Genomic DNA, 55,626 nt, shown 5'->3' with positions numbered 1-55,626 from the left:
TGCCGGCCTCATTTGGCGTTGCGGCAGGCGCGTTGCGACAATGCGCCCGATCCACGCTCTCGCGCCTGTCCGCGCAAGGAAACGCATGGCCTTCGATGCCTTCGCCCTGATCCTGGCCATGCTGGCCCTGGGGCTGCTGTTCGCGCGGCTGCGCCTGTTCCCGGAAGGGGCGGCGCATGTGCTCAATCTGGTGGTGCTCTACGTCTGCCTGCCGGCGGCGGTGCTGACCTTCGTGCCGCGCCTGCACCTGGATCCTTCGCTGCTGGGCCTGATGCTGACGCCGTGGATCCTGATGGGCGCGGTGTACGGGCTGGTCGCCGTCGCCGGCCGCGCCTTGAAGCTGGCGCGCAGCGAACAGGCCGCGCTGCTGATCTGCGTGGGCTTCTCCAACTCCAGCTTCATCGGCTATCCGATGGTGCGGGCGCTGCTGGGCGACCATGCGCTGCCCTATGCGGTGGTGTACGACCAGTTCGGCACCTTCCTGATGCTGTCCACGCTCGGCATCGTGATCCTGGCGCGCTACTCGGGCGAGACGCCGCCCGGGGCCAGGCAGCTCGCCCTGCGGGTGGTGAAGTTCCCTCCGCTGTGGGCGCTGGTGTTCGCCGTGACGCTGATGCCCGCCGCGCCGCCGGCCTGGATCGCCAGCGGCCTGCAGCGCCTGGCCGATGCGATGCTGCCGCTGGTGATGCTCTCGGTCGGCCTGTCGATCCAGCTGCGGCTGCCGCGCCATGAACTCAAGCCGCTGGCCGTGGGCCTGGCGCTGCGCCTGCTGGTGATGCCGGCGCTGGCCATTCCACTGTCCTACGCCTTCGGTCTGCGTGGCCAGCTGTTCCAGGTCAACGTGCTCGAGTCGGCCATGCCGACCATGATCACCGCCGCCGCGCTGGCCATCTCGCACAACCTGGCCCCGCGCCTGTGCGCGGCGCTGACCGGTTACTCCATCGTCCTGTCGCTGGCCACGCTGCCCCTGCTGACCTGGCTGTTGCCGCACCTGGCGCCTTGAGACGTGTCATCCTCAAGGTCGGGTTTTCAGGGACGAACCGACATGCGCTGCTTTGCTTTCGCCGCCGTTTTGCTGCTGGCCTTTCAGGTGCTCCCGGTCCGTGCGCAGGCGCAGGCCGCGGCCGACCAGACCGCGTTCGAACAGCGCTTCAAGGCCTGGCAGGCGCAGTACGACCAGGCCCTGCAGCTGCACCTGCGCGGCGTGGCCTCCAGCGGCCAGGCGCGCGATCTCTACGCCGCCGCCGTGCTGTGGCCTGGCGACGACGCCGAAGCACGGCAAGGCACGGGCAAGCCGCCTGCCGCCGGGATCGACGAGCCCGGTGTCTGGATGCAGGCCGCGCTCGATGCGCGGCCGCGCGATGCGCTGGTCGCACGCTTCGAGGCGATGGGATGCCCCGGGGCCAACGTGCAATGCGACGCGGCCGGCGCGCTGGCGTTCCTGCAGCGCGAGGAAGGCGACAACCTGTTCGTGCAGCTGCTCGCCTTCATCGATGCCCAGCAGCGCGGCGATGCCAAGGCAGCGGCCAAGGCCTGGCGCGCGGCCACGCAGGCGACGCGCTACGACGCGATGCAGATCGAGTTCGGGGGTCTGTTGGCCGACGCGGTCTCCGGCCTGCCGGTGCCACCGATGGACGCAACGCTACGCCAGGCGCTCGCGGCGCAGAGCGCTATACCCAATGGCTCGCAACTGGCGGACTGGCCCAGGTTCAACGTGCTGATCATGCTGGCGACGCGGCCGATTCCCAGGCTGGGCGTGGTCACCCGCTACTGCGATGAAACGCACACCCACGACGACCGCGAACGCTGGGACGATTGCAAGTCGGTGTTCGCGCTGATGGCGCGGGATGGCAGCGACCTGATGAGCAGGCTGCTCGGCATCGGTGTGATGACGCGCCTGACGACGGACACCCCGCAGGAACTGCGCTGGCGCGAGGAGCGGCGGCAGCTGCACTGGCTGCTGGCCGAAAGTTCGCGCTTCCTGCCGCCGGCCGCGGACGAGGTTCCGCTGGACACCTATCTGGACTGGCAGCTGCGCGACGGCGAGATCATCGCCCTGCAGCGCCTGCTGGAAGCCAACCACCGGCCGCTCACCCCGCCCGCGGGCTGGACGTCGGACAGGGCGACAGTGGCGGGGTCGCGGTAGCGCCCCGCCGGCCTTCAGGCGGCCGCCATCTCCTGGGAAGGCGCCTGCGTCGGGACGGCGGGTGTGCGTTGGGACATGCACTGGCGGATCGCCGCCGTGACGCGCTCGAACACCGAGGCCGGGATGGCCAGCATCACCAGTTCGGCACCCAGTTGGGTGGCGGCGTCGCCGCGCCGTCCCTGATGCCAGGCGGTCAGGTCGAGCAGGGCGGCCATGTTCAGGCGCTGCTCGGCCCCGGAGGGATCGCGCAGCTCGGGCGCGGCGTGCTCGCACACCAGCGCGACCACCGTGTCGCGGAAATCGCCGTCGCGGCCGAACAGGTCGGCAAAGCAATGCAGGTCGACCACGCGCGCGAAGCGGGCCACGGCCGCGTCGGTGGCGCGTTCGACCACGGTGAACGCCTCCAGGCCCTGGCGATGCGCCGCGCGCTGGCGCACCCAGGCATAGCGCGAGCGGCCCAGCCGATAGCGCACCCAGCGCAGTGGCGCCAGCGCGTCCAGCGCGCGGTACAGCAGGCTCTTGCGCTGCCACGGCGCACGCGGAACCAGGCTGAAGGGCGGGAAGCCGGACAGCAGCTTGCGCGCGACGGGGATGGGCAGGCGCACGGCGACTTCCTGCGCCAGCACCTGCACTTCGATGTGGCTGGCGCGCGCGGTGGCGGGCACCTGGCGCGCCAGATCGAGCACGGCGACGCGGCCGTCGGCCTGCTGATGCCGCGCGATCAGCTCGGCGGCCACCTGCGAGGGCGTGGCCTCCTCGCAGGTCTGGGGGTGGGGAAGGGAGTGTTCCATGGACTACGGGGCCGTTCCGTCGGGATCCGTGAGACCCCTGAGCCTACGTCAGCGCGGCCCTTGCGACAAGCGACAAGTATTTGAAATTACAGGGAAATGAGTGAGGATTGGTAGCGTCTTCCACGCGGTTCACCCCACCTGGGCCCAGCGGCGCGCTTGGCCGCCGTCGCACACCCGCGCCTCAGTGTGCCGGCACGGTGCGGCCGCGGGCCCAGTCGCGCAGCGCCTGGACCTGCTCGGCCATCAGCACCGAGAGCGGGCGGGTGGTGCGGATCTCGCGCATCAGGCCGTCGGTGTCCAGGGCGCGGCCCTCGGCGTGTGCGGTGTACAGGCCCGAGACGATGGCCTGCTCGATCTCGGCGCCGGAGAAGCCGTCGCTGGCCGCGGCCAGCGCAGGCAGGGCGAAGTCCTCGGCCACCAGCTTGCGTCGGCCCAGATGCAGCCGCAGCAGCTCGACCCGCGTGTCGGCGTCGGGCAGGTCGACGAAGAAGATCTCGTCGAAGCGTCCCTTGCGCAGCAGCTCCGGCGGCAGTTCGTGGACCTGGTTGGCGGTGGCCACGACGAACACCGGCGCGCTGCGCTCGGCCATCCAGGTCAGCAGGCTGCCGAGCACGCGCCGGGACACGCCGCCATCCTCGCCGCTCCCGCTGCTGGCCAGGCCCTTCTCGATCTCGTCGATCCACAGCACGCACGGCGCCAGCTGCTCGGCCGCCGCCAGCGCCTTGCGCAGGTTCTTCTCCGTCTCGCCGTGGTACTTGTCGTACAGCGCGCCCATGTCCAGGCGCAGCAGCGGCACGCCGAACCCGGCCGCGGTGGCCTTGGCCAGCATCGACTTGCCGCAACCCTGCACCCCCAGCAGCAGCATGCCGCGCGGCGGGTCCAGGCCCGGCGGCGGCGTGGTGGAGGCGAACACGCTGCGGCGCTGGGCGATCCAGCGCTTGAGCCGATCGGCGCCGGCCACCTCGTCCAGCCGCGTGCCGTCGTATTCGTACTGCAGCTGGCCGCCGCGGCCGAGCAGCTCGAACTTCAGCCTGGCCAGCTGCGGTAGATCGCCGGGGCCGAGCACGCCGTCGTCGTAGATCAGGTGGCGCGCGATGCGCCGCGCGTCGACCAGGTCCAGCCCGGCCAGGTTGCGGATGATCTGCTGGGCCGCGGCGGTGTCCACCTCGACCCGCCGCCCGCCGTTCTCGGCCGGGTAGGCGGCCACCTCCTCGCGCAGCATCTTCAGCAGCGCCGCCGCATCGGGCAGGCGCGGGCTGAAGCGCACCGCCAGCGGCTCGAGCGTTTCGGGCAGCTCGACCCGGGCGCCGACCAGCACCACCACGTGCGGCTGGCAATGGCGGCGCTGGACGATGTCGCGCAGCTGACGCTGGTGGCCGGCGTATTCCAGATACGGGGCGAAGTCGAGCAGCAGGTAGACGCCGCGCTGCTCGGCCGCCTTGATCGACTGCAGGGCCGCACCGGCCTCGGGCGCGCCTTCGGCCGCATCCTCGCGGTCCATGTCCAGCCGGCGCAGGCCCTCGGTGGCCGACCAGCGATAGAGCGCGCGCCAGACCTGGGCCAGGGACTGGCGGAACAGGTCCACCACCCGCGCCTCATCCTGGGTCTCGATGACGATCAGCGGCGTTCCGGCGCGGATCAGCGCGGTCAGGTCCTTCAGCTCGCTCATGGGCACTCCCTGCGGGGCGAGCGAACATAGCAGAGCCCTGCCTCGCCACGGGCCGGAGGCCGGCTGGTGGCATTCACGGCCGACGGTGTACGCTCCGGCTTCCCGGACGAGTGCGAAGGCGTGAGCGCATGAAGACCATCCTGGTCGCCAGTTCCAAGGGCGGTGCGGGCAAGACCACGGTGGCCACCAACCTGGCCGCGTATTACGCCCTGCAGGGCCAGCGCACGGTCCTGGTGGACGCCGATCCCCAGGAATCGGCCACGCGCTGGGCCCAGCGCCGCGCCGAGCTTCCCAGCGCCGTGCTGCCGCTCAGCGGCACCGGCAAGAAGTGGGCATCCAGGCTGCCGGCCGACACCCAGACCGTGATCGCCGACGGCCGCGCCGGCGCCATGGCCGATGAGCTGGAAGCGCTGCTGGACGCCGCCGATGCGGTGGTGGTGCCGGTACTGCCCTCAGGGCTCGACATCGAAGCCACCGTCGGCTTCCTCAACTCGCTGTCCAAGGTCCCGCGCGTGCACAAGCGCAAGCTGCCGGTGGGCCTGGTCCTCAACCGCGCCAAGCCCTGGACCCACACCGCCCAGCAGGCGCTGGAGATGATGGGAGAGTGGCCGTATCCGGTGGTCGCCACCCTGCGCGATACCCAGGCCTATGTGGTCATGGCCGGGCTGGGACGCAGCCTGTTCGATTACCACTCCCTGCAGGTGCGCGATCACCAGCAGGACTGGCAGCCGCTGCTCGCCTGGCTGGATGCGGTCTGATCACGCAGCCCCCGATAAGGTCGTCCCATGCGTGAACTCATCCTCCTGCGCCATGCCCATGCCGAGCCCGCCCTGCCCGGCCAGTCCGATTTCGACCGCCCGCTGGCCCCGCACGGCCAGGCCGAGGCCGAGGCGGCCGGCCGCTGGATCAAGGACCAGCGCCTGATCCCCGACCGCGTGCTGTGCTCGCCCGCGCGCCGCACCCGCGAGACGCTCGAAGCGGTGCTGGCCACCACCGGCTACGTCGAACAGCGCCTGGAACAGGCCATCTACGAGGCCACCGCCGGCACCCTGATCGGCCTGGCCGATGCGCACCGCGATGTCGACCGCCTGCTGCTGCTGGGCCACAACCCCGGCCTGGAACAGCTGGCGGCGCTGCTGCACAGCGGCAGCACCAGCGACTATCGCGGCATGCCCACCGGCTCGGTGGTCGTGTTGACCTTCGCCGAGGACGGCCCGATCGAACCGGGCGCGGCGAGCCTGTCGGCGTTCTGGTGGCCGTGAAGGCGAAGGCCTGGATCCGGTTCTGTCTCGGCGCCGGGCTGACCCTCTGCACCGCCGCCGCCGCGCAGTCGCGCACCATGCCGCTGGACAAGCAGCACACGCGGCTGGGCTTCGCGCTGTCCACGCGCTGGGGGCAGACGCTGGAAGGCAACTTCCCGCGCTATGACGGGGTGGTGCACGTGCTGCCCGACGGCCGGCACCAGGTGACTCTGCACATGTACACGGCCGACGTGCAGATCGGCGACCATACGCGCTATGCGCAGTGGGCGCGCGGCAGCGCGTTCTTCGATGCGGAAAAATGGCCGGAAGTGGTGTTCGTGTCCTACCCCTATGACAGTGCGGTGCTCAAAGGCGGCGGCCAGCTCGAAGGTGAGCTGGTGATCCGCGGCATCCGCCGCCCGGAGACCCTCACGGTCACGCCCGAGCCTTGTGCGCGCCCTGGCGTGGACTGCGATGTGGTGCTGTCCGGCGAGGTGCGTCGCAGCGACTACGACATGGACGGCTTCCGGCTGGCGCTCAGCGACAAGGTGCAGTTCCTGCTGCGCGCGCGCGTGCAGGCACCGGAGCGGGAGCCCAAACCTTGAGGAAGCTGTTGGGGGCCTTCGCCCTGCTGCTGTCCCTGCTGGGCAGCGGCTGCGCCAGCCTGTCCCAGGCCGATCATGCACGCGCGGTGCAGATCGCCCAGGCCGCCCGCTCGCAGGTGATCGATTGCCAGGCCGCCAACGCCTGCGCCGAGCCCTCCGCGCTGCGCGATCTGGCCGACAAGGCGCGCGCCGATTCGACGCCCAAGGTGCCGCGCCACTACGCGCTGCTGCTGGACCGCGGCGAGGACTCGCTGCTGGCGCGGCTCAACCTGATCCGCTCCGCGCGCCACAGCATCGACGTGCAGACCTACATCTTCGACACCGACGACAGCGCGCGGCTGGTGCTGGACGAGCTGCTGGCCGCCGCGCGCCGCGGCGTGCAGGTGCGGGTGCTGATCGACCAGCTCACCGCCATCCCCAACCTGGACATGCTGGCGGCGCTGTCCGGCGCGCACCGCAACTTCGCCCTGCGCCTGTACAACCCGACCTTCAACCAGGCCGTGCCGGGCTACCTGGACTATGCGGCCAGCGTGGTGTGCTGCTTCCGGCGCTTCAACCAGCGCATGCACACCAAGCTGCTGCTGGTGGACGATGCGGTCGGCATCACCGGCGGGCGCAACTACCAGGACGACTACTACGACTGGGATTCGGAATACAACTTCCGCGACCGCGACGTGCTGATCGCAGGCCCGGAGGGCGCGGACATGGGGCGCAGCTTCGACCAGTTCTGGGAGGCGCCGCGCAGCATCCCGGCCGAGCGGCTCAGCGATGTCGGCCGCACGCTGCTCGAGAAAGGCGTGCCGCCGATGCCGCCGGAGGCGTTCAAGCGCCCCGACCGCGTCGCCGACATGGGCGCCGACGCCAGCGACCCGGAGGTGATCCAGCAGCGCCTGGTCGACCGCGCGCTGGAAGTGGGCACGGTCAGCTACGTGGCCGACACCCCGCGCAAGCATCGCGCCGATGATCCCGAGACCGCCGCGCCCTCGGACTGGGAGCTGGGCACGCTGCTGACCCGCGCGCAGGACGAGATCCTGATGCAGACGCCGTACCTGATCATGTCCAAGCAGGCCAAGCGCTTCTTCAAGGGCCTGCGCACGCGGCCGGTGCCGCCGGCGGTGGTGGTGTCCACCAACAGCCTGGCCGCCACCGACAATCCGATCGTGTATTCGGTGTCGGCCAAGTACAAGCGCATGTACCTGCGCGAGCTCGGCTTCCAGCTTTACGAATACAAGCCGTTCCCGGCCGACGCGCCGGTGGACGTGGCCACGCTGCTGCCGGTGCCGCCGGTGGCGCTGCCCGGGCAGGAACCGGCACCGATGCCCGAGCAGGACGTGCCGCGCAGCACCGCCATCCGCACCTCGATGCCCGGCAGCCGGCCCTTCGGCATGGTGGACCGCGACGAGCAGCAGGACCGCGCCACGCGCCGCGCGCGCGAACGCAACCGCGTGGACCGGCGCCTGCAGCGCGCCGAGGGCCGGCCCTCGTTCCTCAGCAAGGGCCCGCACAGCGACCCGCTGCCGCTCAAGCGCGCCGGCGTGCGCATGGGCCTGCATGCCAAGTCGATGGTGATCGACGACGACATCGCGGTCATCGGCACGCACAACTTCGACCCGCGCTCGCTCGACTACAACACCGAGGCGGTGGTGGTGATCCCCAACCGCGCCTTCGCCCAGCAGCTGGAGCAGAGCATCCGCCGCGACATCGAGCCGGAGAACTCCTGGGTGATCGCGCCCCGGCCCAAGCCGGGCGTGTTCTCGGGGATCAACTACAGCCTGGACAAGGTGTCCTCGGCGCTGCCGGTGTTCGACATCTGGCCCTGGCGCTATGCCACCAGCTACGAATTCGTGCCCAGCGAACAGTGCCCGGGCCCGCTGCCGGTCAAGGATCCGATGTTCCACGCCTGCTACAAGTCGGTGGGCGACTTCCCCGAGGTGAGCATCGGGCCCAAGCGGCTGTACGCGCGCATCCTGATCGCCTTCGGCGCCGGCCTGGTGCCGATCCTCTGACGTTTCACGTTTTAGAAGGACACTGCCATGACTTTCCGCGTCCCCGTCGATATCGACGCGCTCAATGCCATGTCGGCCGGCAACCTGGTCGGCCACCTGGGCATCGTCATCACCGAGGCCGGCCCGGACTGGCTGCGCGGCACCATGCCGGTGGCCGCGCACACCCACCAGCCGTTCGGCCTGCTGCACGGCGGCGCCTCGGTGGTGCTGGCCGAGACGCTGGGCAGCCTGGCCGGCGGCCTGAGCGTGCTCGATCCCGAGCGGCACGCCGTGGTCGGCCTGGAGATCAACGCCAACCACATCCGCGGCGAGCGCGCCGGCACCGTCACCGGCACCGCGCGCGCGATCCACATCGGCCGCAGCACCCAGGTCTGGGACATCCGCATCGAGAACGAGCGCGGCAAGCCGGTGTGCGTCTCGCGCCTGACCCTGGCGGTGGTGCCCAAGCCGGCGGCCTGATCGGCCGCGCGGGCCGCGCGCCGGCCCGGCGCAACGCTGCTTCCGGCCGGCTGTTGTAGCCGGCCCCGGACCCATCCGGTATCTTGCCCGGATGAGTCCGTCCCCCTCTCTGGCGCCTGCTGCCCCCGGTGCCGGCCGCGCCTTCCGCTATCTGCTCCGCACGCCGCTGCTGCTGATCCACGTGCTGGTCATGCTGCCGCTGCTGCTGCTGACCATGGTGCCGCTGTGGGCGGGCCTGCCGCTGCGCGGGCGCACGGTCAAGCAGTTCTCCGTCGAGCACTGGTCGGCCGCGCTGATGCGCATCTTCGGCTTCCGCCTGCGTCGCAGCGGCACGCCGCTGCAGGGGGCGGTGATGTTCGTCTCCAACCACGTCAGCTGGGTGGACATCGAGATGGTGCACAGCCAGCGCATGGTCGGCTTCGTGGCCAAGCAGGAGATCCGCGGCTGGCCGGTGGTGGGCTGGCTGGCGCAGCGCGGGGAGACGATTTTCCACCAGCGCGGCAGCACCGAGTCGCTGGGCGGGGTGATGGAAGCGATGCTGGAGCGGCTGAAGGAAGGCCGCCCGGTGGCGGTGTTCCCGGAAGGCCGCACCCGCGACGGCAGCGAGGTCGGCCCGTTCCACGCGCGCATCTTCCAGCCGGCGGTCGAGGCGGCCGTGCCGGTGCAGCCGGTGGCCCTGCGCTACGGCGTGCGCGGCGATGCGCAGCAGGTGGTGGCCTTCGGCCCGCACGAGAGCTTCTTCGCGAACTTTCTACGCCTGTTGGGCGAACCTTCGCGCGTGGCCGAGATCTGCTTCCTCGAACCCATCTTCCCCGACCAGGTCCAGGGCCGTCGGCAGATCGCCGACACCGCCCGGGCGCGCATCGTCGCGGCGATGGAGGCCTGAGCATGCTGGGCTTCGGCGCACGCGCGGGCCTGATGGGCGCCTCCCTGGCGCCGGCGCAGTCCGACGTGGGCCAGGCGCCGGTCAGCGCCAGCAGCTACGCGCCGCCGCGCTGGCTGCGCAACGCGCATCTGCAGTCGATCCTGAGTTCGAGCGACCTGCGCCGCCGGCGCGGTCTGCGCCGGCTGCAGGCGATGGGCGCGGTCAGCACCGAGCACATCTTCGACGGCGGCGCCGGCGTGCGCCTGCAGGGCTGGCACAGCATCGTGCCGGGCATGGAGGTGCGCGGCCTGGCGCTGCTGCTGCACGGCTGGGAGGGCAGTTCGGAATCCAGCTACATGCGCATGACCGCCGCCAGCCTGCTGGAGGCCGGCTACGAGGTGGTGCGGCTGAATTTCCGCGACCACGGCCAGACCCACCACCTCAACGAGGACATCTTCCACTCCTGCCTGCTGCCCGAGGTGCTGCACGCGGCCTGCGATGTGGCGCAGCGGTTCCCGTCACGGCCGATGGTCGCGGCCGGTTACTCGCTCGGCGGCAACTTCGCGCTGCGGGTGGCGCTACGCGCGCCGGCGTTCGGGCTGCCGCTCAAGGCCGTGGCCGCGGTGTGCCCGGTGCTGGACCCGCAGTCCACGCTGACCGGGATGGAGCAGGGCCTGCCGCTGTACCACTGGTACTTCCAGCGCAAGTGGCGCCATTCGCTGGAGATCAAGCGCCAGCTGTTCCCCGAGCGCCATGTCTACGACGACACGGTGCTGTCGTTGAGCGTGCGCGAGCTGACCCGCTGGATGGTCGAGCACGAGACCGACTTCGGCACGCTGGAGAACTATCTGGACGGCTATTCCATCGCCGGCAACCGGCTGGCCGAGATGACCGTGCCGGCGCACATCCTGATGGCCCAGGACGATCCGGTGATTCCCTTCGCCGACTTCGCCCGCTGGCAGCTGCCGGCCAGCGTGGCGCTGGAAGTGGCGCGCTGGGGCGGCCATTGCGGCTTCATCGAGAACGCGCACTGCGACGGGTTCGGCGAGCGCTGGGTGACCGATCGGCTCACCCGCGACTAGCGTCCGCGCCGCGCCCGGCGCGCCGTCTTCCCAGCTTCCCTTCGATACGGAGACTTGCCATGCGTATCCATAGCGACAGTTTCGCCAACGGCGCCCCGATCCCGGCCGAGTTCGCCGGCGGCGATGCCCAGGGCTTCGCGCCCGACCGCAATCCGCACCTGGCCTGGGAGCAGGCGCCGGCCGGCACGCGCAGTTTCGCGCTGCTCGTGGTCGATCCGGACGTGCCGACGGTGCCGGAGACCACCAACCGCGATGACATGGAGGTGCCGGCCGACCAGCCGCGGCAGGACTTCTATCACTGGGTGATGGTCGACATCCCGGCCCAGGTGCAGGCGCTGGCGGCGGGCAGCTGCGCCGATGGTTTCGTCGCTGGCGGCAAGCGCACGCCTGAGGGTCCGTCCGGCGCGCGGCAGGGGCTGAACGACTACACCGGCTATTTCGAGGGTAATGCGCAGCTGGCCGGGCAGTATTTCGGCTACGACGGGCCTTATCCGCCGTACAACGATGCGCGCCTGCATCACTACCATTTCCGGTTGTACGCGCTGGACCTCGAACGCGTGCCGGTGGAGGGCGCGTTCACCGGGCAGGACGTGCTGAAGGCGATCGAAGGCCATGTGCTGGGGCAGGCCGAGTGGGTCGGCACTTATACGCTCAACCCCAAGCTGTCGGGCTGAGTTGTTTGCGCCTCTTTCGTAGAGAAGGCTCCTCTACCCGAGTAAGCGGTCGCGGTGCCTGAGTGCCCACTGCTTCGGCGGGGCAGCGGTCCGGCGGGCGGGGGCCGCTTATCCCTCAATCAGGGCATCCTGCCCTGATTCGGGCGCTCGGCGTCCTTCCTCGCTAGGCGCGGCCCCCGCCCGCCGGCCCGCTGCCTCGCGCGTCAGGTCACAGCGCTTCGGTTTGCGCGGTCGTTCGAGACCCTCGCCCATGCGCAGAGCGCGATCAGCGAAGGGAAGGGCTTCGACTTGAGGCCCCCTCCCTTGCGCGCAGCGCAGGGGAGCTCGAAGTCGCGGCTAGCGACTGAGGGGGAGGGGTCGGAGCTTTCCCTGGCAAGCCACCGAAGCAAAGAAGCAAAAGCACCCCACCCCGGCCCTCCCCTTCGCCTGCGGCGAAAGGGAGGGGGCAGAGCGCTTGCGCAATGCCTTGGGTGGAAGAAGTCCTGATCTGCACGCTCGCGTAGCCTCGACCCGGCCGGGCGCGCGGAGAGCGGGCCATGGATGGCCCGCGGCGGCGAGTCCGCCAGGGATGGCGGACCGAGCCGAGGAGCCGTGCCCGGCCGGGTCGAGGCTGGTCGGCGAAGTGAGCTCAAGCCTCAGCGCTCATGCCATCGACAGATCTGGGTGATGCGCTCCGGCAAGAACAAAAAAAGCCCGCGCATCGCGCGGGCTTTTCGTTTCATCGGTTGCCGCGGCTCAGGCGCCGCTGGGCAGGAACAGCAGCAGGGCCACGCCCAGCACGATGCGATACACCGCAAAGCCGGTGTAGCGGTGGGACTTGATGAAGCCCAGCAGCCAGCGCACCACGATAAAGCCGGTCACGGCCGCGGCCAGGAAGGCCACCGCCACCGCGGTCCAGTCGACCTGGCCCAGCTGTCCGTCCTTGGCCAGCTCCAGGAAGGTGTAGCCGCTGGCGGCGAACATGGTCGGGATGCCGACCAGGAAGGCGAATTCGGTCGCCGACGAGCGCCGGCTGGTGCCGGCCAGCATCGCGATGAAGATCGCGGCGGCCGAGCGCGAGGTGCCGGGAAACACGCCGGCCACCACCTGCGCCAGGCCGACCAGCACGGCCACCGTCCAGGTCACGTTGGGGCTGTCGCCGCGGCGCTCGGCCAGGCGTTCGGCCACGATCATCCAGAGGCCGCCGATGATCAGCGCCCAGGCCACGGGGGTCACCGTCTCGGGCAGCGCCCAGCCCAGCTTGCGCACCGCCAGGCCCACCACCGCGGTCACCAGGAAGGCGGTGCCGAGCTTGAACAGGTAGTCGCGCTGGACCGGATCGCGCCAGCCCAGCGCCAGGCTCACCAGCCGCTGCCGGAACACCAGCACCACCGCGATGATCGCGCCGGCCTGGATGACGATGTTGAAGAAATCGGTCTGCCGCGGCAGCCAGTGCTGGGCGATCAGCAGGTGCCCGGTGCTGGAGATGGGCAGGAATTCGGTCAAGCCTTCGAGGATGCCGAGCAGCAGCGCGGCCAGGAGTTCGGACATGGGACAGGGCGCAACGTGGGGGAGGCCGAAGCATAAGGCGAATCGCATTTGCACGCTTTAGGTGCTAGTTTCAGTCGATGCACCTTCAAAGTGCATCCGGTTGGTGCGCGGCGTGAAGAGGATGTAGAGAAAACAGGGACTTAGCGCGCCCTCCGGGTTGGCACGCGGCTTGCGATAAGGCCGTCACACATTCCACCTCACCACCGATTCGAGGAGCAAAGATGTCCGTCGACAAAGTCGAAAAGCTGATCAAGGACTCCAAGGCGGAGTTCGTCGACCTGCGTTTCGTTGACCTGCGCGGCGTGCAGCAGCACGTGACTTTCCCGGCGAGCATCGTCGAGCCCAGCCTGTTCGAGGAAGGCAAGATGTTCGACGGCAGCTCCATCGCCGGCTGGAAGGGCATCAACGAATCGGACATGGTCCTCATGCCCGACGCCGACACGGCCTATCTGGATCCGTTCTACGCCGATCCGACCATCAACCTGACCTGCGACGTGCTGGACCCGGCGACGATGACCTCGTACCTGCGCTGCCCGCGCGGCGTGGCCAAGCGCGCCGAGGCCTACCTGCAGTCCTCGGGCATCGCCGATGTGGCCTTCTTCGGCCCGGAGCCGGAGTTCTTCATCTTCGACTCGGTGCGCTTCGCCAACGAGATGGGCAACACCTTCTTCAAGATCGACTCCGAAGAGGCGGCCTGGAACAGCGCGGCCAAGTACGAAGGCGGCAACAGCGGCTACCGTCCGGGCGTGAAGGGCGGTTACTTCCCCGTCCCGCCGACCGACTCGCTGCACGACATCCGCGCCGAGATGGTCAAGACCCTGGAGCAGGTCGGCATCGAGACCGAGGTGCACCACCACGAGGTGGCCACCGCCGGCCAGTGCGAGATCGGCACCAAGTTCAACACGCTGGTGAAGAAGGCCGATGAGCTGCTGATGATGAAGTACATCATCAAGAACGTGGCCTTCCGCAACGGCAAGACCGCCACCTTCATGCCCAAGCCGATCGTCGGCGACAACGGCAGCGGCATGCACGTGCACCAGTCGCTGGCCAAGGGCGGCACCAACCTGTTCTCCGGCGACGGCTACGGCGGCCTGTCGCAGATGGCGCTGTGGTACATCGGCGGCATCTTCAAGCACGCCAAGGCGATCAACGCCTTCGCCAACTCGGGCACCAACAGCTACAAGCGCCTGGTGCCGGGCTTCGAGGCGCCGGTGATGCTGGCCTACTCGGCGCGCAACCGCTCGGCCTCGTGCCGCATCCCGTGGGTCAACAGCCCGAAGGCGCGCCGCATCGAGATCCGCTTCCCCGATCCGCTGCAGTCCGGCTACCTGACCTTCACCGCGCTGATGATGGCCGGCCTGGACGGCATCAAGAACCAGATCGACCCGGGCGCGGCCTCGGACAAGGATCTCTACGATCTGCCGCCGGAAGAAGAGAAGCTGATCCCGCAGGTCTGTTCCTCGCTGGATCAGGCCCTGGCCGCGCTGGACGCCGACCGCGACTTCCTCAAGGCCGGCGATGTGTTCTCCGACGACCTGATCGACGGCTACATCGACCTGAAGATGCAGGAAGTCACCAAGTTCCGCGCGGCGACCCATCCGCTCGAGTACCAGCTGTACTACGCCAACTGAGCAAACGCGGCGATGGCGGTGGGTCCCCCCTCCCACCCACTGCCATCGCTGCACCTCACCTGAGCGCTTCCGGTGCACGGCCGACGGAAGCCGCAATGCCACGCTGGGGCGGCCGTGAACCATGCAGTGCTGGGGACGCGTCATCGAAGACGCCCATGGGCCGCACGCCCTCCCTCCCACGTCGTACGCACGGGTCCTTGCTCCCGCGCGCTCGACGCGGCCCTTGGGCGCTTCATCGTGGCGCCGGCGCGATGCCGGCGACCACCTTCGATTCGGCTTATCGCGCCGCTCTTTTGTCCGGCCCCGCGCCGGGCGCTCCAACCATCATCGGGGAATGTGCATGAAACTGATCACCGCCATCATCCGCCCCTTCAAGCTGGACGAAGTCCGCGAGGCGCTGTCGCAGACAGGCGTCTCGGGCATCACCGTCACGGAAGTGAAGGGCTTCGGCCGCCAGAAGGGCCACACCGAGCTGTATCGCGGCGCCGAGTACGTCGTGGATTTCCTGCCGAAGATCAAGATCGAAACCGTCGTCACCGAAGAGCGTCTGGATGCGGTCATCGAGGCCATCCAGCAGGCCGCCGGCACCGGCAAGATCGGTGACGGCAAGATCTTCGTGACCACGATCGACCAGGTCATCCGCATCCGCACCGGCGAAGTCGGCGCCGACGCGCTCTAACCCTTCCGGAGAGACCCCCCATGAAGACTCGTCTGCTCTCCGCCCTGACCACCCGCCTGCAGGTGCTGTGCGCGGCCGCCGCGCTGGGCCTGCTGGCCGCCGGTACCGTGTCCACCGTCGCCGCGCAGGAAGCCACCGCGCCTGCCGCCACGGAAGCCCCGGCTACCACCGCCCCGGCGGACGCCGCGCCTGAACCGGTCGCGGCCCCGTCCGCCGCCGCGGCCACGGCCGCACCGGCCGCCGAGATCGTCGACAAGGGCGACGTGGCCTGGATGCTGACCTCCACGCTGCTGGTGCTGATGATGGTCGTGCCCGGCCTGGCGCTGTTCTACGGCGGCATGGTGCGCGCCAAGAACGTGCTCTCGGTGCTGATCCAGGTCATCACCGTGTTCTCGCTGATCGCCATCCTGTGGGTCGCCTACGGCTACAGCCTGGCCTTCTCGGGCGACGGCAAGTGGATCGGCAATCTGGACAAGCTCTTCCTCAAGGGCGTGACCACCGAGACGCTGGCGGCCACCTTCACCAAGGGCGTCAGCCTGCCCGAGCAGGTGTTCGTCTGCTTCCAGCTGACCTTCGCCGGCATCACCGGCGCGCTGATCGTCGGCGCCTTCGCCGAACGCGTGAAGTTCGCCGCGGTGCTGCTGTTCGCGCTGATCTGGTTCACGGCCGGCTATCTGCCGATCGCGCACATGGTCTGGGCGACCGGCGGCTTCCTGTTCGAGCGCGGCGCGCTGGACTTCGCCGGCGGCACGGTCGTGCACATCAATGCCGGTGTCGCCGGTCTGGTGGGCTCGTACTTCGTCGGCAAGCGCATCGGCTTCGGCCAGGTCGCGCTGCGGCCGCACAACGTCACCTACACCTTCGTCGGTGCGGCGCTGCTGTGGGTGGGCTGGTTCGGCTTCAACGCCGGTTCCAACCTGGAAGCCAACGCCGGCGCGGCGCTGGCCTTCCTCAACACGATGCTGGCGACCGCCGCGGCGATCCTGGCCTGGGCGCTGGCCGAGAAACTGTTCAAGGGCAAGTCCTCCGCCCTGGGCGTGGCCTCCGGTGCGGTGGCCGGCCTGGTGGGCATCACCCCGGCCTGCGGCACGGTGGGTCCGTTCGGCGCGATCGCCATCGGCGCCATCGCCGCATTCGTCTGCGTGTGGGGCGTGACCGGCCTGAAGAAGCTGCTCAAGGCCGACGACACGCTGGACGTGTTCGGCGTGCACGGCATCGGCGGCATCGTCGGCGCCATCCTGACCGGCGTGTTCTCGGCCGCGTCGCTGGGTGGGGTGAAGGGCGATGGTTACTCCATCCCGCACCAGGTGCTGATCCAGATCGAGGGCGTGGCGATCACCGTGGCCTGGATCGGCGTGGTGTCCGTGGTGGGCTTCGCGATTGCCAAGCTGGTGTTCGGCCTGCGCGTGAGCGAGGACGCCGAGCGCGAGGGCCTGGACATCACCTCGCATGGCGAGGCGGCCTACGAGGCCTGACCGCGCCCGGCGGCGGCATTGCACTAAGATGGTGCAATGCTGCCGCCGGACTCCACGGACCCGCTTCCCGAACCCCCGGAACGCGCTGTGAGCGAGATTCCCACCCCGGACGCGCTGAGCACGCCGGTGGCCTGGGCCGATTCCGCCGGCACGGTCCTGGGCGTCAATGCCGCCTTCGCGCGCTGGCTGGGTGTCAGCCAGCGCCGCCTGGTCGGACGCCCCCTGGCCGCATTGGAAATGGATGGCGATGCCATGGCCCGTTTTCTCCGCAATACCGACCGCGACCTGCTGCGCCTGCACCGGGTCGCCCTGGGCTTCCCCGGCGGGGCCGCGCGCTTCGCCGAGGGCTGGCTCTCGCGTGCCGACACCGGTGGCTGGCTGCTGGAAGCCCATCCGGTCGACGACTTCCCCGCGCTGGACCCGGCCCAGGCCATGCCCAGCGCGCTGGCCGCCGCCCTGCGCGGCCTGGCCCATGAACTGCGCAACCCGCTGGCCGGCCTGAAGGGCGCCGCGCAGCTGCTCTCGCGCCGCGCGCAGAACCGCGCGGACAACGAGGACGAGCGCGCCCTGATCGGCCTGATCGAGTCCGAGGCCGAGCGGCTCAACGCCCTGCTGGACCGGCTGCTGTCGCCGACCTCGCAGCGCCCGCACGCCGCGCTCAACATCCACGCCGTGCTCGAGCGCGTGCTGCGCCTGGCCGAGGCCGAGGGCGCCTGGCACGGCCGCCTGCAGCGCGATTACGACCCCAGCCTGCCGGAGCTGCACGGCGACGCCGACCGCCTGACCCAGGCTGTGTGGAACCTGGTCGGCAACGCCATGCAGGCCGGGGCCGCGCTGATCACCCTGCGCACCCGCGTCGAGCACGGGCTGCGCATCCACGATCAGCTGCATGCGCGCGCGCTACGGCTGGAGATCATCGACGACGGCCGCGGCGTGCCCGAGGAGCTGGCCGAGCACCTGTTCCTGCCGCTGGTCAGCGGCCGCGCCGAAGGCAGCGGCCTGGGCCTGGCGCTGGCCCAGCAGGTGGCGCGCGAGCATCGCGGCTCGCTGGGCTTCCGCTCGCGCCCGGGGCACACCCGTCTTCACCCTGTTGCTGCCGCAATCGCGCGATGCCGCCGAGGAGGGACGCCATGCCCACTGAGGAAAGCCAGCGCATCTGGGTCGTCGACGACGACCGCTCGGTCCGCTTCGTGCTGGCCACCGCGCTGCGCGACGCGGGCTACGACGTGGACGGCTTCGACAGCGCCGCCTCGGCGCTGCAGGCGTTGGGCACGCGCGGCGTGCCGGACCTGCTGTTCACCGACGTGCGCATGCCCGGCGAGGACGGCCTCAAGCTGCTGGACCGGCTCAAGCACGCGCATCCGAGCCTGCCGGTAATCGTGATGTCGGCCTATACCGATGTGGCCAGCACGGCAGGCGCGTTCCGCGGCGGTGCGCAGGAGTTCCTGTCCAAGCCCTTCGACCTGGACGATGCGGTGGCCCTGGCCGCGCGCGCGCTGCCCAGCCTGGAGCCCAGCGAGGTCGCCGTCGCCGAACCGGTGGCGGAGACGCGCAACGGCACGCCGGAGCTGATCGGCGACACGCCGGCCATGCGCGCGCTGTTCCGCGCGATCGGCCGCCTGGCGCAGGCGCCGCTGTCGGTGCTGGTCACCGGCGAGACCGGCACCGGCAAGGAGCTGGTCGCGCGCGCCCTGCACAACGAGTCCCCGCGCGCGCGCAAGCCGTTCGTGGCGCTCAATACCGCGGCCATTCCGGCCGAGCTGCTGGAAAGCGAGCTGTTCGGCCACGAGGCCGGTGCGTTCACCGGCGCGCAGCGGCGACACATCGGCCGCTTCGAGCAGGCCGACGGCGGCACGCTGTTCCTGGACGAGATCGGCGACATGCCGCTGCCGCTGCAGACGCGCCTGCTGCGCGTGCTGGCCGAGGGCGAGTTCTTCCGCGTCGGCGGGCGCGAGCTGATCCGCGTGGACGTGCGCGTGATCGCCGCCACCCACCAGGACCTGGAAGGCCTGGTGCAGGCCGGCCGCTTCCGCGCCGACCTGTTGCATCGCCTGGACGTGGTGCGCCTGCAGCTGCCGCCGCTGCGCGAGCGCCGCGGCGACGTGTCGCGCCTGGCCGAGAACTTCCTGGCCCAGGCCTGCGCCAAGCTCGGCATGCCGGCCAAGCGCGTGGCCCCGTCCGCGCGCGAGGCGCTGCGCGCGCACGACTGGCCCGGCAATGTGCGCGAGCTGGAGAACGTCTGCTGGCGCCTGGCCGCGCTGGCGCCGTCGGACACCATCACCGTGGGCGATGTCGAACAGGCCCTGCCGCATGGCGCCAGGTCGTCCACGCGCGATGCCGCCGACTGGGACGCGCTGCTCGGCCAGTGGGCGCGCGCGCGCCTGGCCGAAGGTGCCGATGGCCTGCACGCCGAGGCGCGCACGCGCTTGGACCGCGCCCTGCTGGAAGCGGCGCTGCAGTTCACCAACGGGCGTCGTGCCGATGCCGCCGCAAGGCTGGGCGTGGGCCGCAACACGATCACGCGCAAGCTGGGTTCCGGGCGCCGTCGCAGCTGATTGCGTGCGGGCAGGGACGGCGATGCGATGACGCGATGGTCACCGCGCCGCCGCGCGCTTTGCACCCAACTTCATTGCAACTGAACGCCGCCGCCGATAGCGTGGCGGCCCGATGCCTCACCACCGCTTCCATCGCCTGCTGCTGCCGGCCCTCGCCTCGGGCGCGGCGCTGGCGCTGTCGGCCTGCAGCAGCGCACCGGCGCCCAAGCCCACGCCTCCGGTCGTCGTGCCCGCCCAGGCCACGGTCCACGAGGCACAGGCGATCATGCGCTCGGCCTCGGCCAGCCTGGTCAGCGGCAAGCTGGCGCTGAGCCCGGTGGCCGGCGGCGTGCGCATCGCCGGCACCATCGGCGGCCTGCCGCCGTCGGGGCGTTTCGGCTTCCATGTGCACGAAGTTGGCGACTGCAGTGCGGTCGATGCCAGCAGCGCCGGCGGACATTTCAATCCCACCCACCAGCCCCACGGCAACGCCAAGATCGGCGCCCACCACGCCGGCGACATGGACAACCTCACCTCCGATCTGGAAGGCGTGGCCCGGGTCGATACGCGCCTGGGCGAGGTCACCCTGGGCGGCGGCGCGCCCAACGACATTCTCGGCCGCGCGCTGGTGGTGCATGCAGACCCCGACGACTACGCCACCCAGCCGGCGGGCAAGTCCGGTGCGCGGGTGGCCTGTGGCGTGATCCAGGCGATCCGTTGACCGCGTGCCTCATGGCGCGCATTCCCTAGAAGCAACACGAGGAGCGTTCCGATGAAGCGACTGACCCAAACCCTGCTGTGTGCCGCCACCGTGCTGGCCCTGGCCGCGTGCAACAAATCCGAACCCGAGGCCGCGCCCGCGCCGGTGAGCGATCCGGCGGCCAACTCGGCCCCGGCCGAGAACACGCCGCCGCCGAGCTCGCCGGCCACCACCGCCATGGCCTCGGCCAAGGCCACGCTCAAGCCCACCCAGGGCAACAAGGTTGCCGGCGAGCTGAACTTCATGGCGATGGAAGGCGGCGTGCACGTCACCGGCACGCTGACCGGCCTGACCCCGGGCGAGCACGGCTTCCACATCCACGAGAAGGGCGACTGCAGCGCGCCGGACGGCAGCAGCGCCGGCGGGCACTTCAATCCCGACGGCGTGGATCACGGCCAGGTCACCGCGCCGACCCACCACGCCGGCGACAGCAACAACATCACCGCCGACGCGCAGGGCAACGTGACCATCGACCAGATGCTCTCGGCCAATACCGACATCGGCAAGGGCGACAAGTACGACATCGTCGGCAAGGGCGTGATCGTTCACGAGAAGCCGGACGACTACAAAACCCAGCCGACCGGCGATGCCGGTGGCCGCCTGGCCTGCGGCGTGATCGAGGCCGCGCCGGCGGCGATGTAAGCCGCGCCATCGCGGGCGGCGCGATGCGTCCGCCCGCGAGGTCCGCAGGAAGAAAGAAGGCGCCCACTGGGCGCCTTCTCTTTTGCACGGGCAGGAAGCCGCCTTCAGCTGCGCAGGTGCGCGCAGAGGTCGCCCTCGCCCGGGCAGTGCACGTAGGTGACGGGGATGCCGTGCGCCTCGAGCACCGCGGCCAGCTGGCGCTTGCGCATCAGATAGTGCTCGTAAGCGCGGGCCAGGCGCTCGGGCTCGTCGGTGCCCGGCGTGTTGCGCGACTTCCAGGTGGCCGCGTCCAGCAGCGCCATCTGCACCTGGCCGTCGGCATAGCGCAGCAGCGGTTCGGGCGGCGCGTCCAGCCACTGCTCCTCGTCCGGCGCCAGCAGCGCGGTCTCGATCACCGGCCACAGGCCTTCCAGGTGCTGGTGCTGGTACTGCAGCGCCATCATCGCGGCCAGGTCGTGCAGGGTCATGAAGCGCACATGCTCGACCTTGGCGCCCAGCCCGTCCTGCAGCTGCAGCGCGGTGTCGGCGCCGGCCATGCCGCGTTCGATCAGCACCTCTTCCAATGCCTCGCCGACCGCATCGACATCTTCCGGCGTGCCGCTGAGCAGGAACGGCAGCACGCGCAGCGCGCCGCCGGTGAGGTCCGGGTCGGCGTGGAACGGCATCGGCACCTGGCCATCGCTGGCCGCGCCGAAGGCGATCACGCGCGGGCCCTGGTCGCGTCCCGGCGCGCGTTGGCGCAGCTCGTCCAGGCGGCGGTGCAGCGGCCAGCCGGGGCGCAGCGCCTCGGCGGGGTCGAAGTGCGCGGCGGCCAGGGTCAGCTCCAGCGCGGTCACCTGCGGCACCAGGCCGGCCAGGTCGCGGGCGATCTTCTCGGCCAGCGCGCCGGCCTCGGCCTGGGGCAGGGCCGGCTGCCGCGGCGGGGCGCCGCCGGCCAGCTCAAGAGCGATCAGGCCCATCACCTGCGCGGTTTCGTTGGGGTGGGTCATGGAAGGAACAGCAAGGCCAATGCAATCTGTCGGCATTCTAGCCACCTGCCGGGTGACCGCCGCGACACGATGAACGCGCACGTGCTGTTCACGGCGCAGCAGAGAAGGTCGTTGACGCGCAATGACAGGCGTCGAACGACGCCGCTACACTTCCACCATACGCCTGCGCATGTGCGGGTCTCCCTATGAACATGGCCGTCCACCGAGGTCTTCCCATGCCAGTCGCCCGTCCCGTCGCCATCCTCGGCGGCGTTCGCATCCCCTTCTGCCGCCAGAACACCGCGTATTCGGATGTCGGCAACCTGGGCATGTCGGTGCGCACCTTGGGCGCGCTGGTCGAGCGCTTCGGCCTGCACGGGCAGACCCTGGGCGAGGTGGCCATGGGCGCGGTGATCAAGCACTCCAGCGACTGGAACCTGGGCCGCGAGGCCGCGCTGTCCTCCGGCCTGTCGCCGCTGACCCCCGGCATCACCCTGCAGCGCGCCTGCGGCACCAGCCTGGACACCATCGCCCACATCGGCAACAAGATCGCGCTGGGGCAGATCGAGGCGGGCATCGGTGGCGGCTCGGACACCACCTCGGACGTGCCGATCGTCTACGGCAAGAAGCTGCGTGCGCGCCTGCTCGAGGTCAACCGCGCCAAGACGCCCAAGGACAAGGCGCGCGCTCTGCTCAAGGGCTTCCGCTTTTCCGAGCTCAAGCCCGAGTTCCCCGGCGTGGGCGAGCCGCGCACCGGCAAGTCGATGGGCGAGCACTGCGAGGACATGGCCAAGGAGTGGAACATCTCGCGCGATTCGCAGGACGCCTGGGCGGTGTCCTCGCACAAGAAGCTGGCCGCGGCCTACGAGCGCGGCTTCTTCGACGATCTGATCGTGCCCTTCCGCGGGGTGAGCCGCGACAACATCCTGCGCCCGGACACCTCGCTGGAGAAGCTGGCCACGCTCAAGCCGGCGTTCGACAAGACCTCCGGCCGCGGCACGCTGACCGCCGCCAACTCCACGCCGCTGACCGATGGCGCGGCGGCGGTGCTGCTGTCCAGCGACGAATGGGCGGCCGCGCATGGCCACACGCCGCTGGCCTATCTGAAGGACGTGCAGAGCGCGGCGGTGGATTTCGTCCACGGCGAGGGCCTGCTGATGGCGCCGACCGTGGCCGTGCCGCAGATGCTGGCGCGCCATGGCCTGAGCCTGCAGGACTTCGACATCTACGAGATCCACGAGGCCTTCGCCGCGCAGGTGCTGTGCACGCTGCGCGCGTGGGAGAGCGAGGAGTACTGCACCCATCGCCTCGGCCTGCCCGGTCCGATGGGCCGCATCGATCCGGAGAAGATCAACCCCAACGGCTCCTCGCTGGCCGCGGGCCATCCCTTCGCCGCCACCGGCGCGCGCATCATCGGCACGGTGGCCAAGGAGCTGGCCCAGCGCGGCGGCGGCCGCGCGCTGGTCTCGATCTGCACCGCCGGCGGCATGGGTGTGGTCGCCATCGTCGAGCGCTGAGGGGCTGCTCCGCTTTTCCCCGCTAATCGCAGCAAGTTTTGGGGAGCAACTGTTTCATCAAACCCCGCAGCCACCCTCCTGTAGAGCGGAGCTTGCTCCGCTGGGGCCGTCCCCACGAACCGAACGAAGAGCAGCGGAGTCCCCAAGAGGGGATTGCCACAAGCTCCGCTCTACAGGTAGGAGCGCCATGGCGATGCGGCTTTCCCGGGAGAACCCTCGCCGCCATGGCGGCTCCCACCGAGCCCGATCCCGAGCGGGCAGGGGCCACAAGCACGACCAAGTACTAGCGTGCACCTGAATGCCGCTTCCGAGGCACTTGTCCGTGCCCACAGCGCACGCGCCGCTGACTGGAATTCGGCAAGGCCGGTGCGGCGTGCACCGGCTGCCAGGCGCATCATGTCCAGGCCCTCCCCCCGTTTGCCGGCGCGCGCATGACCTCGCGCGGGCCGCCGCGTATCGCCTTGGACGATTCACCCGCTTCCCTGACGCCTGCAGATGCCGCCGCCGCGGTGCCCTCGCGCCTCACCCGCCGCGTGCTGAGCGTCGTGGTGTTCAACTTCGTCGGCTATTTCTGCGTCGGTTTGCCGCTGGCGGTGGTACCGGGCTTCGTCCACACCACGCTGGGCTACGGCACGGTGCTGGCCGGCCTGGCGGTGAGCCTGCAGTACGTCGCCACCCTGCTCAGCCGCACCGTGGCCGGGCGCCTGTGCGACCGGCGCGGGCCGAAGGTCTCGGTGCTGCTGGGCCTGGGCGCGTGCGCGCTGGCGGGCGCCTGCACCGCGGCCGCCGCGCTGATGGTGGCCTGGCCGGCGGCCAGCCTGGCGGTGCTGTTCGCCGGGCGCCTGCTGTTGGGCTGCGGCGAAAGCCTGATCACCACCGCCACGATCATCTGGGGGATCGGCGCGGTCGGTGCGATCCATACCGGCCGGGTGATCTCGTGGAACGGCGTCACCACCTACGGCGCGCTGGCCCTGGCGGCCCCGGTCGGCGTGGCGCTGGGGCAGCGCTTCGGTCTGGCCGCGCTGGGCGCGCTGACCGTCGTGCTGGCGCTGGCCGCCCTGGCCTGCGTGCTGCCGCGACACGGCGTGCGGCCGGTGCCGGGCGAACACATCCCGGCCCGCCGCGTGCTGGTGCGGGTCCTGCCCTTCGGGCTGTGCCTGGGGCTGGCGTCGGTGGGGTTCGGTGCGATCACCGCCTTCATCGCGCTGTACTACGCCCAGCGCGGCTGGCCGCACGCGGCGCTGGCGATGACGCTGCTGGGGGCGACCTTCGTGTCGGTGCGGCTGGTCTTTCCGCGCGCGATCGACCGCCACGGTGGCTACCGCGTGGCGGTGGTGTCGCTCTGCGTGGAGGCCGCCGGCCTGCTGTGCATCTGGCTGGCGCCGCTGCCGGCCCTGGCCGCGGTGGGCGCGGCGATCACCGGCGCGGGCTTCGCCCTGGTGTTCCCGGCGCTGGGCATGGAAGCGGTGCGCCGGGTCAGCGACAGCAACCGCGGCACCGCGCTGGGGCTGTACTCGCTGTTCCTGGACCTGGCGCTGGCGATCACCGGCCCGCTGGCGGGCGCGCTCGCGCTGGCCTGGCGCTTCGGCGCGATCTACCTGCTGGCCGGCGTCGCGGCGCTGACCGCGGCAGCGGCCAGCGCGCTGCTGGCGCGCAGGGCAGGTGGGCCGCTGCGCTGACTCCACGTTCCTTGCCCGTGCGCAGCGGCGTGTTCGACGAAAACATGGCGAGCCGAACGGATGCGACGGCGAGTGAGGCTCAGTGTTGATGCGTCGCTTGCGTAACCCGTTCGTATGCAGGTCACGGCTGCACGTCAAGCCGCGTCACCCACGCGGCCGACGCATCACTCGGGCAGGCGCGGCAGGCCGTGTTCGTCGCGGGTCTCGGTGACGGCCTGGTCGTGGATCTGCTGGCGCAGGTCGCGGTCGGGCGCGGTGGCGGGCAGTTCGCCGCGCTGGGCGGCCAGGGCGTTGGCGTAGCTGCGGCGGGCGAGCAGATCCTCGCCGGCGGCGGCGTAGCCGTGGCCCAGTTCCTCCCAGGCTTCGGCGCCGCCGCCCTGGGCCAGGGCGCGGTGCAGGAACTCCTGCGCCTGCGGCCACTGCCCTTGCTGGCGCGCTAGCCGGGCCAGGGTCAGCAGCAGCGCGGGGCTGTCGGAATGGGCCTGCAGCCAGCGCTGGGCGCTGGCCCGGCGCGAATCGAGCTTGCCCACCGGCAGGCGGCCGTAGAGGGCGATCAGGTCTTCGTCCCAGCGGCTGTCCAGCGCATGTTCCAGGGCATGGGTGGCCGCATCGTCCCAGCGCAGCGCGGCGGCCCGGGTGGCGTAGGCGGCCACCACGGCGCGTTCGGTGCGCAGGGCCTTGGGCACCAGTTCCCAGCGCTCGGCCAACGCATTGGCGTCGCCGGCCTGCTCCAGCGACTGCGCGGCCAGGCGCGTTTCCAGCTGGGCATAGTCCGGGGCCGACAGCGCCTTGTGCTGGCGCAGCGGGCCGAGCAGGCCCCAGGCATCGCCGGCGCGGCCGACCTCGGCCAGGGCCTGCGCGCGCAGCGCCAGGCCGCGCGGCGGCAGCGGCTGGGCGCCGGGTGCGTCCAGGGCGACCAGCGCCTGGGTCGGCATGCCGGCGGCCAACGCATCGTCGGCCAGCAGCAGGGCGTGGGCGGTGGGATCGCGCTGGGCCAAGGCCTGCAGATGGCGCTCCAGGGCCGGCGCGTCGGCGCGGGCCTGCGCGGCGCGGACCGCGGCGATGCGCGCCGCGCTGCCGACCTCTGGGTCCTGCGCGGCGCGGTCCAGCAGTTTCTCCGCCCGCAGCCAATGGCCGTGCTGGACCGCTTCCAGGCCTTCGATCAGCTGGGCGCGGGCGCGCTTGCGGCGATGCCGGCCCCAGGCGCGGAAGGGCAGGGCCAGCAGGGTCCAGACGATCCACAGCAGCACCGCGGCGAGGACCAGCGCCAGGATCGCCCCCGGCACGGTGGCGGTGACGTCGTAGCCGCCCACGCGCACGAACACCTCGCCCCAGTCGCGGACCTCGTCGCGCGCCAGCCACTGCGCGCCGAACACGCCCAGGGCGACCAGGACCAGCACGATCACGACAAGACGCAGGATCTTCATGGCGTGGTCTCCGTTGGGGCCGGCGCGGCGGGCGCAGAGGGCGGAGCGGGTGCCGGCACCGGTGCCGGCGTCGCCGGCGCGGTGCCGGTCGCCTTGCCGCGCTGGGCCTGCAGCTGGGCCAGGGTGCTGCCCAGTTCGGGAATCTGCGGCTGCAGCGGCAGGGCCGCGATCTGCCGCAGCTGGCGCTCCAGCGCATTGGCCTGCGGCGTGACCGGCCACAGTCGTGGGATCCAGCCGGCCGCGCGCAGCACCGCGGCGCGGAAGCCCGCCGTGTCGTTGCGCTCGGCGGCGGCGCGGGCCAGGGTGAGTTCCAGCTGCAGGGCGTTGTCGAAGGCGGCACGCTGGGCCGGCACCACCGCCACGCGCGCGCCGCTGGGGCGCACATCGACCAGCGGCGCGAGCACGCGCTGCCAGGCCGGACGCGCGCCCGGATCGACCGGCACCTGGCGCGGCAGCTGGGCCAGCGCAGCGCTGGCGGCATCGAGCTGCTGCAGGGCCTGGGCCTTCGGCCCGGCGCCCAGGCGCAGGACCGCGGCGCGCTCCTGCTCCAGCGACTGCTTGAGATTGAGCACGCGCGGGTCGTCCAGGCCGGCCAGGGTGTCGGCGGCCAGGGCGTAGGCCTGCTGCGCACCGGGCAGGTCGCCGGCGATGTTCAGGCGCTGGGCGGCCAGCTGCAGCTCCAGCTGGGTCTGGTCCAGGCGCAGGGCGGTGGCGCCCTGGCGGGTGGAGTCGGCCAGCTTGGCCACGGTGTCTTCCAGCAGGGCGCCGCGCTGGCTCAGACCGAGCATTTCATCGCGCAGCACGCGGTTGGTGGCGGCCGCGTCCTGGATGCGCTCGCCCTGGGCGCGGGCATCGCCGCGCAGGACATCGATGCGCTGGTCCAGCGCGGCCAGCTGGCGCTGGATCTGGCCTTCCTGCGCGGCGCGCCAGCCCTGCCATTGCTGCCAGCCGTACCAGCCCGCCGCCGCCAGGGCGGCGATGAGCAGCAGCACGATCAGGGCGGGCCAGATGCGGCGGCGCGGGCGCGTGTCGGACTCGGCGCTGGCGATGGCATCGTTCAAGGGGGGCACTCCAACAAAGAAGCCGTGGAACAGGCGCGTGAAGGCGCGGCGGGATCGGCCGCATGCTAGCCCAAGCGATGTGAGTACATGGCCTGTGCGGTGGCCATCAGCTGCGCAGGACGCGGGCCTTCGGCCTGCAGCACGTGTTCGAACCCGGCCTGCAGCGCGACGGTCGCCAGCCGCGCGCTGGCCACGATAGCCGGCTGCGCGCGCAGCGCCGCGGCCGCATGGCCTGGCAGGCGCTGGAACACCTCGCTCAGCGCGCCGCTGCTGGTCACCAGCACGCATGCGGGCGCGTCCAGCGCATCGAGCCGGTCGAGGGCGCGCGTCGACAGCGGGATCGGCTGGCGTCGATAGACCTCGGCCAGGTGCAGTTGCGCGCCGCGCCTGCGCAGCGCGGGGGCCAGCGTGCCGCGTCCCTCGGGCGCGGTGACCAGGCCGACCGGGCGCTGGTCCAGCGCGGCCAGTTCGGGCAGCGCGAGCAGCCCCTCGCTGTCCATGCGCGCAGGCGCGACGGCCTCCAGCCCCAGCCTTGCCAGCGCCGCGCGCGTGCCGCTGCCGGTGCCGACCAGCACCTGGCCGGGCCGCGCGGCGATGGGCGCCAGTGCGTGGGCGAAGCGCACCGCCGCCGGGCTGGTGAACACCACCACCTCGCAGGCCCGCGCCGCCTCCCAGGCCTGCCGCGCCGGTGCATCCGTACAGGCCGCCAGCGACCACGGCGAGAGCGCGATCACCCCGGCGCCCACGCGCGCGGCGGCCTGGCGCAGCGCGGCGTGGCCGCCCTGAGGCCGCAGGGAGATGACGTACCATGCGCGCGCTTTGCCTTGGCCCATGAATCAAGAGTACGCGATGGATCACGACGCCTTGCTCGACGCGCTGCGCGCGACCTGCGCGCAGATGCCGCCGGTGGTGGCGATGCGCATCGCGCTGCGCGATTTCGACGGCACGCGTCTGCACATGAGCGCGCCGCTGGCGGCGAACGTCAACGACAAGGGCACCGCCTTCGGCGGCAGCCTGGTCGCGCTGATGACCCTGGCCGGCTGGGCGCTGACCACGCTGCGCCTGCGCCAGGCCGGCCTGGAGGCCGAGGTCTACGTGGCCGACAGCGCCGTGCGTTACCGCGCCCCGCTGCTGCACGACCTGACCGCCCAGGCCTGGCTGGCGCCGGAGGCGGACTGGGCCGAGTTCATCGACACCTTCCGCCGCCGCGGCAAGGCACGCGCCCCGCTGCTGGCCCAGGTGCTGCTGCCCGACGGCGGTGTCGCCGCCGAACTGAGCGGCCGCTACGTCGCCCTGGCAAAGGGGTAGCATCGTTCGTTCACGCCTGGGGAGACACACGCACGTGGGACGACTTCTGTGGATGCTGCTGGCCGCGCTGCTGGTGCTGGCCAGCGCCGGCCCGGCCGAGGCCATCAGCAACCGCGCCAAGCAGCGCAAGCTCACCGATACCCAGACCCTGTTCACCAAGGCCATGCGCTGGGGCGAATTCGAGCAGGCCTGGAGCGTGGTCGACCCCGAGGCCCGCCAGGGCGCCGGGCTGAGCGCGCTGGAGCTCTCGCGCTACCAGCAGGTGGAGATCACCGGCTACAGCGAGATCGGCAGCGCCGCCGAACCCGACGGCACGGTGGCGCGCATGGTCGACGTGCGCGTGGTCAACCGCCACACCATGGCCGAGCGCACCGTGCGGGTGCGCGAGCGCTGGCGCTGGGACCCGGCGGCCGAGCAGTGGTGGCTGCAGGACGGCCTGCCGGACCTCTGGCAGGGGCAATAGTCGCCGGGGCTGTGCGACAATCGCCGGCCTTTTCGCGCCCAGCCGACGCTTTCCTGCCGTGAATTTCGAACAACTCAAGGCTTTCGCCGCCGACAACGCGATGCTGTCCATGGCCCTGGTGGGCCTGACCCTGGCGATTCTCGTCACCGAGGTCATGCGCCTGTTCCGCGGCTACAAGGGCGTGCGCCCCGGCGAGCTGACCGCGCTGATCAACAACGACAACGCGCTGGTGCTGGATCTGTCGGCCAGTGGCGATTTCGAGAAGGGCCACATCCCCGGCAGCAAGAACCTGGCCGGCAAGTTCGACCCCAAGCACAAGCTGCTGGCCGGCGCGGGCGATCGCCCGGTGGTGCTGGTCTGCCGCAGCGGCCAGACCGCGCCGGGCGCCGCCGCCCAGCTGAAGAAGGCCGGTTTCGCCAAGGTCTATGTGCTCGATGGCGGCGTCGGGGCCTGGCAGGCCGCCGACCTGCCGCTGGTCAAGGGCCGCGCCTGACACTGAACACGCGTCGCGTCGCGCGCGGGCCTTGAAGCGGCCCGGGCGTGGCGCCACCCCCATGCGATAATCCCGGGCTTTGGCCCATTCACCGCAACCCATTCGGAGTACACGATGTCCGACGAGACCCTCAACGGCGCCAACGAAGCCGCCACCCAGGCCAACGGCCCGAACTTCACCGTCGAAAAGATCTACGTCAAGGACGTGTCCTTCGAAGTCCCCGGCGCGCCGGCGATCTATTCGGAGAACATCGCCCCCGAGCTGAACCTCAACCTCAACCAGCGCGTGCAGCGCCTGGCCGAGAACGCCTTCGAGGTGATCCTGGGCGTGACCCTGACCTGCAAGGCCGGCGACAAGACCGCCTACGTGGCCGAAGTGCAGCAGGCCGGCGTGTTCGGCCTGGCCGGCTTCGACGCGCAGACCATCGACGCGCTGCTGGGCACCCAGTGCCCGAGCATCCTGTTCCCGTACGTGCGCCAGCTGCTGAGCGACCTGATCCAGGCCGGCGGCTTCCCGCCGTTCTTCCTGCAGCCGATCAACTTCGACGGCCTGTACGCCGAGACCCTGCGCCAGCGCGCCGCCCAGGGCCAGCAGGGCGTGATCGAGAACGATCCGCCGGTGGGCAACGCCTGATTTCGATGGCGTCTGTGATAAAGCTTGGCCCCCTGCACACAGGCGGGGGGATGCAATGAACGCGTTGAAAGTCGCAGTGCTCGGCGCCGGTTCCTGGGGGACCGCGCTGGCGGCCCTGATCGCCCGGCACGGCCACCAGGCCGTGCTGTGGGGACGCGATGAGGCGGTGGCCCAGGCCATCGACCTCCGCCACGAGAATCCGCGCTACCTGCCGGGCATCGAACTGCCCGAGACCCTGCGCGCCACCACCAGCCTGGCCGCGGCCATGGCCGACGCCGATCTGGTGCTGGTGGTCGTGCCCTCGCATGCCTTCACCGACACCCTGCGCGCGCTGGCGCCGCTGCGTCCTGCGCAGGCGGGCGTGAGCTGGGCGACCAAGGGCTTCGAGCCCGGCTCCAGCCGCTTCCTGCACGAGGTGGCCGAGGACGTGCTGGGTCCGGACGTGCCGCTGGCCGTGGTGACCGGCCCCTCGTTCGCCAAGGAGGTCGCCCAGGGCCTGCCCACCGCGCTGACCATCCACGGTGCCGACGAGGCGTTCTGCCAGCAGGTCGCCGACGTGCTGCACGGCCCGACGTTCCGCGCCTACACCGGCAACGACATGGTCGGCGCCGAGCTGGGCGGCGCGATGAAGAACGTGCTGGCCGTGGCCACCGGCGTGGCCGACGGCATGGGCCTGGGGCTCAACGCGCGCGCCGGCCTGATCACCCGCGGCCTCAACGAGATGCTGCGCCTGGCCGCGGCCATCGGCGCGCGCCCGGAGACCCTGATGGGCCTGGCCGGCCTGGGCGACCTGGTACTGACCTGCACGGGCGACCTGTCGCGCAATCGCCGCCTGGGCCTGGCGCTGGGGCGCGGCCAGTCCATCGAAGAGGCCGTGCGCGAGATCGGCCAGGTGGTCGAGTCGGTGCAGACCGCCGACGAGGTCATGCGCCAGGCGCGCCGCTACGGTATCGACCTGTCGATCAGCGAGGCCGTGCGCGATGTCCTGCACGGCGAGATCACCCCGGCCGAAGGCCTGGAGCGCCTGCTGGCGCGCGAACAGAAACCGGAATATCCGGAAACCCTGTTCCAGTAGCCCTATCGCGTTGCGATCATGAAACCTCCCACCCGAACGGGTGGGTCTTTTTTGGATCTTCGTTCAAGTGCGAGGCCAATGAACGCACTGATCGTAGCCGCGCGGTTCCTCCAACGAAGCGGTTTAGCTCGACGCTCGAGGCAGCGGTCCGGCGGGCGGTGGCCGCGCCTAGCGAGGCAGGAAGCCGAGCGCCCGAATCAGGGCAGGATGCCCTGATTGAGGGATAAGCGGCCACCGCCCGGCGGACCGCTGCCCCTCCGAAGCCACAACGCTAAGCCGAAGCAATCCCCCGATCGCGAGTAGATAAATTTTCCTTGGGCTCGAACGCCCGCGCCCGGCCACGCGACGCGATGGTCAGCGCGCCGGCGCGGTGCTCGTCAGCCCACCATCGAGCGCAGCAGATCGCAGGCGTCCGAACGCCGATGCGGCGACAGGCGACGGATCAGCTGCAGCACATGCGTTTCCACCTCATCGCGCGCCAGCCGCTCGGCAGGAGGCGTCGTCGGCGCGCCGGGCGCCGCTTCGGCCTGCGTGGCCTCACTGGTCATCGGGCCACGCCCGGTGGCCAGCCACTCGAACAGGACCTGGGTGATCACCGCGATCTGCGCCAGATGCTCCACGCTGGGATGCGTGCCGCCCACCCGCTCCCACTGCGCCACGGCGCTGCGCTGCACGCCGACCTGTTCGGCCAGCTGGGTCTGCGACAGGGTCTTCAAGCGTCGAGCCTGACGGATACGGTCTGCCATGACATGCATCTTCCACCTCCTGTTGGGTTGTCATGCGATTGGCCGCGCCCGCGACGCGGGGGCGGCGCGCTTAATGGATGGTGCCTTCAGGCGTGAACGGCAACTGCGGCAGCCTCCTGCGAGGCCTGCTCGCCAGCAGCGCGCGCTTCGCGCACAGGGCAGGGTGGGGATTCGCAGGCGACGCGTCACATGACGGCATTGACAGCCCGGCATCGCGCGACGTCCGACGAAAACTGCACCCCTTCAGACCGAACATCGCGCCTGGGAAGTGATGCCGCCGTCAGGACGCCCACCCGCCACGCGTCTCACGCCTGCGTCGCGCGCTGTGCGTCCAAGGTCTGCGGTGCAGCATGGGTGCGGCCGAGATGGCTTGGCGCGGAAAGCCCAATAAAAAAGCCCGGCCTTGAAAGGCCGGGCTTTGCGGAGGTCGGATGCGGGAGAGAGGTCGCACCGCCTCGCCGTGATCGCCAGAGCCACCCCAGCGACCACCGGACCACTATCGGCGCCAAAGCCGAAATCCCACGTGAATATTGTACTTAACCGTTTATTAATTCAGGCGACAGTTTGGGAACTCTAGGCCCGGTGTCATTCGCGTGACGCGGTGTGTCCACGCGCGTCACGCAAGACCGCTAGTGCGAGGCCATCAACAGGTCCACGTCACCGCCCGCCGCCGTGGTGTTGACGGTGACGACAGACTCGGAACAGAAGCGCGGCAGGTAGTTGGGACCGCCGGCCTTCGGACCGGTACCGGACAGCCCCTCGCCGCCGAAGGGCTGCACGCCCACCACCGCCCCGATCATGTTGCGGTTGACGTAGACGTTGCCGACCTCGGCCTGTGCGGCGATGGCCTGGGCGCGGGTGTCGATCCGGGTCTGCACGCCCAGGGTCAGGCCGTAGCCGAGCGCATTGATCTGCTCGACCAGCGTTTCCACCTCGCCCTTCCAGCGCAGCACCTGCAGCACCGGGCCGAAGACTTCCTCGCGCACCTGCTCCAGCGCGCCGATCTCGAAGGCCACCGGCGCGATGCTGTTGACCGGCGCGTCGGCCGGCAGCGGCGCGCGCGCGATCAGCCGCGCGCGCCCCTCGAGCGCGGCGATCTGGCCCTGCAGCTTGTCGAAGGCCTCCTGGTCGATCACCGGGCCCAGATCGCTGGACAGGCGCGACGGGTCGCCGACCTGGAGCAGCGCGATGGCGCCGGCCAGCATCTCGATCACGCCATCGGCGATGTCGTCCTGCACGCACAGCACGCGCAGCGCCGAGCAGCGCTGGCCGGCGCTGCGGAAGGTGCTCTGCACCACCGCATCGACCACCTGCTCGGGCAGTGCCGTGGAGTCGACGATCATCGCGTTGAGGCCGCCGGTCTCGGCGATCAGCGGCACGATCGGGCCGTCCTTGCCGGCCAGGGTGCGGGCGATGGCCTTGGCCACCGGCGTGGAGCCGGTGAAGGCCACGCCGGCGATCTTCGGATGCGCCACCAGTGCCGCGCCGGTCTCGCCGGCGCCGTACACGCCGACCAGCGCGTCCTCGGGCACGCCGCAGCGGTGCAGAAGCGCGATCATCGCCGCGCCCACGCCCGGCGTCTGCTCGGCCGGCTTGGCCGCCACCGCGTTGCCGGTGACCAGCGCGGCGACCACCTGGCCGGTGAAGATGGCCAGCGGGAAGTTCCAGGGCGAGATGCACGCCCACACTCCGCGCCCGGCCAGCGCGTAGGTGTTGCGCTCGCCGGTGACGCCAGGCAGCAGCTGCGGGGCCATCAGGCCGCGCGCCTGCAGCGCGTAGTAGCGGCAGAAGTCGGCGGCTTCGCGGACTTCGGACACCGCATCGCCCCAGGTGCGATGGCCTTCGCGCACGATCAGCGCGCACCACTGCGCCAGGTCGCGTTCGAGCGCGTCGGCGGCCTGCTCCAGCGCGGCGGCGCGGGTCTGGACCGGCGTGGCGTTCCAGCGCTTCTGACCCTTGGCCAGCGTCTGCACCAGGGCGTCGATCTGTGCGACCGGGGTCAGCGCCGGCGTCGGCAGCGCGGCGGCCGGATAGGCGGCCAGCAGCGTCCTGGCCATCGGCTCGCAGCTCACGTCGGTGCCGGCGGTGTTGCGGCGCGCGCCCAGGATGTCGGCCGGCAGCGTCACCGCGCTCTGCGGCGCGATGTGCAGCGGCGAGCTCACCAAGGCGCTGGCCGGCAGCGTCTCGTCGGCCAGCTGGTGGACGAAGGAGGAATTGGCGCCGTTCTCCAGCAGGCGGCGCACCAGATAGGCCAGCAGGTCCTTGTGCGGGCCGACCGGCGCGTACACGCGCAGGCCCACGTCCGGGTACTGCCGGTGCGCGGCCTCGTGCACCGCATCGCCCATGCCGTGCAGGCGCTGCAGCTCGAACGGCACGCCGGCCGCGCGCGCCAGGTGCAGCACTGCGGCGATGGTGCCGGCGTTATGCCCGGCGATCTGCGGGTAGATCGCATCGGGCATGGCCAGCATCGCCCTGGCGCAGGCCAGGTAGGACAGGTCGGTGTGGTGCTTGTGGGTGAACACCGGGAACGCGGCCAGGCCCAGCTCCTGGGCGCGCTTGATCTCGTAGTCCCAGTAGGCGCCCTTCACCAGGCGCACCATGAAGCGCACCTTCAGCGCGCGGGCGATACGGGCGACTTCCTCGATCGTCTCCAGCGCGCGGGTCTGGTAGGCCTGCACGGCCAGGCCGAAGCCGTTCCACTGCGGGTAGCGGGCCGCGGTGCGCGTGGCCACCGCTTCGAACACCTCCAGCGACAGCTCCAGGCGCTCGCTTTCCTCCGCATCGATGGTGAGGTTGAGATCGGCCTGGGCGGCGGCCTCGGCCAGCTCGCACACGCGTGGCACCAGCAGCGCCATGACATGGTCGTGCTGCACGGCCTCGTAGCGCGCGTCGATGGCCGAGAGCTTGATCGAGATGCCGTCGGCCTGTTCCACCGGCACGCTGCGATCGCGCGACTTGGCCAGCGCGGCGATGGCGGCGTGGTACTTGCGCATGTAGGCCTGCGCATCGGCGTCGGTGCGCGCGCCTTCGCCCAGCATGTCGTAGGAGAAGCGCAGGCCCTTGCGCGCCTTGCGCTGCTTGCGGGCATCGTCCAGTGCCTCGTCCAGGGTCTCGCCCATGACGAACTGCTTGCCCATCAGCTGCACCGCGCGCACGGTCGCGGCGACCACGGCCTTGGCGCCCATCCTGGCCAGGAACCCGGCCTTCTGGCCGTCCTCGCCCAGCATCTTCTTGGACAGGCTGATGGCCTGGTTGGACAGGGTGGCCAGCCACGACTGCGAGGCGCCGGAGAAATCGGCGCGGCCCAGCTGGTCGGCGGTGAGGGTCATGGCGGTGTCGGCGTCGGGCACGCGTAGCAAGGCCTCGGCCAGGCGCATCAGGGCCAGGCCCTCGGCGCTGGACAGCGGGAACTCGCGCAGCAGCGTCTCCATGGCGAAGGCCGACGGCTTGGCCGCGCGGACCTGCCCGATCCAGCCGATCGCATCGCCGCTGGCCAGGGCCCAGTCCAGGTCCTGCAGGCGCTGCAGCAGGGGGGCGAGCACGTCGGCTTCGGGCCGATAGGGAAGGGGCAACCGCATAAATGACCGCCTGGGGAAGAATGAACTTGAGGATGTGCATTCTGATCGGCGATGCGCCGGATGAATCTCCGTTAGCCGGGCTATGATCCGCGGATGAGCCAACTTCCTGCCGCCCTGGACCGGACCGACCGCAGAATCCTCGCCCTGCTCCAGCGCGACGGCCGGATCACCAACCTCAAGCTGGCCGAAAGCGTGCATCTGTCGCCCACCGCGACCCTGGAGCGGGTCAAGCGCCTGACCACCGAGGGCTACATCATCGGCTACCGCGCGCGGCTCAATCCGCACAAGCTCGGCGCCGGCATGCTGGTCTTCGTCGAGGTGCTGCTGGACCGCACCACGCCGCACATCCTGGAGGAGTTCCAGGCCGCGATCCGCGACCAGCCCGAGGTCATGGAGTGCCACCTGGTCGCCGGTGGCTTCGACTACCTGATCAAGCTGCGCGCGGCCGACATGGCCGACTACCGCGACATTGCCGGCCGGGTGCTATGGAAGCTGCCCGGCGTGCGCGAGACCCGCACCTATGCGGTGATGGAAGAGGTCAAGAACAGCGCGGACTTGTATCTGGATATTTAAGGCAGCCGGATGAGCCGTCGTTGCCGCGCAGGCGGGAATCCGGTGCCTTGTGCGCTTCCCGCGAAAGCCGCTGGGTTCCCGCTTTCGCGGGAACGACGGTGCTGAGGCTCTGCAGCTCCCCTGCCTTGTGGGAGCCGCCATGGCGGCGATGAGGCCTTCCCGGTGGAGCCTCATCGCCGCCATGGCGGCTCCCACAAAACACAAGAGCAGTGACGGACACGGCGCCCTGGGGCGCCGTGTCCGGTTGTGAGGCGGTGCAGGCCGATCAGACCAGGGTCAGCACCACGTCCACGTTGCCGCGGGTCGCGTTGGAGTACGGGCAGACCTGGTGCGCGGTGTCGACCAGCTTCTGCGCGGTCTCGCGATCCAGGCCGGGCAGCTCGATCTTCAGCTCGACGGCGATGGCGAAGGCGCTGCCGGCCGGGCCGATGCCGACCTTGCTTTCGATGGCCACGTCATCGGGCACCTTGATCTTCTCGCGCGCGCCCACCGCCTTCATCGCGCCGATGAAGCAGGCCGCGTAGCCGATGGCGAACAGCTGCTCGGGGTTGGTGCCGGGGCCGCCGGCGCCGCCGAGCTCCTTCGGCGTGGACAGCTGCAGGTCCAGCGGACCATCGGGGGGTGATGCCGCGGCCTTCGCGGCCACCCTTGGCGATGGCGGTGGCGGTGTAGAGGATCTTGTCGGGTTTCATTGCGAACTCCTGGGTTGTTTGCGATTGAATCGCGTGCGATTTCATGGGAACGACGAAGGGGAGGGTGGAGCGGTTCAAACGGTGGGGGTGGCACGCGCGAGCTTGTCGCGCAGGTCTTCCAGCTGCGCCTTGAGCGTGCGCAGCTGATCGGGGGAACAGTCCATGGCGCAGAACAGGCCTTCGGGGACGGACTGGGCACGGCTGCGCAGGGCGTGGCCGGCGTAGGTGAGGTGGATCTCGACCTGTCGTTCGTCCTGTGCGGCGCGGGTGCGCGTCACCAGGCCCGCCGACTGCAGGCGCTTGAGCAGCGGCGTCAGCGTGGCCGAATCCAGGAACAGCTTCTCGCCGATGGACGAGACGGTCTGCCCATCGCGCTCCCACAGCACCAGCATCACCAGATACTGCGGGTAGGTCAGTCCCAGGGTGGCCAGCAGGCCACGGTAGGTGCGGCTGAGCGCCAGGTTGGTCGAATACAGCGCGAAGCACAGCTGGTTGTCCAGCTGCAGCAGGTCGCGGGATGTGTTCGAGGAGTCCATGGGTGCAAATTACATCGTGCACGATTTAATTGCAAGCGATAGGTTGTGCCGGGCCTCAGGCACCGCCGGCGAACCCCTGCTGGCGCCAGGCCTCGAACACCATGATCGCCACGGTGTTGGACAGATTGAGGCTGCGGTTGTCCGGCCGCATCGGCAGGCGCAGGCGTTGTTCGGCCGGCAGCGCGTCGAGCACCTCGCCCGGCAGGCCGCGAGTCTCCGGGCCGAACAGGAAGGCGTCGCCCGGGGCGTATTCGATCGTGTCGTAGCGCTGGCGGCCGCGGGTGCTGAGGGCGAACAGGCGGCGCGGTGCGATCGCGGCCAGCGCGGCCGGCAGGTCGTCGTGAACCTGGAGCGCGGCGTATTCGTGGTAGTCCAGTCCGGCGCGCTTGAGCTGGCGATCCTCCAGCGCGAAGCCGAGCGGGCGGATCAGGTGCAGGCGCGCGCCGGTGTTGGCGCACAGCCGGATCACGTTGCCGGTATTGGGCGGGATCTCCGGCTGGTAGAGCAACACATCGAGCTGAAACGGCGTGCTCATGCGGCACCCAGGCGACAGGTGACCATCGTGTGGCGAAAGACGCCGGAGCGCGAAAGAGCCATGCTGCGTAAGCCGAGGGGCGAAGGGCCGCCAAGTCTAGGCTGCCTGCCGACCTCGAGGCGCGCGCGCCGGATCCCGCATCGCGCTGAAGGTCTTGCGATCAAGCTTGCATCGCGCGGACCCGACAAGCGGACGGTATTGCATGCGGCTCGTGCGCGACTTCAAAGCGTTGCCGACCTTTCCCTGCCACAACGCCCTCGTGGGGCGCCGGACGAGCCGGACGATCGTCAGGATGAAGCGGTAAATCGAAAACCTGCGCTGGCCCAGGCCAAGGGATCTGCCACTAGCATGGCGACTTGCGAGACTTGCTCAGCATCGATGGGCCTGCCAAGCGCCCGCGTCGAGGGGTGTTGCGTACGGCTTGCGACAACCCGCGCGAGCGCTGCCATCGTCAACCTGCCTAGGGGGCTTCCGACCCTTGGCGAATGCTCAGGTGCTGCGAACTACAGAAGGTGCGAACTACAGAAGGACTGCGCGAACTGGCTTCAGCGCGAGGCGGCGCCGCTGATCAGGCTGGCGGCCTGGGTGGCCAGCTGGGCGTTGACCTGCTGCGCCTGCACGGCGGCGACCTGGCCGGCCTGCTGGGACATGTAATAGGCCACGTCTTCGGCGGCCGGGCGGACGGTGACCGCGGCCAGAGTGACCACGCGCTCGGCGCCGCGGGAGGCCTGGTAGTAGGCCAGATCGCTCAGGTCCGGGGTGACCTTCACCGCCGGCAGATCGACCACGCGGGCGCTGCGGGTGGCGTTGAAGTAGGCCAGGTCGGCCGGGTCCGGGCGGACGCTGACGGTCGGCAGGTCGACGACGTGGGCGGCCTGGCTGGCCTGGGCGACGGGCGCGGAGTCCGGCGCGCCGTGGCGGGACAGGAGCATGGAGCCGGCGCACAGGGCGAACAGGGAAGCGGCGGCCAGCGGGAGCAGGGTGTTGGTGTTCATGGTGGGTCTCCGTAGTGATGTCGTCAGGTGGTGTGGTAGTAAAGTAAAACACCTAATCAGTTCGGTCAAGCGCGAAGTGATCGGACTTCGCTTGTGTTCAGTAACTGTTCAAGTTTCGAGAGGGCGGTGTTGCGCGGGAAAGAGCAACGCAGGACGCGTGCCAACTCCAAGTGATTGTTTTTGAATGGGATTCCGCCGAGCGGTGGAGTGTCCGGTGTCCGCAGCGGTGTCCGCGAACACCTGCTCCGATGCGCGAAACTGTCCGAGGGTTTGGATCGGACGGGCTTGAATCGCCGGCGGCATGCCCGCCGAACGCCAGATCAGACGTCGAACCTGCGACGGGCAGGGGGCGAACACCCCGATCCCGTCCAGAACCCTTGCGCCGGCAGGCGGCGCGCCTGCGGCTGTCGCCATCGTCAGCGCCCGCATGGCTTGTGGCCTAGTGAAAACACCGGCGCCCGCGCCTAGCATCGCTGGGCTGTTCCTCGTCTACCCGCTCGGCATCGCGCCGCCGCGGGCACTGCATCCACAAGGAGTTCCATGCGCACTTCGACGCGTCCCCAGATCCGCCTGCTGGCCCTGGCCCTTTCCACCGCGCTGCTCGGCGGCGTGGCCACCGGCGCCGTCGCCCAGGCACCGGCCACCACGGCGACCGCCCCGGCCAAGGTCGACATCCCCTATGAGCAGTTCACCCTGCCCAACGGCCTGCGCGTGATCGTGCACACCGACCGCAAGGCGCCGATCGTGGCGGTGAACCTGTGGTACCACGTGGGCAGCAAGGACGAGCCGGCCGGCCGCAGCGGCTTCGCGCATCTGTTCGAACACCTGATGTTCAACGGCAGCGAAAACGCGCCGGGCGAGTTCTTCGCCCCGTTCGAGCAGGCCGGTGCCACCGACATGAACGGCACCACCAACACCGACCGCACCAACTACTTCGAGAACGTGCCCACCACCGCGCTGGACATGGCGCTGTGGATGGAGTCCGACCGCATGGGCCATCTGGTCGGCGCGATCGACCAGAAGACCCTGGACGAGCAGCGCGGCGTGGTCCAGAACGAGAAGCGCCAGGGCGAAAACCAGCCCTACGGCCAGCTGCGCGAGGTCATCGCGCGCACGATGTATCCGGTGGGCCACCCGTACCACCACACCACGATCGGCTCGATGAACGATCTCAACGCCGCCTCGCTGGACGACGTCAAGACCTGGTTCAAGACCTGGTACGGGCCCAACAACACCGTGCTGGTGCTGGCCGGCGACATCGACCTGGCCACGGCCAAGGAGAAGGCGGCCAAGTACTTCGGCGATATTCCCGCCACGCCGACCATGGCCCAGCCGAAGGTGGACGTGGCCGTGCTCAAGCAGTCCGGCCGCACCGAACTGGAGGACAAGGTGCCGCAGGTGATGGTGCGGCGCATGTGGAACGTGCCGCAGTTCGGCACCAGGGATGCCGATCTGCTCGACCTGGTCTCCGACGTGCTGGGCGGCAGCGCCAGCTCGCGGCTCGACGCGCGCCTGACCCACCAGGACAAGCTGGTGGACAACATCGGCACGGCCAACTACGGCTCGCAGCTGGGCGGCAACTTCTATGTCAACGCGCTGGTCAAGAAGGGCGTGGATCCGGCCAAGGTCGAGGCGGTCATCGACGAGGAGCTGCAGCGCCTGATCAAGCAGGGCCCCACGCCCGAGGAACTGGCCCGCGCCAAGACCAACTACCGCGCCGGCTTCATCCGCGGCATCGAGCGCATCGGCGGCTTCGGCGGCAAGGCCGACGCCCTGGCCTCGTGCGCCACCTTCACCGGCGATCCGGGCTGCTTCCGCGAGTCGCTGGCCAACATCGAGGGAGCCAGCGTGGCCGACGTGCGCGCCGCGGCCGCCAAGTGGCTGGGCAATCCCAGCCACACCTTCGTGGTCAAGCCGGGCACGCGCACGCCGCTGGTGGAAGAGCCTTCCGCCAAGCCGACGCCGTTCAACGCGCCCAAGCCCGATCCCAAGTACACCACCCTGGCCAGCACCGTGGACCGCAAGGATGGCGTGCCCAAGGTGGAGAGCTTCCCGGCGCTGAAGTTCCCGGCCCTGCAGCGGGCCACGCTCAAGAACGGCAGCACCGTGGTCCTGGCCGAGCGCCACGAGATCCCGGTGGTGGACATCGCCTACGACTTCGACGGCGGCTACGCCAGCGACCACGGCGGCAAGCTGGGCACGGCCGGCTTCACCAACAAGATGCTGGGCGAAGGCGCGGGCGATCTGGGCGCGCTGGCCTTCAAGTCGCGCGCCGAGGAACTGGGCGCGTCGCTGGAATCCGGCGCCTCGCTCGACGGCGCCACCGCCTCGCTGTCGGCGCTCAAGGAGAACCTGGACGCGTCGGTGGGTCTGTTCGCCAGCATGCTGCGCGCGCCGCGCTTCGAGCAGTCCGAGATCGACCGCGTCAAGGCGCAGTGGATCGCCGGCATCGCCCAGGAGAAGGCGCGTCCGCAGACCGCCGCGCTGCGCGTGCTGCCGCCGCTGCTGTACGGCGACACGCATCCCTATGGCATCCCGTTCACCGGCTCGGGCACGGAAGCGGCGATCACCTCGCTCACCCGCCAGGACCTGCTGAACTACCAGCAGCAGTGGCTGCGTCCGGAGAAGGCCACGGTGATCGTGGTCGGCGATACCACGCTGGCGCAGATCGTGCCGGTGCTGGACAAGTACTTCGGCGACTGGAAGGGCGAGGGCGTCGCCAAGGCCGGCGTGGACATCCCGCAGGCCAAGCGTCCGGCCAAGCCGCGCGTGTACCTGATCGACCAGCCCGGCGCGGTGCAGGCCAACATCTACGCCGGCGAGCTGCTGCCTTCGAGCAAGGATCCCGGCGCGGTCAAGCTGGAGATGAGCAACGAGATCCTGGGTGGCTCGTTCACCTCGCGCCTGAACATGAACCTGCGCGAGGACAAGCACTGGTCCTACGGTGCCCGCACCGTACTGGCCGGCGCACTGGGCCAGCGCCCGTTCCTGTCCATCGCGCCGGTGCAGATCGACAAGACCGCCGAGTCGGTGGCCGAGATGCAGCGCGAGATCGCCGACTACGCCACCGGCAAGGCGCCGGCAACTGAGGCCGAGGTCGACAAGGTCGTGGCCAACGAACTGCGCAGCCAGCCCGGTGCCTACGAGACCGCCTCGGCGGTGATGGGCACCATCGGCAGCATCGTGCGCTACGGGCGCCCGGACAACTGGGTGCAGGTGCGCAATGCGCAGGTCGCCGCGTTTACGCCCGAACAGGCCAACGCCGCGGCCAAGGGCATCGATCCGAACGCGCTCACCTGGGTGATCGTGGGCGATCTGTCCAAGATCGAGGCCCCGGTGCGCGCGCTGAAGCTGGGCGAGGTCAGCGTGGTCGACGCCGACGGCAAGCCGGTGACGGGCAAGTAAGCCGCCGCGCTGCGTGACCCAAGGCCCCGGTCCGCCCAGTGCGGGCCGGGGCTTTGTCTTGCTGGCGGAGCCTTCCGCAGGCGCTTCTATGGGGCTTTCTGCGGCACCTCTTTGATTTGGAAGCAACTTTCTCTCAGGTCAGGCTGCGGCCTCTTTGTAGAGCGGAGCTTGCTCCGCTGCTCTTCGTTCGCTTCATGGGAAAAGCCCCAGCGGAGCAAGCTCCGCTCTACAGGGCGCGCGCGCACCCGGGTTTTCGCCTTCCCCATTCATCCAGGCTGCGGCACCATGCAGGCCTTCCATCCGTCCTTGCCTTCGACCGGAGCTCCCATGCGCCTGCTCGTCCTTTCCGCCGCCCTGCTGCCCGTCCTGACCGCCTGCACCTGGGTGGAACTGACCCCGCAGGCCAGCGCGATCAAGGTGCTGCCGGCCGGCACGCCGAGCAGCTGCCAGAAGCTGGGCGAGATCTCGGTCTCGGTGAAGGACAAGGTGGCCTTCTACGAGCGCAACGAACTCAAGGTCCGCGACGAGCTGGAGACCCTGGCCCGCAACGAGGCCCTGACCCTGCAGGCCGACGCCATCCAGCCCCTGACCGCGCCCACCGATGGCGAGCAGCGCTTCGTCGGACTGCGCTGCCGCTGACAGTTCTGACTGAATACGTTCACGATACGAGCCCGTACGGCGACGTAAGGCGCGCGCACGCGGCATTGCGCGCTGCGTCAAAGATGCGTTAAGGGTGGGAAACCGCTACCCTTGGCGCCCCTTCGCCTCTAGCCTGGGCACTCGTCCAATGCTTTTCCAGAACGTCTCCATCGCGGGACTGGCGCATGTCGATGCGCCGCATGTGCTGACTTCCAAGGAAATCAACGAACGCCTGCAGCCGACCTTCGACCGGCTGGGCATCCGCACCGACGTGCTCAACGACGTGGCCGGCGTGCACGCGCGCCGCCTGTGGGACGACGAGGTGCAGTCCTCGGATGCGGCCACCCTGGCGGCGAAGAAGGCGCTGATCGATGCCGGCATCGGTGCCGAGCGCCTGGGCCTGCTGGTCAACACCTCGGTCAGCCGCGACTTCCTGGAGCCGTCCACGGCCTCGATCGTCTCGGGCAACCTGGGCGTGGGCGACCACTGCATGGCCTTCGACGTGGCCAATGCCTGTCTGGCCTTCATCAACGGCATGGACATCGCCGCGCGCATGATCGAGCGGGGCGAGATCGAGTACGCCCTGGTCGTGGACGGCGAGACCGCCAACCTGGTCTACGAAAAGACCCTCGAGCGCATGACCGCGCCCAACGTCACCGAGGCCGAGTTCCGCGACGAGCTGGCCGCCCTGACCCTGGGCTGCGGCTCGGTGGCCATGGTGATGGCGCGCCGCGAGCTGGTGCCCGACGCGCCGGTCTACAAGGGCGGCGTGACCCGTTCGGCGACCGAGTGGAACAAGCTGTGCCGCGGCAATCTGGACCGCATGGTCACCGACACCAAGATGCTGCTGATCGAGGGCATGAAGCTCGCGCAGAAGACCTTCGTGGCCGCGCGCCAGGTGCTGGGCTGGGCGGTGGACGAGATCGACCAGTTCATCATCCACCAGGTCAGCCAGCCGCACACCCAGGCCTTCATCAAGACCTTCGGCATCGACCCGAAGAAGGTCATGACCATCTTCGGCGAGCACGGCAACATCGGCCCGGCCTCGGTGCCGATCGTGCTGAGCAAGCTCAAGGAGCTGGGCCGCCTGAAGAAGGGCGACCGCATCGCCCTGCTCGGCATCGGCTCGGGCCTGAACTGCACCATGGCCGAAGTGGTGTGGTGAGGCGCGGAGCCAAGGCAGGGATCTTCCTTGCCCTGGCGCCACGCTATTCTTAGGTAAAAATACGGCGTATAAATTTCCTTGAGGCGGTGAACTCCGCCTCCAAGGAAAATTTCATGGCGCGCCAGACGACCGGGCATTACGTCTCCGGCTCCCTCGCTGGGAGCCGTTATCAGGCCTTCGTGCCTGATCCATTGCCGCCCAGCCCGCCGCTGGATTTTTCCCTGGCGGACCTGGTGCCGCGCAAAGAGCGGGCCGACCAGGCCTTGGGGCGCCTGGATGGCATCACCATGATGCTGCCCGACCCGGAGCTGTTCCTTTACCAGTACGTCCGCAAGGAAGCCTTGCTGTCCTCGCAGATCGAAGGCACGCAGTCTTCGCTCTCGGACCTGCTGTTGTTCGAAGTGGACGCAGCGCCGGGTGTGCCCATCGACGATGTCGAGGAAGTCTCCAACTACGTGGCGGCGCTCAACCACGGCCTGCGCCGCATGCGCGAGGACGACTTTCCGCTGTCGTTGCGCTTGATCCGCGAAATGCACGCGCTGCTGCTCAAGGGTGGGCGTGGCGCCGGCAAGCAGCCGGGCGAATTTCGTAAAGGTCAGGTCTGGGTCGGAGGCAGCTCGCCTGCGTTGGCCCATTTCGTTCCGCCACCGCCGGAAGCGCTGCCTGAGTCCCTGTCCGCGCTTGAGCGATTCCTGCATGCGCCGCCCGGACAGATGCCGCCACTGGTCAAGGCAGCGCTGGCGCACGTGCAGTTCGAGACCATCCACCCCTTCAGCGACGGCAACGGGCGGCTCGGTCGCCTGTTGATTACGCTGATCCTGTGCAACGAGGGCGTGCTTCGCGACCCTAGCCTGTACCTGAGCCTGTACTTCAAGCGCCGCCGCGCCGACTACTACGATCGACTCAACGCAGTGCGCGTGAGCGGTGACTGGGAGGGCTGGCTGGGATTCTTCCTCGACGGCGTGGCCGAAACCGCGCAGCAGGCCGTGGACACCGCGCAGCGCCTGCTGGCGCTGCTGGCCCGCGATCGGGCCCGCATCGCCGCCCTGGGCCAGCGCGCCGGCAATGTCGGCCTGGTGTTCGAGCAGTTCGCTCGGCGCGTGGTGCTCACCGTGCCCCAGGTCGCCCCGCGGCTGGCGCTGAGTCGCCCGACCATCCGCGCGGCGGTACGCGCGCTGGAAGACCTGGAGATCGTCAACGAGTTGACCGGACAGCAACGCCACCGCGTTTTCGCCTACCAGCGCTACCTGAACATCCTCAGCGAAGGCGCACAGCCATTGTGAGCGCACCCAGCGCCTGTCGTTGAGCCACCACGACCTCCGCAATCGAATGCCTGGCAGCTCGCTGCCCGCACCTACGCAACGCTGCCGCGCTTACTGCGCGCCGCAGCACTTCTTGTACTTCTTCCCGCTGCCGCAGGTGCAGGGGTCGTTGCGGCCGGGGGCGGTGTCGCGGCGGATGGGGGTGCGCGGGGTCAGGGCGTCGACGCGGTGGTGGTTGAGGTCGGCCAGCATGCCCGGCAGGCTGGCCACGATCGCCAGTCGTTCCTGATAGCCGATCGGCGTGCCCGGCGCGCTCGGGTCGTCGGGGTTGATCGCTTCGCCGCTGGCCAGGCGATCGAGCTGGTCGAAGATCTCCTCGATCCATTCGTTCTCGTCCAGCCACTGGTCCCATTCGGCCTCGCGCAGCTCCACGGCGGTGAAGAAGCCCAGCGCCCAGTCGTGGCCGACGTCCAGTTCGTCCTCGTGCAGGGCCTCCTCGCCGGTCAGCTCCGGGTCCTCGGGCAGCCACAGCAGCGGCGCGAGGTGGTCGGGCAGGCTGTCCTCGTCGTGGCGGGTGCGCGCGCTGGCCATGTTCCAGTGGCCCATCAGCAGGGACTGGGCCTGCGCCGCGGCCTCCGCGTCGTCCCAGCGCGGCGCCTTGCCGCCCCAGACCACCGGTTGCCATTCCTCCACGGGCACCGTGGACGGCGAGACGGCCAGCGCCGAGAGGAAGCCGTCCAGCGCCTCCAGATTGAAGCCCTTGAAGGGCACCGCGCGCTGGTCGAGCAGATCGGACAGCTGCTCGATCTGGGCGTCGTCGAGGTAGGCGGGGGGAGTGGTGGGCGTGGACATGGCGGAGGCGGCACAGGGACGATGAGGAGGCGCATGGTAGAGCGCATCGGGGACGCGCGTGTCGTGGCGCGGGGCCGGCCGCTACAATGCGCACCCGCAAACGCCCCTCAAGACCCGCGTGCGCTTCCCCGATTACGACTTCAGCAGCCACCGCTTCGAGGTGCGCCCCGGCATCGGCCTGCACTACCTGGACGAGGGCCCGCGCGAGGGCGAAGTCGTGGTCATGCTGCACGGCAATCCGTCGTGGAGCTATTACTGGCGCCATCTGGTGGCGGGCCTGCGCGATCGCTATCGCTGCATCGTGCCCGACCATGTGGGCATGGGCCTGAGCGACAAGCCCGACGACGGCGGCGGGTTGCGCCATCCGCACGGCAGGCCCGATGCGCACGGCCGCCCGCCGGCCTACGACTACACCCTGCAATCGCGCGTGGACGACCTGCAGGCGCTGCTGCGGCATGCCGGCATCGACGATGCCACGCCGGTGACGCTGGCGGTGCACGACTGGGGCGGCATGATCGGCTTCGGCTGGGCGCTGGCGCATGCGGCGCAGGTTCGGCGGCTGGTGATCACCAACACCGCCGCGTTCCCGCTGCCGGCGGCCAAGGCGATGCCGTGGCAGATCGCGCTGGGGCGCGACGCGCTGTTCGGCGCATTTCTCATCCGCGCATTCAACGCCTTCTCCGGCGGCGCCTCGCGCGTGGGCGTGGAGAGGAAGATGCCTCCCGAGGTGCGTCGGGCGTATGTGGCGCCGTACGACAGCTGGGCGCACCGCATCTCGACCGTGCGCTTCATGCAGGACATCCCGCTCTCGCCGGCCGATCGCGCCTGGCCCTTGCTGGAGGCCGCCGGACGTGCGCTGCCGTCCTTCGCCGATCGGCCTGCCTTCATCGGCTGGGGGCTGCGGGACTTCGTGTTCGACCGGCACTTCCTCGATGGCTTCCGCCAGGCGCTGCCGCAGGCGCAGCTGGCCGCCTTCGAGGATGCCGGGCACTACGTGCTGGAAGACAAGCACGCGGTGCTGGTGCCGCAGATCCGCGCCTTCCTCGATGCGCATCCGGTGACTGGGATCGCCTAGCGGTGCGCTCGGTGGGAGCCGCCACGGCGGCGATGGGGCTCTATCGGTAAGGCCCCATCGCCGCCGTGGCGGCTCCCACCACCCACAAGGCTGAGGTTTTCTCAGTCCGCGGGAAGCGGATTGCGCTCGATGTCGCTGACGCCGATCCAGTCGGCTTCGGTCAGCGCATGCAGGCCGTGCGCCAGTCGCGACTTGTCGCATTGCGCGCTGCGCTGGCCGAACTCCAGCGACGCCGGCACCGCCGCGCACACCGAAGGGCGGCGGTCGTGGATGGTGCAGCGGCTGTAGCGGCCGATGTCCGCGTCCAGCGCGATGCAGCGCGGATGGCTTTGCGAGGTGCCGCGCATGACGCGCTCGTGGGTGCGCAGCGAGTCGGTCAGTTCGACGGGGACGTGTCCGCCCAGGGTCGGCTCGGCCTCGCTCCAGTGGAAGCTCACGCGGAAATAGGCGCAGCAGGCGCCGCAGCTGAGGCAGGGATGCATGGGGGCTGCCGGGCGGCGCGCGGCGAGGTCGGACAAGGGCGCGGATTCTGCCCGAACCGCCGCCGCGCGCAAGCGCTGCGCCTGGCTCAGGCGAGCGGCACCCGGCCCTTCACCGCCCAGGCCAGCGCGGCGTAGGCGCGCGGGCCGTCCGCCTCGCCGTCCAGATAGGCCGCGCGCATGGCCGCTTCCAGCCTTGCGCGCGCGGCCGTGTCGAGGCCGCCCACGTAGGCGGCGCCGGGGCCGTCCTTGCCCAGGTACGGGCTCCAGTAGTCCTCGAAGTCGTCGAAGGCCATGCGGATGCCGACCTGCGTCTGCTTGACCTCGACCAGGCCGGCTTCCCGCCAGGCGGCGGCCAGCTCGCCCGGCCGCGTCGTCGGCCGGGTGAAGTTGCGGGCGCGCTGCTGCGCCGCGCCCGGGTCCAGGGCGGCGGCGGTGTCGAAGAACATCCGGCCGGCGACGAAGCCGCCGCGGGCGTCCCACACGGCCGCCGCCACCGTCGCGCCGGGCCGGGCGACGCGCACCATCTGCGCAACGGCTTGCGCGGGTTGCGGGACGAAGTGCAGCACCAGCAGCGACAGCACCCGGTCGAACACGCCGTCCCGATACGGCAGGGCGCAGGCGTCGCCGACGGCCAGGGCCGGGCGCGGCGGCGGCAGATGCCGGTGCGCGTGGGCGACGTAGGCAGGGGTGAGGTCGACGGCATGGACCTCGCAGGACGCCTCGCGGGCGAGCAGCTGCGCCGACAGCGCGCCGGTGCCGCAGCCGACGTCCAGCACCCGTTCGCGCGTGCCGGTGCCGGCGAAGTCGAGGAAGGCCAGCGCGAGTTGGCGGCTCCAGCGGCCCATGTTGCGCTCGTAGCCTGCGCCTTCCGCCGCGGTGTAGGTGGTCGATGCGTGCATCGTCGGTCTACCGCGAAGGGGGCGCCTGCGGCCATTGTGTGCAAACGCCCGGTCGTGCGCCATGGGCTGCCGCGATCCGCGCGCAGCGGCGACGGCGTGCGCGGCAGCGCCATCGGCGACAATGGCGCGATGACCACCGTCTGCAACATCGCCGCACGGCTGCCCGAACTGGCGCGCGAGCGCCCCGACCAGATCGCGCTGCGCTGCCCGGGCCGCGGCGGGCGCTACGACATCGCGCTGACCTATGCGCAGCTGGACGCGCGCAGCGACGCCATCGCCGCGGGCCTGGCCCGGCACGGCATCGGCCGCGGCACGCGCACGGTGGTGATGGTGCGGCCCTCGCCGGCGTTCTTCCTGCTGATGTTCGCGCTGTTCAAGGCCGGCGCGGTGCCGGTGCTGGTCGATCCGGGCATCGACCGGCGCGCGCTGAAGCAGTGCCTGGACGAGGCGCAGCCGCAAGGCTTCATCGGCATCCCGCTGGCGCAGGCCGCGCGCCTGCTGCTGGGCTGGGCGCGCAGCGCGACCCGGATCATCACCGTCGGCCCCCGGCTGGGCTGGGGCGGCGTCACCCTGGCCCAGGTCGAACGTGACGGCGCCGGCGCCGGCCCGCAGCTGGCCGCCACCGACGGCGAGGACGTGGCCGGCATCCTGTTCACCAGCGGCTCGACCGGCGTGCCCAAGGGCGTGGTGTACCGGCACCGGCATTTCGTCGGCCAGATCGACCTGTTAGGCAAGGCGTTTGGCATGGTGCCCGGCGGCGTGGACCTGCCGACCTTTCCGCCGTTCGCGCTGTTCGATCCGGCGCTGGGCCTGACCAGCGTCATCCCGGACATGGACCCCACGCGCCCGGCCAAGGCCGATCCGGCCAAGCTGCATGCGGCCATCCGCCGCTTCGGCGTGACCCAGCTGTTCGGCTCGCCCGCGCTGATGCGGGTGCTGGCCGAGTACGGCCATCCGCTGCGGACGGTGAAGCGCGTGACCTCCGCCGGCGCGCCGGTGCCGCCGGACATCGTGGAAAAGATCCGCGCGCTGCTGCCGGACGATGGCCAGTTCTGGACGCCCTACGGCGCCACCGAGTGCCTGCCGGTCGCGGTGATCGAAGGCCGCGAACTGGACGCCACCCGGCAGGCCACCGAGGCCGGCGCCGGCACCTGCGTCGGCCGCCCGGTCGAGCCCAACCTGGTGCGCATCATCGCCATCGACGATGCGGCCATTCCCGAGTGGCACGGCGTGCGCGAACTCCCGCCCGGCCAGGTGGGCGAGATCACCGTCGCCGGCCCGACCGCCACCGACAGTTACTTCAACCGCGACGCCGCCACGCGCAGCGCCAAGATCCGCGAGACGCTGGCCGATGGCGGCACGCGTGTGGTGCATCGCATGGGCGATGTCGGCTACTTCGATGCCGAGGGCCGACTGTGGTTCTGCGGCCGCAAGACCCAGCGCGTGGAAACCGCCGCCGGCCCGCTCTACACCGAGCAGGCCGAGCCGGTGTTCAACGTGCACGGCGAAGTGCGCCGCACCGCGCTGGTCGGCGTCGGGACGCCGGGCGCGCAGGTGCCGGTGCTGTGCTTCGAACTGCTGCCCGGCGTCTCGCCGCAGCGCGCCGACGCCGTCGCCGCCGACCTGCGCGCCATCGCCCAGCGCCACGCGCATCTGCGCGGCATCGCCACCTTCCTGCGCCATCCGGGATTTCCGGTGGACATCCGCCACAACGCCAAGATCGGCCGCGAGAAGCTGGCGATCTGGGCCGCCGAACAAGGAGCGATACCCGCATGAAGCTGCTGGTCACCGGAGGGGGTGGATTCCTCGGCCAGGCGCTGTGCCGCGGCCTGCTCGAACGCGGGCACGAGGTCATCAGCTTCCAGCGTGGGCACTACCCGGCGCTGGCGGCGATGGGCGTGGGCCAGATCCAGGGCGACCTGGCCGATGCGCATGCGGTCCGCCACGCGGTGGCCGGGGTCGATGCGGTCTTCCACAACGCGGCTAAGGCCGGCGCCTGGGGCAGCTACGACAGCTATCACCAGGCCAACGTGGTCGGCACCGACAACGTCATCGCCGCCTGCCGCACGCACGGCACCTCGCGGCTGGTGTACACCTCCACGCCCAGCGTCACCCATCGCGCGACCCATCCGGTCGAAGGCCTGAGCGCCGACGAAGTGCCTTACGGCGAGGACTTCCAGGCGCCTTACGCGGCCACCAAGGCCATCGCCGAGCAGCGCGTGCTGGCGGCCAACGACGCCTCGCTGGCCACCATCGCGCTGCGTCCGCGCCTGATCTGGGGGCCGGGCGATCATCAGATCCTGCCGCGCCTGGTCGAGCGCGCGCGCAGCGGCCGCCTGCGCCTGGTCGGCGACGGCATGAACAAGGTCGACACCACCTACATCGACAATGCCGCGCAGGCGCATCTGGACGCGTTCGATCACCTGGCGCCGGGCGCGGTCTGCGCCGGCAAGGCCTATTTCATCTCCAACGGCGAGCCCTGGCCGATGCGCGAGGTCCTGAACGCGCTGCTGGCCGCCACCGGCACGCCGCCGGTGCGCAAGTCGCTCTCGTTCAAGACCGCCTACCGCATCGGCGCGACCTGCGAACTGCTGTGGAAGGCGCTGCCGCTGAAGGGCGAGCCGCCGCTGACCCGCTTCCTGGCTGAGCAGCTGTGCACCCCGCACTGGTACAGCATGGAGCCGGCGCGGCGCGACTTCGGCTACGTGCCGCGCGTGTCGATGACCGAGGGCCTGGCCCGCCTGAAGAGCGCGTGGAGCGAATCCGGCTGAATCCTCACGCGGCCGCGATGCGCCAGGCCACAGGCTGGTCGCACGCCGATCCGGCGCGCCACAAGGAATCACCGCCGTGCTTCATTACGCCATCGTCTTTCTGGTCATTGCGCTGATCGCCGGCGTGCTGGGTTTCAGCGGCATCGCCGGAACCGCCTCCAGCATCGCCTGGGTCCTGTTCGTGGTGTTCTTGATCCTGGCCGTGATCTCGTTCTTCCGCAAAAAAGCGTAGGCGACCGCGTCAGAGCGGGCAGGCGAAATAGCCGACCCGCTTGCCGCTGGGCAGATCGGCCTGGCCGACCTGCTCGAAGCCCAGTCGCTGGTGGAAGGCGACCGAGCCAGGATTGGGCGGGTCCAGATTGATCTCGCACACCAGGCGCGTCTGCCCTTGCAGGCGCGCCTGCTGCTTCAACGCTTCGTACAGGGCGCCGGCCAGCCCGCGGCCCTGCGCGTGTTCGGCCACCACGACCCGGTCGATGTAGACGAAGCGCTCGAAGCGCGCCGACAGCCAGGCGAAGTTCGGATTGTCGTAGGCCGCGTCCTGGTCCAGCGCGATCAGCAAGGCATCGGCCTGGCCACAGGTCCGGGCGAAGCAGGCCATCCCGATCAGTTGCGCGAACTGCCCCGGCGTCTGCCAGGACAGGGCCGCGGCATGGGCGTTGTTGAGCGCCAGCAGGGCCGGCAGATCGGTCGGGGCAACGTCTCGCAGTGGCATGGCCTCGCTCACTTGCACAGCCCCGCGCTGCGAAGCTCGCGGTTGGCGCATGCAAAGCGCTGAAATGCCAAGACGCGTAAAGCCCAAATGCCTTTGAAGCACTTTTTCACGTGTGCGTTGCCCATTGATCGTTCCACTGCTGCTCGGGGGCGCACAGCATGGCCCCGGGGGCTGGCCGCTGCACAGCATTGGGCATGGGAAGCTGAAGTCACTCAGCTGGGAAGCCCTGTTGAGGATCAGTTTTCGTGTGGCTTGCCTGTCTTGAGTTGCGCGTCAGGGCGGGTGCGTCGGCCCTGCCTCGGCCTCGCATCGCTTCCATTTCATCTCGAATGCTCCGGCAACCCTTGTTCACCCACGGGCCGTGCGCATCCCCCGGTTAGAATGCCCGCCATGTCGCCCACCCCCTTCGATGCCCTCAAACCGCTGGCCGGCCGCGCGCTGGAAGCCGCGCTCAACCGTGCCGTCGCGCTCGACCCGGACACGCGCGATGCGCTGGCGCCGCTGGCCGGCCGACGCATCGCCATCGCGCTGGATTCCCCGCCGCTGGCGCTGGAGATCGCCGTGGAGGCCCAGCGCCTGCACGTGGGGCCGGTCGATCCGGCCAGCGAGCCGGACCTGGCCGTGCGCAGCACGCTGGGCGGCCTGCTGGGCCAGCTGCCGTTCCTGCGCCGCGACGATGCCGCGCCGGTCGGCAAGCTGCGCGTGTCCGGCGATGCCGACCTGGCGCGGCGCCTGCAGACGCTGGCCAAGCGCTTCGACCCGGACTGGGCGCAGCCGCTGGTGAGCGTATTCGGCCCGGTGCTGGGCGTGCAGATCGCCGGCGCGCTGCGCACCACCCTGCTGCGTCTGCGCGAGACCGGCAGCGAGCTGGCCGGCAGCGCCGCTGAGTTCGTCACCGAGGAATCGCGCGACGTGGTCGCCAAGGCCGAGCTGGAAGCCTTCCACGACGAGGTCGACGGCCTACGCGACGATGTCGAGCGCCTGGCCGCGCGCCTGTCGCGCCTGGCGGCGCGCGCATGAGCATGGCGTGGCCGGGGATGAAGAGCGTGCGCGCCGCCGTGCGCGCCAACAAGATCGGCCGCGTGCTGATCCGCTACCGCCTGGACGCGCTGCTGGAGGACACGCCGGCCGGCCCGTGGCTGAGGCTGGCCCGTCCGTTCGTGCCGCGCGCCCGCGACGACGTGGCCGCGCTCAGCCGCGGCGCGCGCCTGCGCCTGGTGCTGCAGGAGCTGGGGCCGATCTTCGTCAAGTTCGGCCAGATCCTCTCCACCCGCCGCGACCTGATCCCGCCGGACGTGGCGCAGGAACTCACCCTGCTGCAGGACCGGGTCAAGCCCTTCGACGGGCAGCGCGCCCAGGCCATCGTCGAGCAGGCGCTGGGCGTGCCGATCGAGGTGGCCTTCGCCCACTTCGACACCACGCCGCTGGCCTCGGCCTCGATCGCGCAGGTGCATGCGGCGACGCTGCACGACGGCCGCGAGGTGGTGGTCAAGGTGCTGCGCCCGGACATCGAGGCGCAGATCGCCGGCGACATCGCGCTGCTCAAGTCCGGCGCGGCGCTGGTGGACTACGCGCATCCGTCGGCCGACAAGATCCGGCCCAAGGAGATCGTCGCCGAGATCGAGGCCACGCTCGCCGCCGAGCTGGACCTGCAGCGCGAGGGCGCCAACGCCAGCGTGATGCGTCGCTTTTGGCAGGACTCGCCCGACCTGTACGTGCCGGAGATCATCTGGACCCATACCGCCGAGCGCGCGCTGACCATGGAGCGCGTGGTCGGCATTCCTTCCGACGACATCGTCGCGCTGGACGCGGCCGGCATCGATCGCAAGGCGCTGGCGGCCAAGGGCGTGCGCGTGTTCTACACGCAGGTATTCCGCGACAACTTCTTCCACGCCGATGCGCACGCCGGCAACATCTGGGTCGATCCCGATCCGCTGCGCAAGGATGACCCGCGCTTTATCGCGCTGGACTTCGGCATCGTCGGCCAGCTCTCGCAGCAGGACCAGTACTACCTGGCCGAGAACTTCATGGCCATCTTCAACAAGGACTACCGGCGCATCGCCGAGCTGCACGTCGAGGCCGGCTGGATGCCGGCCACCGTGCGCATCGACGAGCTGGAGGCGGCCGCACGCGCGGTGTGCGAGCCGTACTTCACCCGGCCGCTGTCGGAGATCTCGCTGGCGCAGGTGCTGATCAAGCTGTTCCGCACCGCGCAGAAGTACGAGCTGACCCTGCAGCCGCAGCTGATCCTGCTGCAGAAGACCCTGCTCAATATCGAAGGCGTCGGCCGCCAGCTCGATCCGCAGCTGGACATCTGGGCGGTGGCCAAGCCGGTGCTGCAGCGCATCCTGGTCAAGCGCTACAGCCCGCTGCATGCGATCAACGAGCTGCGCAAGCGCATCCCCGAGATCATGACCCATGCCCCGGACATGCCGCGACTGGTGCATGCCTGGCTCAAGCAGCAGGTCGATGGCCAGCATGAGCTGTCGATGCGTTCGAAGGACCTGGCCGCGCTCAACCTGACCCTGCAGCGTCTGCAGCGGCGCGTGGTCACCGCCATCGGCGGCGCGGGCCTGCTGGTGGTGGCCGCGGTGCTGCACGCCTTCGGCGTCGGCGGCCCCAGCCTGTGGGGCGTGCCGCTGTGGACCTGGTTCACCGGCGCGCTGGGCACCCTGGCGCTGCTGTCGGCCTGGCTGCGGCGCTGAAGGCGCCGAGACGGTGCACGCCGACGCCTCGCTGCAGGCCCTGAAGGCCGAGCTGTTCGCCCACGGCGAGCGTAACGACGCCGTGCAGCAGGCGCGTGGCGCGCGGATGCTCAACATCACGCCGGACACCGGCGAGTTCCTGGCGGTGCTGGTGCGCGCCACCCAGGCGCGCCGGGTGCTGGAGATCGGCACCTCCAACGGCTATTCGACGCTGTGGCTGGCCGAAGCGGCCGCGGCCCTCGGAGGGCAGGTCACCACGCTGGAATTCGCGCCCGACAAGTGGGAGCTGGCACAGGCCACGTTCGCGCGCAGCGGCCTGGCCGCGACGATTACTTCGGTGCAGGACGACGCGGGTGGATGGCTGGCAGCGGCGCAGACGGCGTCGGCCGACCTGGTGTTCCTCGACGCCGACCGCAGCCGTTATCCGGCCTGGTGGCCGGATCTGAGCCGGGTGTTGCGCCCCGGCGGCACGCTGGTGGTGGACAACGCCATCTCGCACGCTGCCGAACTGGCGGCGTTCGAGACCATGCTGCGCGCGGACGATGCCTTGACCTGCGCCCTCCTGCCGGTGGGCAAGGGCGAACTGGT

51 protein-coding genes and 2 pseudogenes (1 of these 53 running past the window's edge) are annotated in these 55,626 nt (G+C 70.3%); 36 read left to right on the top strand and 17 right to left on the bottom strand.

Annotated elements, in window-relative coordinates; translation table 11 throughout:
• The first annotated feature begins 85 nt into the window (after positions 1–85).
• Positions 86–1,003 carry an AEC family transporter gene (locus tag QE438_RS13765; RefSeq protein ID WP_306994905.1) on the top strand — a complete coding sequence of 306 codons (918 nt, stop codon included), beginning with the start codon at positions 86–88 and terminating at the stop codon, positions 1,001–1,003.
• A gap of 42 nt (positions 1,004–1,045) precedes the next feature.
• On the top strand, positions 1,046–2,146 hold the full coding sequence (locus QE438_RS13760) for a hypothetical protein (protein ID WP_306994908.1): 1,101 nt from the start codon (positions 1,046–1,048) through the stop codon (positions 2,144–2,146).
• Positions 2,147–2,160: 14 nt separating this feature from the next.
• Here QE438_RS13760 and QE438_RS13755 read toward each other — a convergent pair whose 3' ends face one another.
• Together QE438_RS13755 and QE438_RS13750 are read right to left on the bottom strand one after the other, a co-directional pair.
• Complete coding sequence (locus QE438_RS13755) at positions 2,161–2,937, bottom strand: hypothetical protein (protein ID WP_306994910.1); 777 nt, start codon at positions 2,935–2,937, stop codon at positions 2,161–2,163.
• 181 nt (positions 2,938–3,118) lie between these two features.
• Positions 3,119–4,606: an AAA family ATPase gene (locus tag QE438_RS13750; RefSeq protein WP_306994912.1), complete on the bottom strand. Its 1,488-nt coding sequence runs from the start codon at positions 4,604–4,606 to the stop codon at positions 3,119–3,121.
• Between the two features lie 128 nt (positions 4,607–4,734).
• Between QE438_RS13750 and QE438_RS13745 the strand changes: the two genes are divergently transcribed.
• The 8 genes from QE438_RS13745 (at position 4,735) to QE438_RS13710 (ending at position 11,538) form a co-directional block, all read left to right on the top strand.
• On the top strand, positions 4,735–5,364 hold the full coding sequence (locus tag QE438_RS13745) for a ParA family protein (protein ID WP_130520805.1): 630 nt from the start codon (positions 4,735–4,737) through the stop codon (positions 5,362–5,364).
• A 27-nt stretch (positions 5,365–5,391) separates the two neighbouring features.
• The gene (locus QE438_RS13740; protein WP_130520807.1) at positions 5,392–5,868 is read left to right on the top strand and encodes a histidine phosphatase family protein; all 477 of its coding nucleotides are present in this window, start codon (positions 5,392–5,394) and stop codon (positions 5,866–5,868) included.
• Positions 5,859–6,452 (top strand): YceI family protein, encoded by a 594-nt coding sequence (locus QE438_RS13735; RefSeq protein ID WP_228257928.1) that lies wholly within the window; start codon positions 5,859–5,861, stop codon positions 6,450–6,452. The genes QE438_RS13740 and QE438_RS13735 overlap by 10 nt, the downstream gene beginning before the upstream one ends.
• Positions 6,449–8,458 (top strand): phospholipase D family protein, encoded by a 2,010-nt coding sequence (locus QE438_RS13730; protein WP_306994917.1) that lies wholly within the window; start codon positions 6,449–6,451, stop codon positions 8,456–8,458. Before QE438_RS13735 ends, QE438_RS13730 begins: the two co-directional genes overlap by 4 nt.
• A 27-nt stretch (positions 8,459–8,485) precedes the next feature.
• Positions 8,486–8,917: a hotdog fold thioesterase gene (locus QE438_RS13725; RefSeq protein WP_130520809.1), complete on the top strand. Its 432-nt coding sequence runs from the start codon at positions 8,486–8,488 to the stop codon at positions 8,915–8,917.
• Positions 8,918–9,008: 91 nt separating this feature from the next.
• Positions 9,009–9,803, top strand: coding sequence for a lysophospholipid acyltransferase family protein (locus QE438_RS13720; protein ID WP_130520811.1), 795 nt, complete (start codon positions 9,009–9,011; stop codon positions 9,801–9,803).
• Between the two features lie 32 nt (positions 9,804–9,835).
• Positions 9,836–10,864 (top strand): alpha/beta fold hydrolase, encoded by a 1,029-nt coding sequence (locus QE438_RS13715; protein WP_130520892.1) that lies wholly within the window; start codon positions 9,836–9,838, stop codon positions 10,862–10,864.
• A 59-nt stretch (positions 10,865–10,923) separates the two neighbouring features.
• Positions 10,924–11,538 carry a YbhB/YbcL family Raf kinase inhibitor-like protein gene (locus QE438_RS13710; RefSeq protein ID WP_130524617.1) on the top strand — a complete coding sequence of 205 codons (615 nt, stop codon included), beginning with the start codon at positions 10,924–10,926 and terminating at the stop codon, positions 11,536–11,538.
• 735 nt (positions 11,539–12,273) lie between these two features.
• Here QE438_RS13710 and QE438_RS13705 read toward each other — a convergent pair.
• Positions 12,274–13,068, bottom strand: coding sequence for an undecaprenyl-diphosphate phosphatase (locus tag QE438_RS13705; protein ID WP_130524618.1), 795 nt, complete (start codon positions 13,066–13,068; stop codon positions 12,274–12,276).
• 221 nt (positions 13,069–13,289) lie between these two features.
• Between QE438_RS13705 and glnA the strand changes: the two genes are divergently transcribed.
• The 7 genes and pseudogenes from glnA (at position 13,290) to QE438_RS13670 (ending at position 20,789) form a co-directional block, all read left to right on the top strand.
• Positions 13,290–14,699, top strand: coding sequence for a type I glutamate--ammonia ligase (gene glnA / locus QE438_RS13700; protein ID WP_130520817.1), 1,410 nt, complete (start codon positions 13,290–13,292; stop codon positions 14,697–14,699).
• 340 nt (positions 14,700–15,039) lie between these two features.
• Positions 15,040–15,378, top strand: coding sequence for a P-II family nitrogen regulator (locus tag QE438_RS13695; protein ID WP_130520819.1), 339 nt, complete (start codon positions 15,040–15,042; stop codon positions 15,376–15,378).
• A gap of 272 nt (positions 15,379–15,650) precedes the next feature.
• Complete coding sequence (locus tag QE438_RS13690) at positions 15,651–16,853, top strand: ammonium transporter (protein WP_130524756.1); 1,203 nt, start codon at positions 15,651–15,653, stop codon at positions 16,851–16,853.
• 36 nt (positions 16,854–16,889) lie between these two features.
• Positions 16,890–17,994: pseudogene (locus QE438_RS13685) on the top strand (ATP-binding protein).
• Positions 17,984–19,408, top strand: coding sequence for a nitrogen regulation protein NR(I) (gene ntrC, locus QE438_RS13680; RefSeq protein ID WP_306994921.1), 1,425 nt, complete (start codon positions 17,984–17,986; stop codon positions 19,406–19,408). The pseudogene QE438_RS13685 and the gene ntrC overlap by 11 nt, the downstream one beginning before the upstream one ends.
• Positions 19,409–19,520: 112 nt before the next feature.
• On the top strand, positions 19,521–20,108 hold the full coding sequence (locus QE438_RS13675) for a superoxide dismutase family protein (protein WP_306994924.1): 588 nt from the start codon (positions 19,521–19,523) through the stop codon (positions 20,106–20,108).
• A gap of 51 nt (positions 20,109–20,159) precedes the next feature.
• Positions 20,160–20,789 carry a superoxide dismutase family protein gene (locus QE438_RS13670; RefSeq protein ID WP_306994927.1) on the top strand — a complete coding sequence of 210 codons (630 nt, stop codon included), beginning with the start codon at positions 20,160–20,162 and terminating at the stop codon, positions 20,787–20,789.
• A gap of 104 nt (positions 20,790–20,893) precedes the next feature.
• Here QE438_RS13670 and QE438_RS13665 read toward each other — a convergent pair whose 3' ends face one another.
• Complete coding sequence (locus QE438_RS13665; RefSeq protein ID WP_306994929.1) at positions 20,894–21,778, bottom strand: hypothetical protein; 885 nt, start codon at positions 21,776–21,778, stop codon at positions 20,894–20,896.
• Between the two features lie 215 nt (positions 21,779–21,993).
• Here QE438_RS13665 and QE438_RS13660 point away from each other — a divergent pair, with 215 nt between their 5' ends.
• Positions 21,994–23,274, top strand: coding sequence for an acetyl-CoA C-acetyltransferase (locus tag QE438_RS13660; protein ID WP_130524622.1), 1,281 nt, complete (start codon positions 21,994–21,996; stop codon positions 23,272–23,274).
• A 431-nt stretch (positions 23,275–23,705) separates the two neighbouring features.
• Positions 23,706–24,953 (top strand): MFS transporter, encoded by a 1,248-nt coding sequence (locus QE438_RS13655; RefSeq protein ID WP_307184120.1) that lies wholly within the window; start codon positions 23,706–23,708, stop codon positions 24,951–24,953.
• A 164-nt stretch (positions 24,954–25,117) separates the two neighbouring features.
• Here QE438_RS13655 and QE438_RS13650 read toward each other — a convergent pair whose 3' ends face one another.
• The 3 genes from QE438_RS13650 to QE438_RS13640 form a co-directional block, all read right to left on the bottom strand.
• Positions 25,118–26,380, bottom strand: coding sequence for a heme biosynthesis HemY N-terminal domain-containing protein (locus tag QE438_RS13650; RefSeq protein WP_306994934.1), 1,263 nt, complete (start codon positions 26,378–26,380; stop codon positions 25,118–25,120).
• Positions 26,377–27,390, bottom strand: a complete 1,014-nt coding sequence (locus QE438_RS13645) for a uroporphyrinogen-III C-methyltransferase (protein WP_306996298.1) — start codon at positions 27,388–27,390, stop codon at positions 26,377–26,379. The genes QE438_RS13650 and QE438_RS13645 overlap by 4 nt, the downstream gene beginning before the upstream one ends.
• 116 nt (positions 27,391–27,506) lie before the next feature.
• On the bottom strand, positions 27,507–28,274 hold the full coding sequence (locus QE438_RS13640; protein ID WP_306994937.1) for a uroporphyrinogen-III synthase: 768 nt from the start codon (positions 28,272–28,274) through the stop codon (positions 27,507–27,509).
• 16 nt (positions 28,275–28,290) lie between these two features.
• On the opposite strand from QE438_RS13640, the gene QE438_RS13635 reads away from it, so the two are divergent.
• The 5 genes from QE438_RS13635 (at position 28,291) to QE438_RS13615 (ending at position 31,413) form a co-directional block, all read left to right on the top strand.
• The gene (locus tag QE438_RS13635) at positions 28,291–28,749 is read left to right on the top strand and encodes a YiiD C-terminal domain-containing protein (protein ID WP_306994939.1); all 459 of its coding nucleotides are present in this window, start codon (positions 28,291–28,293) and stop codon (positions 28,747–28,749) included.
• Between the two features lie 52 nt (positions 28,750–28,801).
• Positions 28,802–29,212, top strand: a complete 411-nt coding sequence (locus tag QE438_RS13630) for a hypothetical protein (protein WP_306996300.1) — start codon at positions 28,802–28,804, stop codon at positions 29,210–29,212.
• A gap of 58 nt (positions 29,213–29,270) precedes the next feature.
• Entirely contained in the window at positions 29,271–29,705 is a 435-nt protein-coding gene (locus QE438_RS13625) for a rhodanese-like domain-containing protein (protein WP_130520842.1), read from the top strand.
• A gap of 114 nt (positions 29,706–29,819) precedes the next feature.
• On the top strand, positions 29,820–30,338 hold the full coding sequence (secB, locus tag QE438_RS13620; protein WP_130520844.1) for a protein-export chaperone SecB: 519 nt from the start codon (positions 29,820–29,822) through the stop codon (positions 30,336–30,338).
• Positions 30,339–30,393: 55 nt separating this feature from the next.
• The gene (locus QE438_RS13615) at positions 30,394–31,413 is read left to right on the top strand and encodes an NAD(P)H-dependent glycerol-3-phosphate dehydrogenase (RefSeq protein WP_307184121.1); all 1,020 of its coding nucleotides are present in this window, start codon (positions 30,394–30,396) and stop codon (positions 31,411–31,413) included.
• 377 nt (positions 31,414–31,790) lie between these two features.
• Here the strand turns inward: QE438_RS13615 and QE438_RS13610 are convergent, their stop codons facing one another.
• Positions 31,791–32,159: a helix-turn-helix transcriptional regulator gene (locus QE438_RS13610; protein ID WP_268961201.1), complete on the bottom strand. Its 369-nt coding sequence runs from the start codon at positions 32,157–32,159 to the stop codon at positions 31,791–31,793.
• A 629-nt stretch (positions 32,160–32,788) separates the two neighbouring features.
• Positions 32,789–35,737 (bottom strand): L-glutamate gamma-semialdehyde dehydrogenase, encoded by a 2,949-nt coding sequence (locus QE438_RS13605; protein ID WP_309734679.1) that lies wholly within the window; start codon positions 35,735–35,737, stop codon positions 32,789–32,791.
• Positions 35,738–35,830: 93 nt separating this feature from the next.
• On the opposite strand from QE438_RS13605, the gene QE438_RS13600 reads away from it, so the two are divergent.
• Positions 35,831–36,310, top strand: coding sequence for an Lrp/AsnC ligand binding domain-containing protein (locus QE438_RS13600; protein WP_130520851.1), 480 nt, complete (start codon positions 35,831–35,833; stop codon positions 36,308–36,310).
• Between the two features lie 265 nt (positions 36,311–36,575).
• Here QE438_RS13600 and QE438_RS13595 read toward each other — a convergent pair.
• The 4 genes and pseudogenes from QE438_RS13595 to QE438_RS13580 all read right to left on the bottom strand — a co-directional run bounded on the left by QE438_RS13595 (position 36,576) and on the right by QE438_RS13580 (position 39,068).
• Positions 36,576–37,002, bottom strand: a pseudogene (locus QE438_RS13595) (organic hydroperoxide resistance protein).
• Between the two features lie 74 nt (positions 37,003–37,076).
• Positions 37,077–37,538 (bottom strand): MarR family transcriptional regulator, encoded by a 462-nt coding sequence (locus tag QE438_RS13590; protein ID WP_306994948.1) that lies wholly within the window; start codon positions 37,536–37,538, stop codon positions 37,077–37,079.
• A 55-nt stretch (positions 37,539–37,593) separates the two neighbouring features.
• Positions 37,594–38,073, bottom strand: a complete 480-nt coding sequence (gene trmL, locus QE438_RS13585) for a tRNA (uridine(34)/cytosine(34)/5-carboxymethylaminomethyluridine(34)-2'-O)-methyltransferase TrmL (protein WP_306994951.1) — start codon at positions 38,071–38,073, stop codon at positions 37,594–37,596.
• Positions 38,074–38,618: 545 nt separating this feature from the next.
• A complete protein-coding gene (locus QE438_RS13580; protein WP_130524630.1) occupies positions 38,619–39,068 on the bottom strand; it encodes a hypothetical protein in 450 nt (149 codons plus the stop codon).
• Between the two features lie 540 nt (positions 39,069–39,608).
• Here QE438_RS13580 and QE438_RS13575 point away from each other — a divergent pair.
• From QE438_RS13575 to QE438_RS13560, 4 genes are all read left to right on the top strand, one after another.
• On the top strand, positions 39,609–42,473 hold the full coding sequence (locus QE438_RS13575) for a pitrilysin family protein (protein ID WP_130524631.1): 2,865 nt from the start codon (positions 39,609–39,611) through the stop codon (positions 42,471–42,473).
• A gap of 327 nt (positions 42,474–42,800) precedes the next feature.
• Positions 42,801–43,112, top strand: coding sequence for a DUF4156 domain-containing protein (locus QE438_RS13570; RefSeq protein ID WP_130521836.1), 312 nt, complete (start codon positions 42,801–42,803; stop codon positions 43,110–43,112).
• Positions 43,113–43,260: 148 nt separating this feature from the next.
• A complete protein-coding gene (locus tag QE438_RS13565; RefSeq protein ID WP_130521835.1) occupies positions 43,261–44,277 on the top strand; it encodes a 3-oxoacyl-ACP synthase III in 1,017 nt (338 codons plus the stop codon).
• Positions 44,278–44,390: 113 nt separating this feature from the next.
• On the top strand, positions 44,391–45,560 hold the full coding sequence (locus QE438_RS13560; RefSeq protein ID WP_306994955.1) for a Fic family protein: 1,170 nt from the start codon (positions 44,391–44,393) through the stop codon (positions 45,558–45,560).
• 90 nt (positions 45,561–45,650) lie between these two features.
• Here QE438_RS13560 and QE438_RS13555 read toward each other — a convergent pair whose 3' ends face one another.
• Positions 45,651–46,391, bottom strand: a complete 741-nt coding sequence (locus QE438_RS13555) for a UPF0149 family protein (RefSeq protein ID WP_306994957.1) — start codon at positions 46,389–46,391, stop codon at positions 45,651–45,653.
• A 118-nt stretch (positions 46,392–46,509) separates the two neighbouring features.
• Here QE438_RS13555 and QE438_RS13550 point away from each other — a divergent pair, with 118 nt between their 5' ends.
• Positions 46,510–47,466 carry an alpha/beta fold hydrolase gene (locus QE438_RS13550; protein ID WP_306994958.1) on the top strand — a complete coding sequence of 319 codons (957 nt, stop codon included), beginning with the start codon at positions 46,510–46,512 and terminating at the stop codon, positions 47,464–47,466.
• 101 nt (positions 47,467–47,567) lie between these two features.
• Here the strand turns inward: QE438_RS13550 and QE438_RS13545 are convergent, their stop codons facing one another.
• On the bottom strand, positions 47,568–47,948 hold the full coding sequence (locus QE438_RS13545; protein WP_130521475.1) for a YkgJ family cysteine cluster protein: 381 nt from the start codon (positions 47,946–47,948) through the stop codon (positions 47,568–47,570).
• A gap of 86 nt (positions 47,949–48,034) precedes the next feature.
• The gene (locus QE438_RS13540) at positions 48,035–48,847 is read right to left on the bottom strand and encodes a class I SAM-dependent methyltransferase (RefSeq protein WP_306994960.1); all 813 of its coding nucleotides are present in this window, start codon (positions 48,845–48,847) and stop codon (positions 48,035–48,037) included.
• A gap of 129 nt (positions 48,848–48,976) precedes the next feature.
• On the opposite strand from QE438_RS13540, the gene oleC reads away from it, so the two are divergent.
• The 3 genes from oleC (at position 48,977) to QE438_RS13525 (ending at position 51,850) form a co-directional block, all read left to right on the top strand.
• Positions 48,977–50,623 carry an olefin beta-lactone synthetase gene (oleC, locus tag QE438_RS13535; protein ID WP_307184122.1) on the top strand — a complete coding sequence of 549 codons (1,647 nt, stop codon included), beginning with the start codon at positions 48,977–48,979 and terminating at the stop codon, positions 50,621–50,623.
• A complete protein-coding gene (gene oleD / locus QE438_RS13530) occupies positions 50,620–51,618 on the top strand; it encodes a 2-alkyl-3-oxoalkanoate reductase (RefSeq protein ID WP_306994961.1) in 999 nt (332 codons plus the stop codon). The genes oleC and oleD overlap by 4 nt, the downstream gene beginning before the upstream one ends.
• A 76-nt stretch (positions 51,619–51,694) precedes the next feature.
• Complete coding sequence (locus QE438_RS13525) at positions 51,695–51,850, top strand: DUF1328 domain-containing protein (protein WP_130521481.1); 156 nt, start codon at positions 51,695–51,697, stop codon at positions 51,848–51,850.
• A 9-nt stretch (positions 51,851–51,859) separates the two neighbouring features.
• On the opposite strand, the gene QE438_RS13520 is transcribed toward QE438_RS13525, so the two are convergent.
• Positions 51,860–52,333 (bottom strand): GNAT family N-acetyltransferase, encoded by a 474-nt coding sequence (locus QE438_RS13520; protein WP_306994962.1) that lies wholly within the window; start codon positions 52,331–52,333, stop codon positions 51,860–51,862.
• Positions 52,334–52,723: 390 nt separating this feature from the next.
• Here QE438_RS13520 and QE438_RS13515 point away from each other — a divergent pair, with 390 nt between their 5' ends.
• The 3 genes in view from QE438_RS13515 to QE438_RS13505 are tightly spaced (at most 26 nt apart) and all read left to right on the top strand, a layout consistent with a single transcriptional unit that may run on beyond the window.
• Positions 52,724–53,353 (top strand): SCP2 sterol-binding domain-containing protein, encoded by a 630-nt coding sequence (locus tag QE438_RS13515; RefSeq protein ID WP_306994963.1) that lies wholly within the window; start codon positions 52,724–52,726, stop codon positions 53,351–53,353.
• A 26-nt stretch (positions 53,354–53,379) separates the two neighbouring features.
• Positions 53,380–55,038 (top strand): ubiquinone biosynthesis regulatory protein kinase UbiB, encoded by a 1,659-nt coding sequence (gene ubiB, locus QE438_RS13510; RefSeq protein WP_130521659.1) that lies wholly within the window; start codon positions 53,380–53,382, stop codon positions 55,036–55,038.
• Positions 55,039–55,051: 13 nt separating this feature from the next.
• Positions 55,052–55,626: the 5' portion of a class I SAM-dependent methyltransferase gene (locus QE438_RS13505; RefSeq protein WP_306994964.1), read on the top strand. It continues 22 nt past the right edge of the window; the window shows 575 of its 597 coding nt (coding positions 1–575); the start codon lies at positions 55,052–55,054; the stop codon falls past the right edge of the window.

Origin of the sequence: Pseudoxanthomonas sp. SORGH_AS_0997, assembly GCF_031453535.1 — a bacterium.
GTDB lineage: Bacteria > Pseudomonadota > Gammaproteobacteria > Xanthomonadales > Xanthomonadaceae > Pseudoxanthomonas_A > Pseudoxanthomonas_A winnipegensis.
The sequence above is the reverse complement of the archived record's forward strand: the minus strand, read 5'-3'. Positions and strand labels throughout refer to the sequence as shown.

Excerpts from the sequence above, each read along its gene's own strand:
- QE438_RS13765 (WP_306994905.1), top strand. The coding sequence starts at position 86 with ATGGCCTTCGATGCCTTCGCCCTGATCCTGGCCATGCTGGCCCTGGGG.
- QE438_RS13760 (WP_306994908.1), top strand. The coding sequence starts at position 1,046 with ATGCGCTGCTTTGCTTTCGCCGCCGTTTTGCTGCTGGCCTTTCAGGTG.
- QE438_RS13755 (WP_306994910.1), bottom strand. The coding sequence starts at position 2,937 with ATGGAACACTCCCTTCCCCACCCCCAGACCTGCGAGGAGGCCACGCCC.
- QE438_RS13750 (WP_306994912.1), bottom strand. The coding sequence starts at position 4,606 with ATGAGCGAGCTGAAGGACCTGACCGCGCTGATCCGCGCCGGAACGCCG.
- QE438_RS13745 (WP_130520805.1), top strand. The coding sequence starts at position 4,735 with ATGAAGACCATCCTGGTCGCCAGTTCCAAGGGCGGTGCGGGCAAGACC.
- QE438_RS13740 (WP_130520807.1), top strand. The coding sequence starts at position 5,392 with ATGCGTGAACTCATCCTCCTGCGCCATGCCCATGCCGAGCCCGCCCTG.
- QE438_RS13725 (WP_130520809.1), top strand. The coding sequence starts at position 8,486 with ATGACTTTCCGCGTCCCCGTCGATATCGACGCGCTCAATGCCATGTCG.
- QE438_RS13720 (WP_130520811.1), top strand. The coding sequence starts at position 9,009 with ATGAGTCCGTCCCCCTCTCTGGCGCCTGCTGCCCCCGGTGCCGGCCGC.
- QE438_RS13715 (WP_130520892.1), top strand. The coding sequence starts at position 9,836 with ATGGGCGCCTCCCTGGCGCCGGCGCAGTCCGACGTGGGCCAGGCGCCG.
- QE438_RS13710 (WP_130524617.1), top strand. The coding sequence starts at position 10,924 with ATGCGTATCCATAGCGACAGTTTCGCCAACGGCGCCCCGATCCCGGCC.
- QE438_RS13705 (WP_130524618.1), bottom strand. The coding sequence starts at position 13,068 with ATGTCCGAACTCCTGGCCGCGCTGCTGCTCGGCATCCTCGAAGGCTTG.
- glnA (WP_130520817.1), top strand. The coding sequence starts at position 13,290 with ATGTCCGTCGACAAAGTCGAAAAGCTGATCAAGGACTCCAAGGCGGAG.
- QE438_RS13695 (WP_130520819.1), top strand. The coding sequence starts at position 15,040 with ATGAAACTGATCACCGCCATCATCCGCCCCTTCAAGCTGGACGAAGTC.
- QE438_RS13690 (WP_130524756.1), top strand. The coding sequence starts at position 15,651 with ATGCTGACCTCCACGCTGCTGGTGCTGATGATGGTCGTGCCCGGCCTG.
- ntrC (WP_306994921.1), top strand. The coding sequence starts at position 17,984 with ATGCCCACTGAGGAAAGCCAGCGCATCTGGGTCGTCGACGACGACCGC.
- QE438_RS13675 (WP_306994924.1), top strand. The coding sequence starts at position 19,521 with ATGCCTCACCACCGCTTCCATCGCCTGCTGCTGCCGGCCCTCGCCTCG.
- QE438_RS13670 (WP_306994927.1), top strand. The coding sequence starts at position 20,160 with ATGAAGCGACTGACCCAAACCCTGCTGTGTGCCGCCACCGTGCTGGCC.
- QE438_RS13665 (WP_306994929.1), bottom strand. The coding sequence starts at position 21,778 with ATGACCCACCCCAACGAAACCGCGCAGGTGATGGGCCTGATCGCTCTT.
- QE438_RS13660 (WP_130524622.1), top strand. The coding sequence starts at position 21,994 with ATGCCAGTCGCCCGTCCCGTCGCCATCCTCGGCGGCGTTCGCATCCCC.
- QE438_RS13655 (WP_307184120.1), top strand. The coding sequence starts at position 23,706 with ATGACCTCGCGCGGGCCGCCGCGTATCGCCTTGGACGATTCACCCGCT.
- QE438_RS13650 (WP_306994934.1), bottom strand. The coding sequence starts at position 26,380 with ATGAAGATCCTGCGTCTTGTCGTGATCGTGCTGGTCCTGGTCGCCCTG.
- QE438_RS13640 (WP_306994937.1), bottom strand. The coding sequence starts at position 28,274 with ATGGGCCAAGGCAAAGCGCGCGCATGGTACGTCATCTCCCTGCGGCCT.
- QE438_RS13635 (WP_306994939.1), top strand. The coding sequence starts at position 28,291 with ATGGATCACGACGCCTTGCTCGACGCGCTGCGCGCGACCTGCGCGCAG.
- QE438_RS13630 (WP_306996300.1), top strand. The coding sequence starts at position 28,802 with ATGCTGCTGGCCGCGCTGCTGGTGCTGGCCAGCGCCGGCCCGGCCGAG.
- secB (WP_130520844.1), top strand. The coding sequence starts at position 29,820 with ATGTCCGACGAGACCCTCAACGGCGCCAACGAAGCCGCCACCCAGGCC.
- QE438_RS13615 (WP_307184121.1), top strand. The coding sequence starts at position 30,394 with ATGAACGCGTTGAAAGTCGCAGTGCTCGGCGCCGGTTCCTGGGGGACC.
- QE438_RS13610 (WP_268961201.1), bottom strand. The coding sequence starts at position 32,159 with ATGGCAGACCGTATCCGTCAGGCTCGACGCTTGAAGACCCTGTCGCAG.
- QE438_RS13605 (WP_309734679.1), bottom strand. The coding sequence starts at position 35,737 with ATGCGGTTGCCCCTTCCCTATCGGCCCGAAGCCGACGTGCTCGCCCCC.
- QE438_RS13600 (WP_130520851.1), top strand. The coding sequence starts at position 35,831 with ATGAGCCAACTTCCTGCCGCCCTGGACCGGACCGACCGCAGAATCCTC.
- QE438_RS13590 (WP_306994948.1), bottom strand. The coding sequence starts at position 37,538 with ATGGACTCCTCGAACACATCCCGCGACCTGCTGCAGCTGGACAACCAG.
- trmL (WP_306994951.1), bottom strand. The coding sequence starts at position 38,073 with ATGAGCACGCCGTTTCAGCTCGATGTGTTGCTCTACCAGCCGGAGATC.
- QE438_RS13580 (WP_130524630.1), bottom strand. The coding sequence starts at position 39,068 with ATGAACACCAACACCCTGCTCCCGCTGGCCGCCGCTTCCCTGTTCGCC.
- QE438_RS13575 (WP_130524631.1), top strand. The coding sequence starts at position 39,609 with ATGCGCACTTCGACGCGTCCCCAGATCCGCCTGCTGGCCCTGGCCCTT.
- QE438_RS13570 (WP_130521836.1), top strand. The coding sequence starts at position 42,801 with ATGCGCCTGCTCGTCCTTTCCGCCGCCCTGCTGCCCGTCCTGACCGCC.
- QE438_RS13565 (WP_130521835.1), top strand. The coding sequence starts at position 43,261 with ATGCTTTTCCAGAACGTCTCCATCGCGGGACTGGCGCATGTCGATGCG.
- QE438_RS13560 (WP_306994955.1), top strand. The coding sequence starts at position 44,391 with ATGGCGCGCCAGACGACCGGGCATTACGTCTCCGGCTCCCTCGCTGGG.
- QE438_RS13555 (WP_306994957.1), bottom strand. The coding sequence starts at position 46,391 with ATGTCCACGCCCACCACTCCCCCCGCCTACCTCGACGACGCCCAGATC.
- QE438_RS13545 (WP_130521475.1), bottom strand. The coding sequence starts at position 47,948 with ATGCATCCCTGCCTCAGCTGCGGCGCCTGCTGCGCCTATTTCCGCGTG.
- QE438_RS13540 (WP_306994960.1), bottom strand. The coding sequence starts at position 48,847 with ATGCACGCATCGACCACCTACACCGCGGCGGAAGGCGCAGGCTACGAG.
- oleC (WP_307184122.1), top strand. The coding sequence starts at position 48,977 with ATGACCACCGTCTGCAACATCGCCGCACGGCTGCCCGAACTGGCGCGC.
- oleD (WP_306994961.1), top strand. The coding sequence starts at position 50,620 with ATGAAGCTGCTGGTCACCGGAGGGGGTGGATTCCTCGGCCAGGCGCTG.
- QE438_RS13520 (WP_306994962.1), bottom strand. The coding sequence starts at position 52,333 with ATGCCACTGCGAGACGTTGCCCCGACCGATCTGCCGGCCCTGCTGGCG.
- QE438_RS13515 (WP_306994963.1), top strand. The coding sequence starts at position 52,724 with ATGTCGCCCACCCCCTTCGATGCCCTCAAACCGCTGGCCGGCCGCGCG.